Raw genomic sequence first — 44457 nt, forward strand, 5'->3', positions numbered from 1 at the left:
GCCCCGGAACCGATCGGTTCCGGGGCGCCCCTTCTTCTTGCAGAGATCGTCAGCGCATCTTTCCGCCGCGCGGCATCCGCATGCCCTTCGGCATCGGGCCCTTCGGCAGGGGCATGTTGCTCATCAGGTCGCCCATGGCGCGCAGCCGGTCGTTGGCCGCCGTCACCTGCGGGCCGGAGAGCACCCGCGGCAGCTTCAGCATGGTCGTACGGACCTTCTTCAGCGGCACCTGGCCCTCGCCGTTGCCGACGACGATGTCGGTCACCGGAACGTCCACGACGATCCGGGCCATCCGCTTCTTCTCGGCCGCGAGCAGCGACCGCAGGCCGTTCGGGTTGCCCTCGCCGACCAGCACGATGCCGGCCTTGCCGACCGCGCGGTGCACGACGTCCTGGTTCTTGTTCATCGCGACCGCCGGGGTCGTCGTCCAGCCGCGCCCGACGTTCTGCAGGACGGCGGCCGCCGCGCCGGGCTGCCCCTCCATCTGACCGAAGGCCGCGCGCTCGGCACGTCGTCCGAAGATGATCGCCATCGCCAGCAGCGCCAGGATGAAGCCCAGGATGCCCAGGTAGACCGGGTGCCCGATCAGGAAGCCGATCGCGAGGAGAACGCCGAGTACGACGATGCCCACGCCCGCGACGACAAGCCCGACCTTCGGGTCGGCCTTTCGGGTCATCTTGTACGTGAGGGCGATCTGCTTCAGTCGCCCCTGGTTCGCAGCGTCACCGCTGCCCGTGTTTGCAGTCCTCGCCATGTCCTGAAGTTTACGTGGCCCGAGAGGCGCGGCCAGCCACCGCCTCCATCACATGCTGGGCCTCGACCCGGTCCTTGGCCCGGCGGCGGTCCTCCAGGACGGAGGTCCAGGCGTTGCGGCGGGCGGTCCGCTGGCCGCTGCCGAGCAGCACGGCCTCCACGGCCCGCAGGGCATCGGTGACGGACGGGATCGCGGTGGCGCGGACGTGGGTCGCGGCCTGCATGACGGGGTCCTCCCTCAAGCATGGATGAGATGAGGTGGGGGGCTGAGCGTGAGATGTCGCTCGCGTTGTGGCGGTGTGTGAACTCAGGCTCACAGACTGGTGTTACCAGCGCATGACTCGGTGGTCAAACACTGATGAAACGTTGATGCGGCCATCCGTACGAACCCGTGAACGCCGACGCGGCCCGTACGCACCCCCTGACCTGCGGGGGCGTACGGGCCGCGACGAATTCGGCCACTACTGGCCGGTAACTACTTGTGCTTGGATTCACACGGTCGGCGTGGTCACCGTCTCGCCGCGCTTCTCCATCGCCTGCTGGTACAGCCGGCCGGCCCGGTACGAGGAGCGGACCAGCGGGCCCGACATCACACCGGAGAAGCCGATCTCGTCGGCCTCCTCCTTGAGCTCCACGAACTCATGCGGCTTCACCCAGCGCTCCACGGGGTGGTGGCGTACCGACGGGCGCAGGTACTGCGTGATCGTGATGAGCTCGCAACCGGCGGCGTGCAGCTGCTGCAGCGCCTCGCTGATCTCCTCGCGGGTCTCGCCCATGCCCAGGATCAGGTTCGACTTCGTGACCAGACCGTAGTCACGGGCCTTCGTGATGACGTCCAGCGAGCGCTCGTAGCGGAAGCCGGGGCGGATCCGCTTGAAGATCCGCGGCACCGTCTCGACGTTGTGCGCGAAGACCTCGGGGCGGGAGGCGAAGACCTCCGCCAGGAGCTCCGGCACCGCGTTGAAGTCGGGGGCGAGCAGCTCGACCTTCGTACGGCCGTCGGCGCGGCCCGCGGTCTGCTCGTGGATCTGGCGCACGGTCTCCGCGTACAGCCAGGCGCCGCCGTCCTCCAGGTCGTCGCGCGCGACGCCGGTGATGGTGGCGTAGTTCAGGTCCATCGTGACGACCGACTCGCCGACACGGCGGGGCTCGTCACGGTCCAGCGCCTCGGGCTTGCCCGTGTCGATCTGGCAGAAGTCGCAGCGCCGCGTGCACTGGTCACCGCCGATGAGGAAGGTGGCCTCGCGGTCCTCCCAGCACTCGAAGATGTTGGGACAGCCCGCCTCCTGGCAGACCGTGTGCAGCCCCTCGCTCTTCACGAGGCTCTGCATCTTCGTGTACTCGGGGCCCATCTTCGCCCGGGTCTTGATCCACTCGGGCTTGCGCTCGATGGGGGTCTGGGCGTTACGGACCTCAAGGCGCAGCATCTTGCGTCCGTCGGGTGCGACTGCGGACACGACCGGCTCCCTGTAGCTTCGATTCTTCGGCGCACACCAGGGTACGCCCGTTGTTCATGCGGTTTTGTTTACGCCTGGGCAACCTATGGCCAGAGCCCGGCATTCCCTAGGCGTTCGCCTCTACGGGAGAGGTCTCGATCTCGCGCGGCTTCAGCTCCGCGTTCTCCAGGACCGCCCGCAGGTGCTTCTCGACCACCGGCAGGACTTCCTCGATGGTGACGTCCCGACCGAGCTCGCTCGCCAGCGAGGCCACGCCGGCGTCCCGGATCCCGCAGGGGATGATCCGGTCGAACCAGGCGTTGTCCGGGTTCACGTTCAGGGCGAAGCCGTGCATCGTGACGCCCTTGGCGACCCGGATGCCGATCGCCGCCAGCTTGCGGTCCTCGCGGCGCTGCCCGGCGTTGGACGGGGCGTACTCCGGGCCGTTGAGGCGGGGGTCGAACTCCGGGTCGGTGAGGCGCGGGTCGAAGTCCAGCGAGAGTCCGCCGAGCGACGGGCGCTGTTCCACCGGATCGCCCAGCACCCAGACACCGCTGCGGCCCTCGATCCGGGTGGTCTCCACGCCGAACTCGGCGGCGGTGCGGATCAGCGCGTCCTCCAGACGACGGACGTGCGCGACGACGTCGACCGGGCGGGGCAGCTTCATGATCGGGTAGCCGACGAGCTGGCCCGGGCCGTGCCAGGTGATCTTTCCGCCGCGGTCCACGTCGACGACCGGTGTCCCGTCCAGGGGGCGCTCGCTCTCCTCCGTGCGCCGGCCCGCCGTGTACACGGGCGGGTGCTCCAGGAGCAGACAGGTGTCGGTGATCTCGTCGGCGAACCGGGCGGCGTGCACCTCGCGCTGCTTGTCCCAGGCCACCTGGTACTCGACGGCGTCGTCGCCGAAGCCCAGACGGACGAATCGCAGCTCACTCACGGCAGTGCCTCCTCCTGGGTACCGGTGCCGGGTTCCGGGGATCGTCCCGGGGCCGGCTCGGCACCATGCGTCATTCGCGCCCATGCCACTGTACGGCCGCCCGGCGGAAAGCCGTCCGGCAGGTGCGGAGGGCCGCGACGAGGGCGTTTGCGTCAGCGACGTCTCGGATCCTCACACGATCGGATGAATGTGGGGCGAAGGAGGCGGTATAGGCAGTGGGGGCCGCTAAATTCACGCCGTTCCATGAGGGTCCATACGGGCTCGCTCCGGGGCCCGGAAGGCAGGAGACCGCACAGCTGATGACGGAACGACCCCCGCAGCGCATCCCGAACCGCCAGCTCGCCGCGCTCATCGCCGAAGCCGGGTTCTCCAACGCGGGTCTGGCCAGGAGGGTGGACCAGCTCGGCCTGGAGCACGGACTCGACCTGCGGTACGACAAGACCTCCGTGACCCGTTGGCTGCGCGGTCAGCAGCCGCGGGGCACCACCCCCGCACTGATCGCCGAGGTCTTCACCCGGCGCCTGGGTCGTCGTCTCTCCGCGCAGGACCTCGGTCTGGACGCCTGCGCCCCCGTCTACGCGGGGCTGGAGTTCGCGGCGACGCCCGAGGAGGCGGTCGACATCGTCAGCGGGCTGTGGCGGAAGGACTCCGGCAGCCATGCCGAACTCCGCAAGATCGCCTTCACCCCGGCCGGGCTCGTGGTCCCCAGCCGCGACTGGCTGATCGGCCGGGCGGACGACCGGGTCGCGCGGGGGGACATCGCGGCACCCAACGGCCGTCCCGGCCCGGAGGGTCGGCTCGGCCAGGACGGCCGCCTCGGCCCGGACGGGCGGCTCGCGACGGAGGCCCGCCACGGCGCCGAGGCGCGTCCGGGCGGGGACGGCGGACGGCTCGCCACCGAAGCGCGCCGCCCGGTCCAGGACCCCCGGGTCCCGCAGCAGGGCAGGGTCTCCGTCCCTCGCCAGCGGGGCACCGACCGGGGCCCCGGGCAGCGGGTCTCCAGCGGTGACATCGCCGCACTGCGCTCCGTCGGCGAGCTCTTCCGCACCCTCGACCACGCCTACGGCGGCGGTCACGCCCGCCAGGCCCTCGTCCGCTACCTGGAGCACGAGGCCGAGCCGATGCTGCGCGGCACGTACGGCGAGTCCGTCGGACGGCGGCTCTTCGCCGCGGCCGCCGACCTGACGAGGCTGGCCGGCTGGACCTCGTACGACATCGCCGCCCACGGCCTGGCCCAGCGCTACTTCGTCCAGGCGCTGCGGCTTGCTCAGGCGGCGGGGGACCGCGCGTACGGCTCGTACGTCCTGATCACCATGAGCCGGCAGGCGGTGTACCTCGGCCACGGGCGCGAGGCCGTGCAGCTGGCGCGCGTCGCCCAGCAGGGCGTGGGCTCCTCCGCGCCGCCCGTCGTCCAGGCGCTGCTGCACGCGGTGGAGGCCCGGGGGCACGGGGTGCTCGGCGAGGCGCGGGCGTGCAGCGCGTCGCTCGCCCGTGCCGAGCGGGCCCTGGAGGCGGCCCGGCCGGGCGACGACGTGCCGTACTGGGCGCGGCCCTTCGACGAGGCGCAGCTCGCCGACGAGTTCGGGCACTGCCACCGGGACCTCCAGCAGTACCGCCCCGCGGCCCAGCACGCCGAACGCTCCCTGCAGCTGCGCGCCCCCGGCTTCGCCCGCAGCCGCCTCTTCTGCCGCGTGGTCCTCGCCTCGGCCCGGCTCGGCCTCGGCGAGCTTGACCAGGCGTGCGCGCTGGGCGCGGAGGCGGCGCAGCAGGCGTCCGAGATGCGCTCGGCGCGGGCGGTGGAGTACGTACGCGACTTCGAACGCCGCCTGGAGCCGTACCGCGACGCGGCGGCGGTCCGCACGTACCGCGACCGCGTGGCAGCAATCGGCTGACCCGGCGGGCCCACACGGGGGCCGGGGTTCAGGCCGCCTCCGTCGTCGACTCCTCCACCGCACGGACCCCCAGGTCTCCCAGGACCGCCTGGGCCGCGCGGCGGCCCGAGGACAGGGCGCCCTGGGGCGTGGACGTGTCGCGGTGGTCGCCGCAGACGTACAGGCCCGCGAGCAGCCGGACCGGCCGGCGCGGGTCGTGCGGCGGCGGCATCGCCGGAACCGCGTCAGGGGTGTGATGGAGCGCCAGCAGCTCCCACTCGTCCGTAGACGTGCCGTACAGCGTCGCGAGGTGCTTGCGGACCCGCCGCTCGGTGTCGTCCGGCGGAGTGCCCAGGACCGTCGAGGTGACGAGCACCCGGCCCGCCGGGGCCCGCGTGGGATCGACCGCGCTCATCACCGCCGTGTGCGCGACCGGGCCCCCCGGGTCGGACTCCAGGAGCAGCAGCGGATCGGGCGTCGGCGCGGCCGGAGCGGTGTGGTGCAGCACGGTGACCGGGTGGAAGGCGGGGGTCCGCAGCCCGGGCAGCAGCTCGGCGGCGGTGCGGGCGCCCGTCGCCAGCACCACCGAGCGGCACCGGAACACCCCGTGCTCCGCCGTCGCGACCCGGTCGACCGCGATGTCCGTGACCCGGACGCCCGTACGGACCGTGCCGGACGGCAGCGTCGCGGCCAGCAGGTCGGGCAGCGCCGCCGAGCCGCCCTGCGGCACGCACAACCGTCCCCGGGCGAACGCGCGCAGCGCCAGATCCGCCCAGCGGCTGGAGGTGGTGAGGTCGGGGTCGCCGAGCAGCGCGGCGATCAGCGGCCGCAGCACCCCCTGGACGGTACGGGCCGGCAGCCGGGCCGTCAGGGCCTCGCGCGCGGCCCGCTCCGGACGGGTCAGCAGCCGCTGCGCCGGTGTGGCCGCGAGCCGCGCCAGCGAGGCGCCGAGACGCGCCTGGTCGAGCGAGGCGGCCGGATGGCGCGGGGCGCTCGCAAGGGCGCGCGCCACCGTGAAAGCTCCCCCTACGCGCCGGGGCGGCTGGGGGGACCCCCAACCCACGCCCCGAGGACCCTGCGCGGACCCCCTCGCCGTACCCCGGGCCCCCCGCGCGACCCCCACGCGCCAGGGCGCGTGCGGGAACGGTTCGCCGACCCTGACGTACCGTCCGTCGCTGTGCACCAGAGCCCCCGGTGCGAACGGCCGCAGCGCCACCCCGCCCAGACCGGGCGTGCGGCACAGTTCGGCGTACGAGGCGGTCAGCAGCGGTCCGACCCGGTCGAGCCGGAAGCCGTCGACGTCGTCCGTGGTCATCCGGCCGCCGACCCGCGGCCCGGCCTCCAGGACCGTGACGCCGATTCCGGCGCTGGTCAGCCGGTGGGCGGCCGCGAGCCCCGCGATCCCGGCTCCCACGACGACGACGTCCGTGACGGCGTCCGAATGGCGTGCGGTACTGAGCACGTGCCCCTCCCCAGGTCGGCGCGGCTGGTGGGGTGCCTATGCCCCCAACAGACCCCAGGAATGCCCGCGTTCGCATTCAGGGCCTGCCAGCCTAGGCAGCGCTCCCACGGGTGCCAGCCGCGCGCGGCGGGGTGCACGAAGCACGGGCCGCACCCGCCGTGCTCCCCGCCCGTGGTCAGGCGGCGGCGCGGATCGCCTCGTCGATCGTGGGGAAGGCGAACCGGAACCCGGACTCCGACAACCGGCCCGGCAGCACCCGCTGACTGCCCAGCACATCCTGGGCGAAGTCCCCGAGTACGAGCCTGAGCGCCGGCGCGGGGACCGCGCAGACCGTGGGACGGCGCAGCACACGGCCCATCGCCGCCGTCACCTCGCGGTTGGTGACCGGCTCGGGGGCCGTCAGATTCACCGGGCCCGAGAGGGAGTCGGTCTCGATCAGATGCCGCAGGGCGGCCACCTCGTCGTGCAGCGAGATGAAGCTCCAGTACTGGCGGCCATCGCCCATCCGGCCACCCACACCGGCACGGAAGACCGGGAAGAGCCGGCCCCACGCCCCGCCCTCGCGGGCCACCACCAGACCCGTGCGGGCGTACGCGACCCGGATACCGGCCTCCTCGGCGGGGGCCGCCGCGGCCTCCCACTCCACGCACACCGACGGCAGGAAACCCTCGCCCGCGGGTGCGCTCTCGTCCACGGCGCGCGAGCCGGTGTCGCCGTAGTAGCCCAACGCCGTGCCGCACACCAGGACCTTCGGCGGATCGGCGAGCGAGGCGAGGGCCTGGGAGATCGCCGTCGTACCGCGTACGCGGCTGTCGCGGATCTCCTTCTTGTACGCCTCGTTCCAGCGGCGCTCACCGACGCCGGCGCCCGCCAGATGCACGACCGCGTCGACGCCGACGAGCCCCGCCGCGTCCACGTACAGCCGCGCCGGGTCCCACTCGACCTCGTCCGCGGTCCGGGCGGGCCGCCGTACCAGCCGGAGCACCTGATGACCGTCGGCGCGCAGCGAGCGCACCAGAGCGGAGCCGATGAGTCCGGAGGCGCCGGTGACCGCGATTCGGGAGCGTTGCATGGGGACATCCTGCCCTCCCCGGTCCGCACATGGCACAGTTGCCGACATGATCGCGCCGGAGACGCACATACGACGGGCCCTTCCCGCCGACGAGAACGCTCTCGGGGAGCTGGACCGCGCCACCTGGTCGCCGCTGCACGCCGTGATGCCCGCACCGGAACCCCCGTACGAACCGTTCTTCGACGAACGGCACCGGCCCGAGGACTATCTGGTCGCGGAGCAGGGGCAGACCGTCGTCGGCTATCTGCGGCTCGTGCCGCCCACCCCGCTCGCCTGCAACGCGCACGTCCGCCAGATCCAGGGCCTCGCCGTCGCCGAGAGCGCCCGCGGCCGGGGCGTGGCCCGCGCGCTGCTGCGCGCCGCCATGGAGGAGACCCGGCGGCAGGGCGGCACCCGGCTCACCCTGCGCGTCCTCGGCCACAACAAGCCCGCCCGCGCCCTCTACGCCTCCGAGGGCTTCGTGGTCGAGGGCGTCCTGCCCGGCGAGTTCTTCCTGGACGGCGCGTACGTCGACGACGTCCTGATGGGCCGCGCGGTCACGCCGTAGGCGCTGTCCGGCGGATCATGGCCGAGCCCTGGGGGCGTGCGGCGGATCATGGCCGAGGCCTGGGGTGCCCGCGGATCATGGCCGGACTTCCCCCTAGGGGCGCCCGGCCTCCCGGGGTGTCAACGGGGCCATCCCGCCCATGAGTTCGCGCAGGCACCGCACCGCCAGCTCGGCCGGTGCCCCCTTGCCCCGTACCGGCGCGTCCGTCTCCGCCCATGCCTCCAGGGCCACCCGGATCGCGTCGGTGGCCGCCGCCGCCGCGAGCCGTACCTCCAGCGGGTCGGCGTCCGGGCCGGCCAGCTGGGCCACCACGGCCAGCAGCTTCTCCTCCGACTCCTGGTTGACCCGGTACCAGACCGCCCGCAGCGCCGGGTCCGTGGCGGCCGCGCGCAGCAGCCCCCGCGTCCATCGCAGCCCCTCCGCGGCCTCGTCGTCGGCCGCCGCGAGCGCCTCCCTGATCGACCGCTCCAGCGCGGTCGGCACGGTCGAACCCGGCTCCGCCGCCGCGAGCGACTCACGCCAGCGGTCCGCGCCGCCCGCCAGGAGCGGGGCGACGGCGTCCTGCTTGGAGCGGAAGTAGCGGTAGAAGGTCCGCAGCGCGACCCCGGCGCGCAGGGCGATGTCCTCGGCCGTGGTGCCGTCCGGGCCGCGCTCGGTGAAGAGCTCGGCGGCGGCCCGGGCGATGTCGAGCTGGGTGGCGGCCTTGCGGCGCTCCGTCAGGGAGGGGGGCTTGGTGCTCACCGTACGAAGGGTACGCCCCGCCTCTGCCGACCATGCATTTCATGCAGATGTGGCAAAACGTGCCACATGGACGTACGGTGTCCGTACATCGTGAGGCTCGCCACCGAGAGCCCTCGTCGTCGAGAGGTCGGACAGGACATGAACCGCTACGAAGGACGCCGCGCACTGGTCACCGGTGGCGGCTCGGGCATCGGCCAGGCCACCGTGCTGCGCATACTCGCCGAGGGCGGCAGCGTCGTCGCCGCGGACATCAGCGAGGAGGGCCTGAAGGACACCGTCGCCAAGGCGGACGCGGCCGACGGCCGACTGACCACCGTCGTCCTGGACGTCGCCGACGAGGCCTCGGTGCGCGCGGCCGTCGCCACCGCCGTCGGGACGCTGGGCGGCCTGGACGTCCTGGTCAACGCGGCGGGCATCCTGCGCTCCTCGCACACCCACGAGACCAGCCTCGACTCCTTCGAGCAGGTCCTCCGGACCAACCTGACCGGCACCTTCCTGGTGATCCGCGAGGCGATCCCCGCGCTCCTGGAGGGCAACGGCTCCGCCGTGGTCAACTTCTCCTCCACCTCGGCGATGTTCGCCCACCCGTACATGGCCGCCTACGCGGCCAGCAAGGGCGGCATCCAGTCCATGACCCACGCCCTCGCCGCCGAGTACGCCAAGCAGGGCATCCGCTTCACCGCCGTCCAGCCCGGCTCCATCTCCTCCGGCATGACCGACGGCACCGGCGCCAGCCGCCGGTCCGTCGGCCCCGGCCTGCCCGAGGACACCGACTGGTCCCTCTTCGCCAAGCTCGCCCCCGCCCTCGGCCAGGGCTTCGCCGGACCGGAGACCGTCGCCGGCGTCGTGGCCATGCTGGCGAGCGAGGACGGGAAGTTCATTACCGGCACCGAGGTCCGCGTCGACGGCGGGACCCACTTCTGATGTCCTCCCTCGCCGCACGTGTCTTCGGCGGCCGGACCGCCGTCATCACCGGCGCCTCCTCCGGCATCGGCGCCGGGCTCGCCCGCCACGCCGCCGCACTCGGCATGAAACTGGTGCTCGCCGACATCGCCGCCGAACGCCTCGCCGCCTTCGCCGACGAGCTGCGCGCGACCGACACCCGGCCCGAGGTCGAGACCGTCGTCACCGACGTCGCCGACCCGGCCTCCGTCGACGCCCTCGCCGACCACGCGTACACCCGCTTCGGCGCCGTCGACCTGCTGGTCAACAACGCCGGGATCATGGCCATGGGTTACTCCTGGGAGATCCCCGCCGACCGCTGGGACGCGATGCTCCGGGTCAACATCGGCGGCTACGTCAACGGCATCCGCTCCTTCGTCCCACGGATGCTGGAGCGCGGCGAGCGGGCCTGGGTGGTGAACGTGTCCTCCATCGGCGGCCTGCTGCCCAGCCCGCTGATGGCGCCGTACAGCGCGACCAAGTTCGGCGCGCTGGCGCTGACCGAGTCGCTGCACTACGAGATGCGGATGAAGGGTGCCCCGATCCAGGTGTCCGTGGTGACCCCCGGCGCCGTCAAGAGCGAGATCTTCCGGGCGGCCCGCCCCGGCGCGGACGAAGCGCCCGAGGTCACGGGGTTCGCCGAGCGGCTGCAGACGCTCAGCGACGAGCACGGGCTGACGCCGGAGGAGCACGCCGAGCGGGTCTTCGCGCAGGTCGCGGAGGGGAAGTACTGGGTGGTCCCGCAGCCCGACACCCTCCACGAGGCGCTCCCCGCGCGGACGGACATGATCCTCGGCCAGGTGGACCCCGAGCTGCGGCTCGGCTGACGGACCGGTACGGACCTCGGGGTGGGGACGGTCCCCCGGGTCCGTACCTTCCATGGAGCCCGCGGCCTAGGCGCCGAAGCGCTCCCACAACCGTGGATAGCGCGCCGCGAGCGCGGCGTCGTCCTCCAGGTCGAACGCCACGCCCTCCGGCTCCGCCGGCTGCGGCGGAATCCCCAGATCCGGCGCCTCCGCGCCCGTGAGCTGCTCGTACGCCTCGTCGGCGGCGAAGCCCAACTCCTCGCCGTCCCCGTCGATCTCCTCGTCGAAGTCGACCAGCAGCTCGGCCAGCGCGTCGGGTTCGTGCACCGCGCCCTCGAAGACCTCCCGGCCCTGCCCGATCAGCCAGCACCGGAAGTAGTCGAAGCCGTCGTCGCCCGCCCCGTCGAGCAGCACCGCGGCCGCGCCCCACAGATCCCAGCGGTACGCGCGGTTGTAGCGGGCCTCGAAGTGGCGGGCGAAGTCGAGCACGGAGTCGGGGTCGAGCTGCAGCAGCCGCTCGACGAGCAGGTCGGCGTGTTCCTCGGGGTCGCCCTCGGCGGCCTCGCGGGTGGAGTCGATGATCTCCCAGAACTCCGTCTCGTCCATCACGGACCAAGCATCGACCTTGGGGGAGGGCGACGCACCCGGAAACGACCAAAATGAAACCGGACAGGAGATGTCGTACTTTCCTGTCACGCTCGTTCCATGGAGACGGAAACGAAGCCGCTCAGCGGCAGGATCGCACTGGTCGCGGGCGCGACGCGGGGCGCCGGACGGGCCATCGCGGTGGAGCTCGGCGCGGCGGGTGCCACCGTGTACGTGACCGGGCGCACCACCCGGGAGAAGGTCAGCGAGGTCGGCCGTACGACCGAGACCATCGAGCAGACGGCCGAGCTGGTGACGGCGGCGGGCGGCGAGGGCGTCGCCGTTCCCACCGACCATCTGGAGATCGACCAGGTCCGTGCGCTCGTCGAAAGGATCGACAAGGAGCAGGGCCGGCTCGACGTCCTGGTGAACGACGTCTGGGGCGGCGAGCACCTGATCGAGTTCGACAAGAAGGTCTGGGAGACCGATCTGACGGGCGGGCTGCGGATGCTGGAGCTCGGCGTGAAGACGCACGCGATCACCTCCCGCCTGGCGCTGCCCCTGCTGATCAGGAACCCCGGCGGCCTGGTCGTCGAGATGACCGACGGCACGGCCGAGTACAACACCCGCTTCCGGAACAACTTCTTCTACGACCTCGCCAAGACCGCGCCCCTCCGGATGGCGTTCGCGCTCGCCCACGACCTCGAGAGCGTGGGCGGCACCGCCGTCGCGCTCACACCGGGCTGGCTGCGGTCCGAGCAGATGCTCGCCGCGTTCGGCGTCACGGAGGAGAACTGGCGCGACGCGGTCGAGAGGATCCCCGGCTTCGCCATCGCCGAGTCGCCGGTGTACGTCGGCAGGGCGGTGGCGGCGCTCGCCGCCGACCCCGAACGGGCCCGCTGGAACGGCCGGTCGCTCGACAGCGGCCGGCTCGCGAAGGAGTACGGCTTCACGGACGCCGACGGCTCCCAGCCGGACGCGTGGGGCTTCATGATCGCGGGCGAGACGGGGGATCCGGACGTGGCGGACTACCGCTAGGGCGCGGGGGCGCGCGTGCGCGCGTCACGGGGGTGGGGGCGGCCGCCGGTTTCGGGCCGCCCGCGGGCGGTCAGGGACCGTGGACCCAGGCCGCCCGCCCCCGTTCAGTCGTAGAGCGCTCCGAGACCCCGTGCCGCCTCCGTGAAGCGGGCTCGCAGGGGAGCTGGAGCGAGGATCTCCGCCTCCGGGCCGAGAGCGAGCAGCTGGCTGAAGGCGACCTCCTCGTTCTCCACGCGGAGCGTCACCGTCACCCGGCCCTCGGCGTCCTCCGCGCCCGCCGCCAGCGCCTCCTCGGCCGCCGCGCGGTCCGTCGCGTACGGCAGTCGGCGCGCCCCCGCCTCCGAGAGCCGGAGCACGACCTCGGCGCGCAGGATCGACCGGGCGAACTCCGCGGCCCGCTCCGCCCAGAAGGCCGGCAGGTCGAACGCCTCGTCCCGTTCGAAACGCTCCTCGCCGACGGCCACGGCCGCGAAGCGGTCCACCCGGTAGGTACGGAACGCCGTGCCCGAACACGCGCACAGGTACCAGACCCCGGCCTTGAGAACCAGGCCGTACGGTGCCAGCTCGCGCTCCACCTCGGTGTCCCCGCGCCGGTAGCGGGCAGAGATCGACCGGTCGTCCCAGACCGCTTCCGCGATCGGGGCGAGCAACTCGGGCGTCTCCGGCTCCTGGTACCAGCCGGGGGCGTCCAGATGGAAGCGCTGGGCCGCCGACTCCGGGGCGTCGCGCAGCGAGGGCAGCAGCGCCGCGGACACCTTCAGACGGGCCGCCGACGCCGCGTCGTCGAGCCCCATGTCCCGCAGCGCGCCCGGCAGCCCGGACAGGAACAGCGCCTCGGCCTCGCCGCGCGCCAGGCCCGTCAGACGGGTGCGGTACCCGCCGATCAGCCGGTAGCCACCTGCCCGACCCCGGTCCGCATACACCGGAACCCCCGCCTCGGAGAGGGCGAGGGCATCACGGGTGATGGTCCGTTCGGACACCTCCAGCTCCTCGGCCAGTTCGGCCGCCGTCATCGACGGACGGGACTGGAGCAGCAGGACCATCTTGATCAGCCGGGCGGCACGCATGACCCCATCATGCGTGCCCGCACCGACGCTTCAAGGCTCGGTTCGCCTCCGGGCGCCCTCAGCGTGTGTCGACGGTCGATCGTGCTCGGTTCCTCGTTCCTCGGAACCTGCGCGCGTTCTCCCTTTCGACACCCGCGGGCGCCCTTCGGCTCACTCGCCGTCGGACCTCGTCAGAGGCCGTAGCGCTCGCGCGCCTCCTTCACGGCCGAGGCCGGAACCTCGCCGCGGCGGGCGAGCTGGGCGAGGGCCGCGACCACGATCGACTGCGCGTCGACACCGAAGTGGCGGCGGGCCGCCTCGCGGGTGTCGGAGAGGCCGAAGCCGTCCGCACCGAGCGAGGACCAGTCCTGCTCGACCCACTGGGCGATCTGGTCGGGGACCTGACGCATGTAGTCCGACACCGCGAGGACCGGGGACTCCACGCCCTCCAGCGCCTGGCGGACGTACGGGACCCGCTCCTCGCCGCGCAGCAGCGCCGCGTCGGCCTCCAGCGCGTCGCGCCGCAGCTCCGTCCACGAGGTCGCGGACCACACGTCGGCGCCCACGCCCCACTCGGCGGCGAGCAGCTTCTGCGCCTCCAGCGCCCAGTGGATGGCCGTACCGGAGGAGAGCAGCTGGATCCGCGAGGCGTCCGTCGGCAGGTCCAGGCCGGCCGACTCCGCCGTGTTGAAGCGGTACAGGCCCTTGATGATGCCCTCGTCGGCACCGGCCGGCTTGGCCGGCTGCGGCATCGGCTCGTTGTAGACCGTGAGGTAGTAGAAGACGTTCTGGTCCTCGCCCTCGGCGGCCTCGCCGTACATCCGGCGCAGACCCTCCTTGACGATCGCCGCGACCTCGTAGGCGAACGCCGGGTCGTACGACAGCGCCGCCGGGTTGGTGGCCGCGATCATCGGGGAGTGGCCGTCCGCGTGCTGGAGGCCCTCACCGGTCAGCGTCGTACGGCCCGCGGTGGCGCCGACGAGGAAGCCACGGCCGAGCTGGTCGCCGAGCTGCCACATCTGGTCGGCGGTGCGCTGCCAGCCGAACATCGAGTAGAAGATGTAGAAGGGGATCATCGCCTCGCCGTGCGTCGCGTACGACGACGAAGCGGCGATGAAGTCCGCCATCGAGCCGGCCTCGGTGATCCCCTCGTTGAGGATCTGGCCGTTGACGGCCTCCTTGTAGTACATCAGCTGGTCGCGGTCGACCGGCTCGTACGTCTGGCCCTTCGGCGAGTAGATGCCGAGCGACGGGAACAGCGACTCCATACCGAAGGTACGGGCCTCGTCCGGGACGATCGGGACCCAGCGCTTGCCGGTCTCCTTGTCGCGGATCAGGTCCTTCACGAGGCGGACGAACGCCATCGTGGTCGCCATCGACTGCGTGCCGGAGCCCTTGTCGAAGGCGGCGAACGCCTTCTCGGCCGGGGCCGGCAGCGGGGCGAGCGGCTGGACGCGACGGGCCGGGGCCGGGCCACCGAGGGCCGCCCGGCGCTCCTGGAGGTAGCGGACTTCCGGGGAGTCGGCGCCGGGGTGGCCGTAGGGCACCACGCCGTCGACGAACTGCGCGTCCGAGATCGGCAGGCCGAGCAGGTCGCGCATGTTCTTGAACTCGTCCACCGAGAGCTTCTTCATCTGGTGGTTCGCGTTCTTGGAGGCGAAGCCCTCGCCGAGGGTGAAGCCCTTGACGGTCTGCGCGAGGACGACCGTCGGCGCGCCCTTGAACTCCAGCGCGGCCTTGTACGCGGCGTAGACCTTGCGCGGCTCGTGGCCACCGCGCGAGAGGTGGAAGCACTCCAGGATCTTGTCGTCGCTCAGCAGCTGCGCCATCGCGACGAGCGCCGGGTCGGAGCCGAAGAAGTCCTGGCGGATGTAGGCGGCGTCGCGGGTCTGGTACGTCTGGACCTGCGCGTCCGGGACCTCGCGGAGGCGGCGGACGAGGGCGCCGGTCGTGTCGAGCGCGAACAGCTCGTCCCAGGCGCCGCCCCACAGCGACTTCACGACGTTCCAGCCGGCGCCGCGGAACTGGGCCTCCAGCTCCTGCACGATCTTGAAGTTGGCGCGGACCGGGCCGTCGAGGCGCTGCAGGTTGCAGTTGATGACGAAGGTCAGGTTGTCCAGACCCTCGCGGGCGGCGAGTGCGAGTGCCGCGGTCGACTCGGGCTCGTCCATCTCGCCGTCACCGAGGAACGCCCACACGTGCGAGGACGAGACGTCCTTGATACCGCGGTTGGTGAGGTAGCGGTTGAAGCGCGCCTGGTAGATGGCGGAGAGCGGGCCCAGACCCATGGAGACGGTCGGGAACTCCCACAGCCAGGGGAGGCGGCGCGGGTGCGGGTAGGAGGGGAGGCCGTTGCCGCCCGACTCCTGCCGGAAGTTGTCGAGGTGTGCCTCGTTGAGGCGGCCGTCGAGGAAGGCGCGGGCGTAGATGCCGGGGGAGGCGTGGCCCTGGATGTAGAGCTGGTCGCCGGAGCCGGCGGCGTCGCCGGACTCCTTGCCCTTGAAGAAGTGGTTGAAGCCGGTCTCGTAGAGCCAGGCGGCGGAGGCGAAGGTGGCGATGTGGCCGCCGACGCCGTGCTTGGCTCCGCGGGTGACCATGGCGGCCGCGTTCCAGCGGTTCCAGGCGGTGATCTTCCGCTCCATCTCCTCGTCGCCGTCGATGACGGGCTCCGCGGAGGTGGGGATGGAGTTGACGTAGTCCGTCTCCAGCAGCTTGGGCAGGGCGAGGCCCGCGCCCTCGGCGTGCTGCAGCGTGCGGCGCATCAGGTAGGCGGCCCGGTGCGGGCCGGCGGCCTTGGTGACGGCATCCAGGGAGGCCGCCCACTCGGCGGTCTCCTCGGTGTCACGGTCCGGGAGCTGGTCGAGCTCGCTCGGAATCTTGCCTACGGGATCGGTCATGATCGCCGCCTTCCGGACAGGTGGGGGTGGAGAAGGGGTGCCTTGTCTGGCAGGACAGGGCGAAGGGCCGGGTAGCGGCCCGCCGAAGACTGTAAGCCGCCGATCGATGATCGATCAAAGGGTTGAAGGAGAAAACCTCTTCAGATCGAGAAAGTCGGCACAGGGTGCCGCGAAAAGGGGCACCGGGTGCCTTGTTTTCGCAGGTGAGAGGGCGAATGAGAGGGGGGTCGCACGAATGAGCGGACCCACCGGGGGTGGGTCCGCTCAGGAGGTGCTCAGGAATCGATCGGGACGTACGCAGGAGGTACGAGGCTGATTCAGGCCCTCGGCGCGCAGCCGAGGACATGGGCCTTGACCAGGGCGCCGATGTTCGGATCGCCGCGGCGGAAGGCCTCCACGAGCTCCTGGTGCTCCTCCGCGTACGACTTCTGGACCGTGCCGAGCCAGCGGATCGACAGCGCCGTGAACACCTCGATGCCCAGGCCCTCCCAGGTGTGCAGCAGCACGCTGTTCCCCGCGGCCTTCACCAGCTCCCGGTGGAAGGCCACCGTGTGCCGCACCTGCGCCGTCCCGTCGGCCGTCCGGTCCGCCTCGTACAGGGCCGTCACATGCGGCTCCAGGGTCGAACAGTCGGCCGCGAGACGCGTCGCCGCCAGCTCCGCCGCGATCTGCTCCAGACCCGCCCGGACCGGGTAACTCTCCTCCAGGTCGGCCGCGGTGAGGTTCCGGACCCGTACGCCCTTGTTCGGCGACGACTCGATCAGCCGCAGCGACTCCAGCTCGCGCAGCGCCTCACGCACCGGCGTCTGGCTGACCTCCAGCTCCGTGGCGATACGGCGCTCGACGATCCGCTCGCCCGGCTTCCAGCGACCGCTGACGATGCCCTCCACGATGTGCTCGCGGATCTGTTCGCGCAGCGAGTGGACGACGGGCACGCTCATGAAGCCGCTCCTTAGGGACGCGTTGACACTCAAGACAATACGGCGGCGCCCCCACCCGGAAACACTTCCAGGTGGGGGCGCCGCAGGTGAGGCTTGTTACAGCTCAGTAGCTTGCGCTCACAGGCCGAGCTCGACCTCGAACTCGCCGGCCTCCAGGATCGCCTTGACGGCCGTCAGGTAACGGGCCGCGTCGGCGCCGTCCACCAGGCGGTGGTCGTAGGAGAGCGCGACGTACGTCATGTCGCGGATCGCGATCGTCTCACCCAGGTCAGGGTGGTTCACGACGACCGGACGACGGACCGTGGCACCGATGCCCAGGATGGCGACCTGGTTCGGGGGCACGATGATCGTGTCGAACAGCGCACCGCGCGAGCCGGTGTTGGAGATCGTGAAGGTCGCACCGGCGAGGTCGTCCGGCGTGATCTTGCTGGCGCGGACGGCGCCCGCGAGCTCCGCGGTCTTCTTGGCGATACCGGCGATGTTCAGGTCGCCCGCACCCTTGATGACCGGGGTCATCAGACCCTTCTCGGAGTCCACGGCGATGCCGATGTTCTCCGAGTCGAAGTACGTGATGGTGCCCTCGTCCTCGTTGATCCGGGCGTTGATGACCGGGTGGGCCTTCAGCGCCTGGGCCGCCGCCTTCACGAAGAACGGCATCGGGGACAGCTTGACGCCCTCACGGGCGGCGAAGGAGTTCTTCGCCTGGTTGCGCAGCTTCATCAGCTTGGTGATGTCGACCTCGACGACCGAGGTCAGCTGGGCCTGGCCGTGCAGCGCCTTCATCATGTTGTCGCCGATGACCTTGCGCATCCGCGTCATCTTGACGGTCTGACCGCGCAGCGGGGAGACCTCGAGGGCCGGGGCCTTCGACGCGGCCGGAGCGGCGGCGACGGGGGCCGGGGCGGCCTTCTTGGCCTCGGCGGCCGCGAGGACGTCCTGCTTGCGGATACGGCCGCCGACGCCGGTGCCCTTGACGGACGCCAGCTCGATGCCGTTCTCCGCGGCGAGCTTACGGACCAGCGGGGTCACGTAGGCGCCGTCCTCCGCCGGCTGTGCGGCGGCGGGGGCGGCCGGGGCCGGGGTGACCGGAGCCGGAGCGGCCACGGGGGCCGGAGCGGCGACCGGGGCGGCGGGCGCGACCGGAGCCGGAGCGGCGACCGGGGCGGCCGGAGCCACGGGGGCGGGGGCCGGAGCGGCCGGAGCCGGGGCGGCCGGGGCCGGAGCGGCGGCGGGGGCCGGAGCGGCAGCCGGGGCCGGGGCGGCCGGAGCGGCACCCGCGGCACCGATGACGGCGAGCTTGGCGCCGACCTCGGCGGTCTCGTCCTCGGCGACGACGATCTCCAGCAGGACACCCGAAGCCGGGGCCGGGATCTCGGTGTCGACCTTGTCCGTGGAGACCTCGAGCAGCGGCTCGTCGGCCTCGACGGTCTCGCCGACCGACTTCAGCCAGCGGGTGACGGTGCCCTCGGTGACCGACTCGCCGAGCGCCGGCAGGACCACGTCCGTACCGGTGGCGGCACCGGCCGGAGCCGCGGCGGGGGCCTCGGCCACGGGGGCCGGAGCGGCGGGGGCCTCGGCGACCGGCGCCGGAGCGGCCGGAGCGGCGGGGGCCTCGGCCGCGGCCGGAGCCGGGGCGGCGGCCGGCGCACCGGTGCCGTCGTCGATGATCGCCAGCTCGGCGCCGACCTCGACGGTCTCGTCCTCGGCGACCTTGATGGAGGCCAGGATGCCCGAGGCGGGGGCGGGGATCTCGGTGTCGACCTTGTCGGTCGAGACCTCGAGCAGCGGCTCGTCGGCCTCGACACGCTCACCCTCGGCCTTGAGCCAGCGGGTGACGGTGCCCTCGGTGACGCTCTCGCCGAGCGCCGGCAGGGTTACGGAAACCGACATGGTTTCAGTTGCTCCTAACGAATTGCGGAAAGTGGTCGTCGCGCCCGTGGATGACGTGAGCGTCAGTCGTGGGAGTGCAGAGGCTTGCCGGCCAGCGCCAGGTGCGCCTCGCCGAGCGCCTCGTTCTGCGTCGGGTGGGCGTGGATGAGCTGCGCGACCTCGGCCGGCAGCGCCTCCCAGTTGTAGATCAGCTGCGCTTCGCCGACCTGCTCGCCCATGCGGTCACCGACCATGTGGACGCCGACCACGGCACCGTCCTTGACCTGGACGAGCTTGATCTCGCCCGCGGTCTTCAGGATCTTGCTCTTGCCGTTGCCCGCGAGGTTGTACTTCAGGGCGACGACCTTGTCCGCGCCGTAGATCTCCTTGGCCTTGGCCTCGGTGATACCGACGGAGGCGACCTCGGGGTGGCAGTACGTCACCCGCGGCACGCCGTCGTAGTCGATCGGAACGGTCTTCAGACCCGCCAGTCGCTCCGCCACCAGGATGCCCTCGGCGAAGCCCACGTGCGCGAGCTGCAGGGTCGGGACGAGGTCGCCGACCGCGGAGATCGTGGGCACGTTGGTACGCATGTACTCGTCGACGAGGACGTAGCCGCGGTCCATCGCGACGCCCTGCTCCTCGTAGCCGAGACCGGACGAGACCGGGCCGCGGCCGATGGCGACGAGCAGGACCTCCGCCTCGAAGGTCTTGCCGTCGGCCAGGGTGACCTTGACGCCGCTGTCGGTGTACTCGGCGGACTGGAAGAAGGTGCCGAGGTTGAACTTGATGCCGCGCTTGCGGAAGGCGCGCTCAAGAAGCTTGGAGCTGTTCTCGTCCTCGACCGGGACCAGGTGCTTCAGGCCCTCGATGACGGTGACGTCCGTACCGAAGGACTTCCACGCGGAGGCGAACTCGACGCCGATGACACCGCCGCCGAGGATGATCGCGGACTCCGGGACGCGGTCCAGGGTCAGCGCGTGGTCCGAGGAGATGATGCGGTTGCCGTCGATCTCCAGGCCCGGCAGCGACTTCGGTACGGAGCCGGTGGCGAGGAGGACGTGACGACCCTCGACGCGGCGGCCGTCCACGTCGACGGAGGTCGGGGAGGAGAGGCGGCCGTGGCCCTCGATGTATGTCACCTTGCGGGAGGCGACCAGACCCTGCAGACCCTTGTAGAGGCCCGAGATCACATCGTCCTTGTACTTGTGGACGGCCTTGATGTCGATGCCCTCGAAGGAGGCCTTGACACCGAACTGCTCCGCCTCGCGGGTCTGGTCGGCGACCTCGCCGGCGTGGAGCAGGGCCTTCGTCGGGATGCAGCCGTTGTGCAGGCAGGTGCCGCCGAGCTTGTTCTTCTCGATCAGTGCGACGTCCAGGCCCAGCTGCGCTCCGCGCAGCGCCGCGGCGTAACCGCCGCTACCGCCGCCGAGGATCACTAGGTCGAAAACGGTGCTGGCGTCGTTCGCCACGTCACGTCCTCCATGCATGTGCGCCGCTCGCCGGCACCCTGTCCCGCTTCCGGGGGGATTGACCGGCCTGTCGGCTGGTGTTCGGCCGCTTTTATTTCGGCCCTGTGGTGGGGGCCCTGTCCTGCCGAGAACCCATCTTCGCACTTGTTGCCGGAAGGCGGGACGCGGGGCCGGTGTCTGAGACGGGGGGATCGTCCGTACGGCCGGGTAACAGAGGCGTACGAACCTACGGATTTCGTCGAGGGCGCAACGGATACGGCCCCGGGGAGCGGGTCCCCGGGGCCGTGTACGTCACACGACGGCTCAGAGCTCGCCGTCGGCCGTCCGCTCGGCCAGCTTCACCAGGGTGCGGACCGCGGAGCCCGTGCCGCCCTTGGGGGTGTAGCCGTACGGAGCGCCCTCGTGGAAGGCCGGGCCCGCGATGTCGAGGTGGGCCCAGGTGATGCCCTCGCCCACGAACTCCCGCAGGAACAGACCGGCGACCAGGCCGCCGCCCATCCGCTCGCCCATGTTCGCGATGTCCGCGGTCGGGGAGTCCATGCCCTTGCGCAGGTCCGCGGGGAGCGGCATCGGCCAGGACTGCTCGCCGACCTCCTCGGCGATCTCGTGGATCGCGGTGCGGTAGTCGTCGTCGTTGGCCATGATGCCGAAGGTCCGGTTGCCCAGGGCCAGCACCATCGCGCCGGTCAGCGTCGCCACGTCGACGATCGCGTCCGGGTTCTCCTCCGAGGCCCTGGTCAGCGCGTCGGCGAGGACGAGCCGGCCCTCGGCGTCGGTGTTGAGGACCTCGACGGTCTTGCCGCTGTACATGCGCAGCACGTCGCCGGGGCGGGTGGCCGAGCCCGACGGCATGTTCTCGGCCAGCGCCAGCCAGCCGGTGACGTTGACGGCCAGGCCGATGCGGGAGGCGGCGACGACCGCGGCGAACACGGCGGCGGCGCCGCTCATGTCGCACTTCATCGTCTCGTTGTGACCGGCCGGCTTCAGGGAGATGCCGCCCGAGTCGTAGGTGATGCCCTTGCCGACCAGCGCGAGGGTCTTCTCCGCCTCCGGGTGGGTGTAGGCGATCTTGACCAGGCGCGGGCCGCGGACCGCGCCCTTGCCGACGCCGAGGATGCCGCCGTAGCCGCCCTTGTCGAGCGCCTTCTCGTCGAGCACCTGCACCTTGAGGCCGTGCTCCTTGCCCGCGGCGGTGACGATGGCGGCGAACGTCTCGGGGTAGAGGTCGTTCGGCGGCATGTTGATCAGGTCGCGGGCGCGGTTGATCTCCTCGGTGAGCGCCAGCGCACGCTCGGCGGCGGCCTTGAAGGCCTTGTCACGCGGCTTGGCGCCGAGCAGGGCGACCTCGGCCAGCGGCTTCTTCGCGTCCTTGCCGTTCTTGCTTTCCTGGTACGCGGTGTAGGCGTACGCACCGAGCAGGGCGCCCTCGGCGATCGCCTCGGCGTCCTCGGCGGCGGTGATCGGCAGCGCGAACGCGGCCTTCTTGGCGCCGGTCAGGGTGCGGGCGGCGGTGCCGGCGGCGCGGCGCAGGGCCTCGGCGCCGTACGCCTGGCCGTCCTCGGGGGCGGAGCCCAGGCCGACGGCGAGCACGACGGGGGCCTTCAGGCCGGCGGGGGCGGGCAGCTTGATGGCCTCACCCTCGGCACCCGCGGCGCCCAGGGTCTCCAGGACAGCGGCGAGCTTGCCGTCGAACGCCTGGTCCACGGCCTCGGCGCCCGGGGCGACGAGCAGACCCTTTCCGGACTTCGCTACGCCGACGACAAGGGCGTCGGCGCGCAGCGTCGCCGCGCCGGCAGTGCTGAGAGTGAGAGCAGTCACGGTGGTGAAATCTCGCTTCCATTGAGTTCTGTGGCGGTCGAGGGATGGGCCGACCGTGCCCGCCGCATCGTATTTCGGCCCGGGGAACGCCGAGAACGAGCCTACGCTCGCTCTTCGTCTTCGCTCACGGCGACGGTGATTCACTCATCCGTGGTGTCTCTTTCACGTTTACCCCTCAGTGTCGGAGAGCTCGGTCACACTCGCCTCATTCGCGCAAGGGCAGCAGCCGCTCCTTTGCATCATCCGCATCATCTCCACAGGTCCTCCCTAAACGGCCGGGCCTGTCGATGGGGGGACACCACCAGATGGACTCTGTCGGATCCCGTATGCCCAGGACAGCCAGGACGGCATCCCTAGTGGCCGCCGCGCTCCTGGCCACCGTCATCCCGTCCGCGGGGGCCAGCGCGGCCGAAGTGGTTCCGCGGATCGACCTCACCGTCCTGGTCGTCGACGACGGCGGCAGCGCCGTGGAGGCGATCACCTCCGAACTTCGCTCCACAGGCGTCCCGTACCGACGGGTCGATCTGGCCGATTCCGGCCGCCCGGTCATCAACGCCGGATTCCTCAGCGACACGGTCTCCGGGCGCCCCCGGGCCAAGTACCAGGGCGTCGTCCTGCCCCACGAGTCCGCCTTCGGCCCCGACTCGGCCGAGCAGGCGGCCCTCACCGCGTACGAGAGGACCTTCGGCATCCCGCAGGTCGACGCGTACACCTGGGCCCACCCCGGCGTCGGTCTCGACTACACCAGCGAAGGGGGCCTGTCCGGTCCCCTCGACGGGGCCGCGGCCTCCGTCACCGCGGCCGGCCGGGCCGGACCCTTCCGCCACCTGGACGGGCCGCTGACCTTCGAGGACAACGACCCGACGATCTCCGAGAGCTACGGCTACGCCGGCCGTCCGCGCGAGGGCTTCACCAGCTTCCTCGACATCCCCGTCGACGGCGGCGGCCGGGCCAGCCTGATCGGCGAGTACGCCCACGACGGGCGCCGCGAACTGGTCGTCACCTTCGCCTACAACCAGTACCAGCGGCAGTTCCGGGCGCTCGCCCGCGGCATCGTCGAATGGCTCACCCAGGGCGTCCACCTCGGCCAGAGCCGCAGCTACTTCTCCGTCCACGTCGACGACGTCCTCGCCCCCGACGCCCGCTGGGACACGGTCCGCAACTGCACCCCCGGCGACTTCGACTGCCCCGGCGGCGACGGCGAGGCCGGCGAGAACCCGATCCGGATGACCGCCGCCGACGCCACGTACGCCGCCGCCTGGCAGAAGTCCTCCGGCTTCACCCTCGACATGGTCTACAACGGTGGCCAGGGCGAGCAGTGGAAGACCGAGCACGGAGGCACCGACCCGCTCGCGGCCCGGCTGATCGCCGACCGTGCCCAGTACCGCTGGGTGAACCACACCTACACCCACCCCTTCCTCGGCTGCGTCCAGGACAACACCACCGTCCCCTGGAAGTGCGCCAAGAACGCCACCGGCGCCACCCTGTGGACGAGCCGCAGCGTGATCTCCGGACAGATCCGCGACAACCACAACTGGGCCGTCGCCAAGGGGATCTCCGTCGACCGCACCGAGCTCGTCACCGGCGAGCACTCGGGGCTCAAGACCTCGCCGCAGCAGCCCGTCGACAACCCGAACCTGGCCGGCGCGCTCTCCGACAACGGCGTGAAGTGGATCGCCAGCGACAACTCCCGCGAGCCCCAGCAACGAGCCGTCGGCGCCGCCAAGACCGTCCCGCGGCACCCCATGAACGTGTACTACAACGTGGGAACGGCCGCCGAGATGGCCGACGAGTACAACTGGATCTACACCTCGCGCGCCGACGGCGGCAGCGGGATCTGCGAGTCCAACCCGGCCTCCACCTGCCTGCCCGCACCGCTCGACACCACCACCGGGTACGCCTCCCACATCGTCCCGCAGGAGGCGCGCACGGCCCTCTCGCACATCGTGGCGAACGACCCGCGCCCGCACTACGTCCACCAGTCCAACCTCGCCGAGGAGCGGATCCTCTACCCCGTACTCGACCGGGTCCTCGCCGACTACCGGGCCCTCTTCGCCGACAACACCCCGCTGGTGAACCCCCGTCAGCGCGACGTCGGCACCGAGCTGAACCGCCGCGCCGCCTGGGACCAGGCGCTCGCGGCCGGCCAGGTCACCGCGTACCGCATCGGCACCACCGTCACCGTCAAGGCGCCCGCCGGCGTGACCGCGCCGATCACCGTCCCCGAGGGCACGCGCAAGCAAATCCTCCTCGGCACCGCGGTGTTCGGGACGGCCTACGCCGGAACGCGCTCGGCCTGGACGGCGCCGGAGTCCCTGCAGAGCGCGACCACGCTCCGGCTCCCGACCGTCTGAGACCCGCCGACCGCCTCGCGCACCGACCGCTGACCGTACGTTCTGGGGGAAACGCACATGCCGAGCAGTGGCCGTCACGTCACCATGCTCACCGAAGGCACCTATCCGCATGTCCACGGGGGAGTCAGCACCTGGTGCGACCAGCTCGTCCGGGGGATGCCCGAGGTCGACTTCGAGGTCCTCGCCCTCACCGGCAGCGGCCGCGAACCGGTCACCTGGGAGCTGCCGTCCAACGTCCGTCAGCACACCGCCTTCCCGCTCTGGGGCCTCGCCCCGGAGCGGGGGCGGGCCCCGCGCGGCCGGGCACGCCGTCGCCTGGTCGACACCTATGAGCGCTTCCTGCTCTCGATACTCGACCCGGGCGCCGGCTGCGACTTCGGCGAGGGCCTCTACGCCCTGGCCGAACTCGCCCGGCGCGGAGGGCTCACCGCGGCCCTGCGCTCCGAAAGCATGCTCCGCTCCCTGATGTGGATCTGGACCATGCCGCATCTGCCGACGGCCGCGGCCAGGCCCACCGTCCACGACGCGCTCACCGCCACCGATCTGCTGGAGCACGCGCTGCGGCCGCTCGCCGCCCGGATATCGGCCGGCAGCGTCGCGCACGCCGTCTCCAGCGGCCTTGCGACGCTGCCGGCGCTCGCGGCCCAGCACTTCGAAGGAGTGCCCTTCCTGCTCACCGAACACGGCATCTACCTGAGAGAGCGTTACCTCGGCTACCGCACCGAGGCCCAACGCTGGCCCGTCAAGGCCCTGATGCTCGGTTTCTACCGCGAGCTCAACACCCTCGGCTACCGCAAGGCCGACCTGATCACCCCCTGCAACCAGTACAACCGGCGCTGGGAGGAGCGCGGCGGCGCACCCGCCGCCCGCATCCGGACCGTCTACAACGGTGTCGACCCGCACGCCTTTCCCTACGCGGGCCCCGAGCCGGAGGTCCCCACCCTGAGCTGGTGCGGCCGGATCGACCCCATCAAGGACCTGGAGACGCTGATCCGGGCGTACGCGATCTCCCGCGCCGAACTCCCGGAGCTGAGGCTCAGGTTGTTCGGCCCGGTACCGGCAGGGAACGAGGACTACCGGACCCGCCTGGAGAAACTGGCGGCCGAACTGGGCGTCACCGACGGCATCACCTTCGAGGGCCGGGTCTCCGACGTCGCCGGTGCCTACGCGGCGGGGAGCGTGGTGGCGCTGTCCTCGATCAGCGAAGGCTTCCCCTTCTCCCTGATCGAAGCCATGTCCTGCGGCCGGGCCACGGTGTCCACGGATGTGGGCGGAGTGCGGGAGGCCGTCGGCGACACGGGACTCGTCGTCCCGCCCCGCGAACCCGCCGTGCTGGCCGCGGCCATGACGGAGCTGCTGCGCGACGGGGAGCGGCGCGCCGAACTGGGCCGCCGGGCCCGGCAGCGGGTCGTCGACCGCTTCACCCTGCACCGCTCGGTGGACGGGTTCCGTCGGATCTACCGCGAACTCGCCGGGCAGCCCGTCGCTCCACCGGTCGATCTCGACGACGGAAGGGACTGGACCGTGCGCCTCACCGACCCCTGGCGCCAGGAACTCGTCGGCGGAGGCTCCCTGTCGTGAGCGGCTCGCTGTGGCTCAAGAACGGCACGATGCGGGACACCCTGCCGGTGATCCCACGCCCTCACTCGGACGCCGGGCAGAGGCTCCTCGTGCAGGATCCGCCCGATCGGGATCCCCTCGATCAGGGCGCCCTCGCCGTCGACCCGCTCGACGAACTCGCCGAGCGGCTCGACGCGTTGGCCGCCGGCGCCGTGCACCCCGACGAGATCGCCGCGATCCTCGAATCCGACGGCATGACCGACGACCACATCCGCCTCACCTACGGGCGCGCCGACTCCTTCGCGCTCGCCGAGGACCTCTACGCGCGCGTGGAACGGCGCCACCCCCAGCCGGAGGCCCCGCCCACCGGGCCCTGGCACAGCGGTCTCGTCGGCTGCCTGCTGCGCGGACTCGTCTTCGCCCTGCCCGGCCTCGCGTACGTCCTCGCGGCGCCGCTCCTTGCCGGGCCGGGTAAGGGCCCGCTGCTCGCGTCGGCCGTGGCCGGATGGGTGTGGAACCAGGCCCTGGCCCATCGCGCGTACTCCTGGCTCGGCCTCGGCGAACGCGGGGCGGCCGCCCGCGCCCTGCTCCTCGGCGGCCCGGCGGGTGCGCTCGTCGGCTCGGCCGTCGCCCTCGCCGCCGCCGGGCCCGGAGCGTGGCCCGTCGTCGTCTTCGCCGCCGGACAGTCCCTCTACCTCGGCGCCGCGACCGTCCTGCTCGTCCTCGGCCGCGAACGCGCCCTGCTCTGCGCCCTGCTGCCGCTCGCCGGAGCGGTTCCCGCGTTCTGGTACGACCTCCCCGACGCCCTTCGCGCCGGGCTGCTCGTCCTCGCCCTGGCGACCACGGTCACCTTCGCGGCGATCGTGCTGCGCCCGGGCCCGAGGCTCCGGTCAGGCCCGCCGCTGGTCGCCTCCCTCCCGTACGGCCTCTTCGGCCTCGGCACCGGCCTGCTGGTGCTGTACGCGGGAGTCGGCGACGCCCTGGTGACGGGCGCCGCGCCCGTGGTCGCGCTGACGCTGTCGATGGGGCCCGCCGAGTGGCTGCTGCACCGCTTCCGCCGCGAGACCCTCACCGGACTGCGCACCCTCACGAGTGCCCGTGCGTTCCGACGGGCGGCCGCGGGGACGCTGGCGCACTGCCTCGGCGCGTATCTCGCCGTCCTGCTCGCCCTGGCCTCCGTCGGCACGCTGCTGTGGCCGGGGGCTCCGGCGCTCGACGGGGCCCGGCTCCTCGGGCTGCTGCTGGTCGGGGTCGTGCTCTGGCTCGCCCTGCTCCTCCAGGCCTTCGGCGCGGTTCGCAGCGCGGCCGCGGTGTGCACGCTCGCCGCGGTGGCGCAGACCCTCACCCCGACGGCCGGCCCCGTCGCGGCCGGGGCGGCGGCCACCGTCCTGGCCGTCCTGGCCGGCGCCCTGCTCATACGCCCGACAGCCCACCGCGCCTAGGACGATCGTGAAAAAACCTTCCCTCCTCGTGCCCTTCTACGAGCATCCCGCAGAGCGACCGGATGCCTGGGACGCCGTGATCGAGGCCGCGCCGTCGCTGTACGGCGTCGTCCTCAACCCCGCGAACGGCGCGGGGCGGACACCCGATCCCGCCTTCGCCGCCGTCGCCGAGCGGCTCCGCGCCGCCGGGACGCGGGTCCTCGGCTACGTCGACACCGCGTACGGCCGCCGACCGCACGGCGAGGTCGTCGCCGAGCTGCTGCGCCACCGCGACTGGTACGGCGCCGACGGGGCGTTCCTCGACCAGGTGCCGACCGCGTCCGAGGCCCTCGAGCACTTCCGGCGCATCGGCGTCGCCGCCCGAGCCGCCGGGGCCCGGACGCTGGTCCTCAACCACGGCGCCCACCCCGACCCCGGCTTCGCCGCGCTCGCCGATCTGCTGGTCACCTTCGAGGGCCCCTGGGACTCCTACCGGGCCCTCGACCTCCCGGTCGCCGACCACTACTGCCACCTGGTCTACGCGGCCCCTCGCGAGGCACTGCCGACCACCCGCGTCCACTGCGCGGTCCCGGGCGCGGGCGCCCACCCGTGGGGCACGCTCCCGCATGCCCTGGAGCCGGCCGGATGACCCGGCGGCCGACGGTCAGTCGCGGGTGACGGAGTAGCAGGTGGCCCGGCCCTCGCCGTTGTCCGTCCACTCCCGCGCGGTCGACCACGTGTACCAGGACCGGTCGCCGGCCGCGTCCGCGCACGCCCGCTCGGCCCGGTCCATCGCCGACCGGGTCCCGGGCCAGCCACCCGCGAGCCTGTGCTGCCCCAGGACCTTGCCGTCGTAGGAGCCGGTGCAGGGCACCCGCGTCACCAACCGGTGCTGACGCAGACCGGTGTTGAAGTCCATGCAGTCCCCGGACTTGGTGTCGTACGTGGCGACCACCGCCGTTCCCGCGTCCAGCGTGCGCTCGGCGGGCGTCGCCGCGGCGGTCGGCTTCGAGGCGCCGAATCCGCCGAGGGTGAGTTCGGCGTGGAGCGCGGTGACCTCCGTGAGGGCACTGTCCTTCTCCTTGGTGAGCAGGGCGGACAGATCGGCCCGGGCACGGGTGATCCGGCCGTCCGCGTCGACGTCGACGGTCACCGGGATCGGTGGGGTCCTCACGGTGTCGTTCAGCGGAATGGGGACGAACTCCTTCCGCAGGTCGTACGGGAAGAGGTTCATGGCCGCCGCCAGAGGGAACGTGGCGGTGTACGAACGCCCCGCCGTGCCCGACTGGGCCGTCGCCTCCGCGGTCCCGAGCGCCTCCAGGAGCGTGCCGCCGACCGCGGCCTCGGAGCCGCGCAGATGGCTGATCGAGTCGATGCCCCAGAGCGGCTTGATGTCGCCCGAGTACCGCAGCCAGTAGCCGGCCGAGGCGGGGCGGTAGTGGATGGTCTGGGTGTCCACCGTGTACCGGCTGGAGGTGTCGCCCGTGGTCCGCCCCGGAAGGGAGCCGAGGATCGTCGCGCGCGCGTCCTCCGGGAACTGCCGGGGAACGCGCCAGCTGCTCGCCGCCTCGCCCCGGCTGCCGGTGAAGTCCACGCGTCCCGTGAGGGTCTGGACCGCCTCGCCCTGCCGGGAGGTGAAGGTGACGATCTGGCGGAGCTCGGCGCTGCCGGCCTTCTGGGTGTGGCGCAGCGCGAGGAAGACCTGCCGGTCGAGCGGCTCGGAGAACACGGGGTGGGCGGCCGGCTTCGCGGCCCCGCCGTCGTCGGTGCCGCCGCCGCAGGCGGTGAGGGAAAGGGAGGCTGCGGCGAGCGCGGCAGCGGTACGGGCAAGGCGTCTGATCACGCCTTCATGACCGGGCGGACCTGCGGAAGGTTGCCCTCCGGCAGGTCACGGAACGATCACCCGAGCGTCAGCGCGACGAGCGCCACCGTCCCGGCCGTCTCCTCCACCGCTCCGAACACGTCGCCGGTCACCCCGCCGAACCTCCGCACGCACCGGCGCAGCAGCAAAGCCGCCGCGCCGAGACCCGCCGCTGCCGCCAGGACGTGACGGATCGCGTCGTACGGGGAGAACAGCGCGCCCGCGGCGGCGCACAGGACGAGGACGCCCCCGGTGACCAGCGCGGCCGAGCGCACCGGGACCGTGGCGGCGACCATCGCGCCCAGGCCCTCCGGGCGGGCCGCCGGGACACCGTGGCGGGAGGCGTGGGTGAGGGCGAGGCGGGCGACGGTCGCGGCGAGTGCGGCGGCGACCGTGCCGTACGCCCAGCCCTCCTCGTACAGCCGGTACAGCGCGGCGACCTGGGCGAGCAGGACGAAGAGCAGCACGATGACACCGAACGGGCCGATGTCCGACTGCTTCATGATCCGCAGCGCGTCCTCCGCGGGCTTGGCGCTGCCCAGCCCGTCCGCCGTGTCCGCGAGGCCGTCCAGGTGCAGGCCCCGGGTCATCAGCGCCGGTACGGCGGCGGTGACGACGGCCGCGAGCAGCGGGCCGGAGCCGAACAGGAGGAACAGGCCGCCGAGCGCCGCGGAGAAGAGACCCACGACGAGGCCCGTGAGCGGGGCCCACAACATGCCGGCGCGCGCCGCGTCCCTGTCCCAGCGGGTGATGCGGGCGGGAAGCACGGTGAGAGTGCCGAAGGCGAAACGCAGGCCATCCATCCGGGCAGGGTAGAGCAGACCGCTACCTTGTAAATTGCGCATCAGGTACATACCGGAAGCGGGTGGCATGGGTCACTGGTTCTACAGCAACTTCGTCGAGCCCGGGAAGCTCCCGTTGCTCATCGCCCTGTTCTCCTTCGTGGTGACCTTCTTGGTCACGCGGACGATCGTGCGGATGATCAGGGCGGGGAAGGGCCCGTTCGGCAATGTGCAGTCCGCCGGCGGACTGCACATCCACCATGTCGTGCCCGGTGTCGTCCTCACCGTCGTCGGCGGCTTCGGCGCGGTAGCCAGCGGCCGGGAGGGGATCACCGCCTGTGTCTTCGCGGCGGTCTTCGGGGTCGGCGCCGGCCTCGTCCTCGACGAGTTCGCGCTGATCCTCCACCTCGACGACGTCTACTGGAGCGAGCAGGGCCGCAAGAGCGTCGAGGTCGTCGTCCTGACCGCCGCGCTGGTGGTCCTGGTCCTCGGCGGCTTCTCGCCGCTCGGCGTCAACGAACTCACCCCCGACGAGCGCCAGAACCGGGCCACCGTCGTCCTCACCATCGTGGTGAACTTCCTCTTCGTCCTGATCGCCCTGGTGAAGGGGAAGTTCCGGCTCGCGGTGCTGGGCACCCTGGTGCCGTTCGTCGCGATCGTCGGAGCGGTCCGGCTCGCCCGGCCCGGCTCCTGGTGGTCCCGCCACTTCTACCGCCGGCGCCACCGGGCCCGCGCCAAGTCCCGGCTGCGCACCTACCGGCACGACCGGCGCTGGGACCGGGTCCGCCGACGGACTCAGGATCTGATCGGCGGCTTCCAGGAGCGGGTCCCCGGCCGAGGCTCCGGCTCGGGGTCCGGCGGCGGCTGACGGCGCTCCCGCCACGCCGTGAACGCCACGAGCACCAGCACCGCGGCGATCGCCGCCAGATGCTCCTTGCCCGCCAGGTTGCTCTTGATCAGCACCTCCACCACCATCGCGACGATCACCAGCGCCCCGGTCCAGTGGGCCCGGTGGCGCCAGCAGACGTAGACGGCGAGGCCGACCACGGCCGCCGAGGGGCCGGTGTCGACGACCCGGGCGTCCGAGGCGGGCAGCCCGAGAGGGCTGTCCGGGCCGAGCGCGATGCCCACCCTCGCGTACAACGTCCCGGCCAGTGTCGCCAGATATGCGATGGCGAGGGTCCGCCACCTCCCCAGACAGATCTCGGCGATGCCGAACACCAGCAGGACCTGTGCCAGCGCGCCCCACACCGGCAGGTCGAGCGCCGGGACGAAGAGCGAGAGCGGCGTACGCAGCAGGGCGAGCCAGAGCGGGTCCTCGGCCCGCACCGAGCCGATGTTCTGGACCGGCTGGTAGCCCCAGTCCTGGTTCTGCACGAGCTGGAAGAGCGCCGTGAGGCACACGGCGGCCAGCGTCATCGGTACGGCACTCCCCCAAGCTCTCGGCTTCGCTCGAGCAGGGAGGTACCCCCATCTCTTCGTGACGAGCGCGGTCCGTACGGCGGTGTACAGCGGGCCCCACTCGCGGTGCGCGAACTCCCGGACGGCGGACCTCAACGCCTGCCCTCCAGATGCTTGCGGTGCAGCCACTTCGGCAGACCGGGGGCCTCCAGGAAGCCCTCGGCGCGGCCCGCGGCGAGGCCGATGCGCAGCAGATCGGCGCTCTTCTCGAAGAGCATGAAGCGGGGCTCCCAGATCGGTCGGTACTTGGCGTTGGCGCGGTACAGCGACTCGATCTGCCACCAGCGGGAGAAGAAGCTGAGCAGCGAACGCCACATGCGCAGCACGGGTCCCGCCCCGAGCTTCGAGCCACGTTCGAAGACGGAACGGAACATGGCGAAGTTGAGCGACACCTGGGTGATCCCGATCTCCTTGGCGCGCTGGAGGAGTTCGATGACCATGAACTCCATCAGGCCGTTCTCCGAGTCCCGGTCACGGCGCATCAGGTCCAGCGAGAGGCCCTTGGGGCCCCAGGGCACGAAAGACAGCACCGCCCGCAGCTCGCCCTGTCCGTCGGTGCACTCCAGCATCACGCACCGGCCGTCCCGGGGGTCGCCGAGACGGCCGAGCGCCATCGAGAAGCCCCGTTCGGTGGCCCCGTCGCGCCAGTCGTCCGCCTTGCGGAGCAGCACGTCCATCTCGTCGGCGGGGATGTCCTCGTGGCGCCGGATCCGTACCTCGTACCCGGCCCGCTTGACCCGGTTGAAGGCCTGTCGCACCGTGCGCATGGCGCGTCCGTCGAGGGTGAACTCGTCGGTCTCCACGATCGCCTCGTCGCCCAGCTCCAGGGCGTCCAGGCCGTGCCGGGCGTAGATGGTGCCGGCCTCCTCGCTCGCGCCCATCACCGCCGGGACCCAGCCGTGCTCGCGGGCCTCGGCCAGCCAGGGTTCGATCGCCCCCGGCCAGGCCTCCGGGTCGCCGATCGGGTCGCCGGAGGCGAGCGAGACCCCGCCGACCACCCGGTAGGCGATGGCGGCCTTCTCGCTGGGGGACCACACCACGCTCTTCTCGCGGCGCAGCGCGAAGTAGCCGAGCGAGTCGCGGTCGCCGTACTTGTCGAGCAGCAGCCGCAGCTTCTCCTCGTCGCCCTCCGTCAGCGGATCGACGGCCCGGCGCGAACGGAACGCGGCATAGAGCACGGCGATGATCAGAAGCGTGGACAGCACGTTGATGGTGACGTCGACCCAGCCGGGGGTGGCGATCCCGTCGAAGCGCGAGTCGTCGGCGGCCAGGGTGATCAGCCGCATCACGCCGTACCGCCAGCGCTCCAGGAAGGTGGAGCCGCCGGTGGCGGTGTTGGTGACGGTGACCAGGACGGCGGCGAGCAGGGAGGTGACGAGCAGTCCGCCGACCGCCACGACGGCGGCGGCCAGCGGGTTGGAGCGGTCGCCCTTCGCGTAGAACTCCTTGCGGCCGAGCAGCAGCGCGAGCACGAACCCGGCGGTCAGGACGAGCGAGATCCAGTTCTGGGCGTGCTGCCGGATCTCGGGGAAGGCCATCGCGAGGGCGAAGAGGGCGAGGAAGAGTCCGCTGAGGACGATGTTGAGGATCCATGCGGCGCGCTTGCGGCGGCGCATGGTGATCGCCAGGAAGAGGGTGAAGACACCCGATGCGAAGCCCGCGGTCAGCAAGTACGGAGTGAAGTAGTCGTCCGTGTTGTGTCTGCGGAGGTCCTGGCCGAGCGAGACCCACACGGCGCTCAGGAAGTTGATGAACGTGACGGCGCGCAGGTACCAGACGGCGAACGCGGCGCTGCGCCGCGAACGGACGGTGCCCCGGGGCGTTCCTTCGGTGGACAAACGGACCTCTCCCATGAAAAGCGATCATATGGGGCACCGCTTGCCATGGCGGGGCGCCGGAGGCGGTCGTCCGCGCGTGGCGGAACGACTACCTCCGGGCCCGTGATCCGACTAGCTCTCCTCGTCCGGGGAGTCCGCCCCGGCATCGTCCGGAATGGTCGGTTCCGGCTGCTCGGGCAGCTCCGCGGCGAGCGCCGCCGCGGCCTGGACGAGGGGAAGAGCGAGCATGCCCCCGGTTCCCTCACCCACGGAGACGCCATGGTCGAGCAGCGGGTTGAGTGCCATCCGGTCCAGCGCCTTCGCCTGCGCCGGCTCACCGCTGACCTGACCCGCCAGCCACCAGTCCGGCGCCCGGAACGCCGCCCGCTGCGCCACCAGCGCACAGGCCGCACCCACCACACCGTCCAGGATCACCGGCATCCGGCGCACCGCGCTCTGCAGCAGGAAGCCCGTCATCGCCGCCAGGTCCGCCCCGCCGACCGCCGCGAGCAGCTCCAACTGGTCCCCTAGGACCGGCCGGGCGCGCCGCAGCGAGTCCCGGACCGCCGCGCACTTGCGCATCCACGCCAGATCGTCGATCCCGGCGCCGCCCCGGCCGGTCACCACCGAGGCGTCCGTCCCGCACAGGGCCGCGATCAGGGTCGAGGCCGGCGTCGTACCGCCCACGCTCAGATCGCCGAGCACGACCAGATCCGTACCCGAGTCGGCCTCCTCGTCGGCGATCGCCATGCCGAGCCGTACCGCCGCCTCGGTCTCCTCCGTGGTCAGCGCGTTCTCGACGTCGATCCGGCCGCTGCCGCGCCGCACCCGGTGGCGTACCACCTCGGCCGGCAGCAGCTCCGGCTCGCAGTCCAGACCGGCATCGACCACCCGCACCGGGACGTTCGCCGCGCGGGCGAGGACCGCCACCGGGCTCGCGCCGTCGAGGACCGAGCGGACCAGCTCGTAGGCGGTCCCGGCCGGACGCCCGGACACCCCGAGCGATGCCACCCCGTGATCGCCCGCGAAGAGCACCACGCGCGGCTGCTCGATCGCCCGCACCTCGACCGAACCCTGCGCCGCCGAGAGCCACTCGCCGAGTTCGTCGAGCCGGCCGAGCGCACCGGGCGGAACGATCAACCGCTCCCGGCGTTCCTCGGCGTCACGCCGTATCCCGCCGTCGGGGCGCTCGATCAGATCGGAGAAGTCGTCCAGGTTCAAGGCTCTTCCTTGTGACGTCGGCGGTGGCCATCGGTGATCGCACCCTACCCGCGCAGCACCAGAGCCTGTCCCGCGACGACGAGGAGTACCTGCTCGCACTCGTCGCCGAAGGCCGCGTTCAGCCGGCCCAGCTCGTCCCGGAAGCGCCGCCCCGCCGCCGTGGCGGGCACGACCCCCGAGCCCACCTCGTTGGTGACGGCGACGACCGTACGGGAGGTGGCGCGGACCGCCGCCACCAGTTCCTCGACCCGCTTCCGCAACGCCTCCTGCCCGCCGTCCGCCCACCGCTCGTCGTCCCAGGCCCCCACCCCGTCCATCGCGTCCGTCAGCCAGAGGGACAGGCAGTCGATCAGCAGCGCCGGACCCTCGGCCTCGGCAAGGAGCGGTACAAGGTCGCAGGTCTCCGCCGTACGCCAGGAACCGGGCCGCCGGTCCCGGTGCAGGGCCACCCGCTCCGCCCACTCCGGGTCGGCCTCGCGGGTCCCGGAGGTCGCCACGTACAGCACCTCGGGGAACGTCTCCAGGCGCCGCTCGGCCTCCACCGACTTGCCCGACCGGGCCCCGCCGGTCACCAGGGTGCGGCGGGGGACCTCGGGCACGGCGTGGTACTCGCCGACGTACAGGGTGGTGCCGTCCGGCACCGTCCGCGCCCCGGCCGCGGCGAGGCGACGGTCCAGCTCCGCGCCGTTCGGCACGTCGTGGTCGAGATGGACGGCGATCACTTCGGTGCTCTCGGAGACCGCCCCGGTCGCCCGCAGCCTGGCCAGCGCGTCCGGGCGGCCCGTGACGTCCATGACGACCATGTCGTAAGGACTGTGGTGATTGTCGGTCAGTCCGGCGGGGGAGCCGCCCGGCGGCAGATAGAGCAGTCGCTCGCTCTCCGGGGACGTCACCTCGTACCCCGTACCGGGTGAGTCCATCGGCACCGCCCGCACCCGGTGCCCGCTGATCAGCGTCAACTCCCGTCCGTCCGGCACCCGCCCCGCGGACGGCAGCCCGGCCGGCACCTCCACGGCCGGTCCGTCGTGCGGATGCGTCAGGAGCACCTGCCGTACGCCGACCAGCGAATGCCCCGCTCGGGCGGCGGCCAGCGCGGCCCCCGGCGTCAGGTCGAGCAGCAGCGCCTCGTCCACGAGCAGCGCGGTGGCGGCCCGCGCCCGGTCGCCGCGGGAGGACGCGCACACGGCGCAGGGGCAGTCGGGGCGGGGGAGCCCGAGGGGGGCGCCGGTGCCGAGCAGAGTCAGTTCCACGCATTGATCCTCCCGCGTCACCGCGAGGGGTGCGCGCCCGGCTACGCTGCGGGCAGGAAACCGATCATCCGGTGAGCCTCAGGAGGCGGACATGGCATGGACGTGGCGGTTCGAGAAGTCCGACGGCACGGAGACCGCTCCCGCGGTGGAACCGGAGGAGTGGACGACCCAGGGCGACGCCGAGTCCTGGATCGGTGAGGTCTGGAAGGACCTCCTCGAGGGCGGAGCGGACCAGGCCACGCTCTTCGAGGACGAGACCAAGATCTACACGATGTCCCTGAACGCGGAGGCGTAGGACTCCCTGCGGCCGGTCCCTCCGCGGGCCCGGCCGCTCGCCGTCCCGCCCCCCGTGGGGCGGGCGGGGTCAGCCCCGGACACCGCACAGGTGCAGCAGCGCCGCTATCCGGCGGTACGGTTCCACTCGCCCGGCACGGTCCTCGGCGGCGAGCAGCCGCTCCAGCTCCTCGGCGGCCGGCAGGCCCACATCGCCCGCCATGCCGTCGGTGAAGACCCGCACGCCGTACCAGGCGTGCAGCGGTGCGGCGATCCCCGCCAGCGTCGACGTCAGCGCGTCGAGCCGGTCGGCCCGCACCTTGAATCCGTTGTCGTCGGTGTACGTGTCCGACTCGAAGCCGGTCAGCGCGCCCGACCAGTCCCCGGCCAGACCGGGCCGCATGGCCAGCGCGTCCGCGTTACGAACGACGAGGGAGAGCAGGCCTCCGGGGGCCAGCATCCGGGCGAGGCCCGCGAGCAGGGCGTCCGGCTCGTCCGCGTACATCAGGACACCGTGGCAGAGCACCACGTCGAAGCTGCCCGGCAGGAAGTGCACACCGGTCTCGCGGCCGTCGCCCTCGATCAGCCGGACCCGCTCACGGATCCCGGCCGGTTCGGTGGCCAGCGAGTCCCGGGCGGCCTTGAGCAGCTCGGGATCGGCCTCCAGGCCGGTCACCGTGTGACCCGCCCGTGCCAGTCGCAGCGCCTGGGTTCCCTGCCCCATGCCCGCGTCCAGGATCCGCAGCCGCTGCCCCACCGGGTAGCGGCCGGCTATCTGCTCGTCGAGCTGGCGCGCGATGAGCTCCTGGCGGACGGTCTCGCGCAACCCCCCGTAACCGCTCGGCCACGGGGAGACGGCGGGCAGCAGCGGACCGCTGCCCGCGCCTGAACCGGAGCCGTTCGTGCTCAGGGCCGCTCTCCGCGCTTGACCTGCGGCTTCGGCAGTCGCAGTCGGCGCATCTGGAGCGTACGCATCAGGCCGTAGGCCACGGCACCCCGCTTCGGCTCGTTCGGGAAGCGCTCGTTCAGCTGCTTCTTCAGACGGAGCCAGATGCCGATCGAGTCGATGACGATCATCACGATCACACCGAGCCAGAGCAGCAGCGAGATGTTCTGCAGCGACGGGACACGGATCATCGACAGGACGAGGATCACCACGGCCATCGGGAGGAAGAACTCCGCGATGGAGAAGCGCGAGTCGACGAAGTCGCGCACGAAGCGGCGGACCGGACCCTTGTCACGGGCCGGCAGATAACGCTCGTCGCCGCTGGCCAGCGCCTCGCGCTGACGAGCCAGGTCGGTGCGGCGGGCCTCGCGCTGGCGCTTGGCGGCCTCCTTGCGGTCGGTCGGCACCGTCGCGGCGCGACGGCGCTGGGTCTGCGCCTCACTCCGCTTCGGGGTCGGGCGGCCCTTGGGGGCCTCGGGGTCGCGGGGCTGCTTGGAGAGGTCCGCCGTCACCTTGTCGGTGGGGGCCTTCTCTTCCTTGGAACGGCTACGGAACACATTCCCCAGAGTACGTGGTGGGGGGTGTGGACCCCAGTCCGGCCGGGAACGATCCGGTATCGGCCTGCGTCTGTGGGGGTACGCACGGACGACACGCACGCTTTCCCTGAGGTCCATCTACACCCTGGGCCTGAGAGAACGCACGCGTAGTCGTCCTTGGGGAGGAGCACATCCGGCCCCGAACAGTGCGGTAATGGAGGCAGGGACCGTACTGTGGATCCTGTTGGAGTGCTTGAGCCGAGTCCGTCAGAAGGGGGCGCGCGAAGCCCATGAGCGGTGTCATGAAGCGTATGGGGATGATCTTCCGCGCGAAGGCAAACAAGGCCCTCGACCGGGCCGAGGATCCGCGCGAGACCCTCGATTACTCCTACCAGAAGCAGCTGGAGCTTCTGCAGAAGGTCCGGCGGGGCGTCGCCGACGTGGCGACGTCGCGCAAGCGCCTCGAACTGCAGCTGAACCAGCTCCAGGGCCAGTCCGCCAAGCTGGAGGACCAGGGCCGCAAGGCGCTGGCGCTCGGCCGTGAGGACCTGGCCCGAGAGGCGCTGTCCCGGCGGGCGGCGCTGCAGCAGCAGGTGAGCGACCTCGAGGTGCAGCATCAGACGCTGCAGGGCGAGGAGGAGAAGCTCACGCTGGCCGCGCAGCGACTCCAGGCCAAGGTCGACGCCTTCCGTACGAAGAAGGAGACGATCAAGGCGACCTACACCGCCGCGCAGGCGCAGACCAGGATCGCCGAGTCGTTCTCCGGCATCTCGGAGGAGATGAGCGACGTCGGCGTGGCGATCCAGCGCGCCGAGGACAAGACGGCCCAGCTGCAGGCCCGCGCCGGCGCGATCGACGAGCTGCTCGCCTCGGGCGCGCTCGACGACCAGTCGGGCCTGGCCAAGGACGACATCCAGGCGGAGCTTGACCGGCTGTCCGGCGGCACGGACGTCGAGCTGGAGCTCCAGCGGATGAAGGCCGAGCTGGCGGGAGGTCCTTCGGACTCGAAGCAGGCGATCGAGGGCGGTACGGGAACGCCGCAGGACCAGGGCCGGCAGTCCTCCAACCCCAGGTTCGACAAGCAGTAAGGACGGCGCGTCATGATCGTAAGGATCATGGGGGAGGGCCAGTGGGAACTGGCCGACAGTCACTTCGTCGAGTTGAACAAGCTGGACGACGAACTGCTCGCCGAGATGGAGTCGGGCGACGCCGACGGCTTCCGCCGTACGTTCTCGGCCCTGCTCGACGCGGTCCGGCGCCTCGGCGAACCGCTCCCCGACGCGGCACTGGAACCCTCGGAACTGATTCTTCCGGAACCTGACGCGACGCTCGAAGAGGTCCGGGAGATGCTCTCCGACGACGGACTGATCCCGGGCTGACGACTCCGAGATCAACGGCAGCGCCCCGCCTCCCGCACCAGGGAAGCGGGGCGCTGCCGTGTCCACCACCCCGTACCGTTGCTCCGTGACCTCCCTCGACAGCGGCTTCCCGCAGGCCCGGCACTGGCTGCGGGCGCACCCCCTCGCCTGCGACGCCGGCCTCGCCCTCGCCGTGCTCGCCTGCATGGTCACGGGATCCTTCGCCGACCCCCACGGCAGCCCCAACGGGCCCACCTTCGGCGACCGCACCCCCGACGCCACCAGCGTCCTCCTCATGGTGCTCGGCGCCGCCGCGCTCGTCCTGCGGCGGCGCGACCCCCTCGCCGTCCTCGCCTTCACCGGAGGGGTCACCCTCGTCGAGCTGATCACCGACGACCGGCCGGCCCCGGTCGCGATGAGCGCCGTCGTCGCGCTCTACACCGTCGCCGCCCGCACCGACCGCCCCACCACCTGGCGCGTGGGACTGCTCACCATGGGCGTCCTGTCGGGCGCCTCGATGCTCTTCGGTCCCACCCCCTGGTACGCGCAGGAGAACCTCGGCGTCTTCGCCTGGGCCGGCATGGCCGCGGCCGCCGGCGACGCCGTCCGCAGCCGCCGTGCCTTCGTCGACGCCATCCGCGAGCGCGCCGAGCGGGCGGAACGGACCCGTGACGAGGAGGCCCGGCGCCGGGTCGCCGAGGAGCGCCTCCGTATCGCCCGCGACCTCCACGACGTCGTCGCCCACCACATCGCCCTGGTCAACGTCCAGGCCGGGGTCGCCTCCCACGTCATGGACAAGCGCCCCGACCAGGCCAAGGAGGCCCTCGCGCACGTCCGCGAGGCCAGCCGCTCCGCCCTCAACGAGCTGCGTGCCACCGTCGGTCTGCTCCGCCAGTCCGGCGACCCCGAGGCGCCCACCGAACCCGCCCCCGGCCTCGCCGTCCTCGACGAGCTGCTCGCCACCTTCCGCAACGCGGGCCTCCCCGTCGAGCTGGCCCGGGCGGACGACGACGCCGAGCTCCCGGCCGCCGTCGACCTCGCCGCGTACCGGATCATCCAGGAGGCGCTGACCAATGTGCAGAAGCACGCCGGCCCGGACGCCAAGGCCGAGGTGAGCGTGGTCCGGGTCGGCCGTACCGTCGAGATCACCGTCCTCGACAACGGAGTGCCGCAGCCGGCGACGCCCGCCGACACCGGCGGGCACGGACTGATCGGCATGAGGGAGCGCGTCACCGCGCTCCACGGCACGCTGACCGCGGCACCCCGCTACGGCGGCGGCTTCCGTGTCCAGGCGATACTGCCCGCAACGGCCCGTACGGGGGAGGACACATGACCATCCGGGTGCTGCTCGCCGACGACCAGGCCCTGCTCCGCAGCGCCTTCAAGGTGCTCGTGGACTCCGAGCCGGACATGGAGGTCGTCGCCGAGGCCGCCGACGGGGCCCAGGCGGTCGCGCTCGCCCGGACCACCGGGGCCGACGTCGTCCTGATGGACATCCGGATGCCCGGCACGGACGGGCTCGCCGCCACCCGGATGATCACCGCGGACCCGGAGCTGTCCGCCGTGCGGATCGTCATGCTGACCACCTTCGAGGTCGACGAGTACGTGGTGCAGTCGCTCCGCGCCGGCGCCTCCGGCTTCCTCGGCAAGGGGGCCGAACCGGAGGAGCTGCTGAACGCCATCCGGATCGCCGCCGCGGGAGAGGCCCTGCTCTCGCCCGTCGCGACCAAGGGTCTGATCGCCAAGTTCCTCGCGCAGGGCGGCAGTTCGGACTCCGAGAGCGGTGAGGACGGGCCGGCGTACTCCGAGCGTCTGGCCGCCCTCACCACCCGCGAGCGGGAGGTCCTCGTCCTCGTCGCCGGCGGCCACTCCAACGACGAGATCGCCGAGCGCCTCGAGGTCAGCCCCCTCACGGTCAAGACGCATGTCAACCGGACCATGGCCAAGCTCGGCGCGCGCGACCGCGCCCAGCTGGTGGTCACGGCCTACGAGTCCGGCCTGGTACGTCCAAGGGTGGAGTGAGGGAGTACCCCGGCGTACTCCAGACGCGGTATGCGCGGGATAAGGAATTGGACCCGGGGGCCGAGGATCCGGGGCTTCCCATGGCTGAAGGTGTAAGCGGGCACCCCTGGAACGTCCTGGCGCCCGCCTGCCGAGTACGCCACAGAAGAGAGACCCCATGTCCTGGCTGTCCAGATTCAGCCTCGCGCAACGGGCCCTGATCGGGCTGATGTCCATCGTCGCCATCGTCTTCGGGGCGATAGCGATACCGCAGCTGAAGCAACAACTGCTGCCCTCGATCGAGCTCCCGATGGTCTCGGTCCTCGCTCCCTATCAGGGCGCGTCGCCCGACGTGGTCGAGAAGCAGGTCGTCGAACCGCTCGAGAACACCATCAAGGCCGTCGACGGCATCAAGGGCGTGACCTCCACCGCCTCCGAGGGCAGCGCCGTGATCATGGCCACCTTCGACTACGGCGACGAGGGCACCAAGCAGCTCGTCGCCGACGTCCAGCAGGCCGTGAACCGGGCGCGTGCGGTGCTCCCGGACGACGTCGACCCTCAGGTCGTCGCAGGTTCGACGGACGACATCCCGACCGTCGTCCTCGCGGTCACCTCCGACAAGGACCAGCAGGCACTCGCCGACCAGCTGGAGCGGACCGTCGTCCCGGCCCTGGAGGACATCGACGGCGTCGGCCAGGTCTCCATCGACGGCGTCCAGGACCTCCAGGTCTCCGTCACCCCGGACGAGAAGAAGCTCGCCGCGGCGGGTCTGAACTCCATGAAGCTCGCGCAGGCTCTCCAGGCGGGCGGCGCGACGGTGCCGGCCGGCTCGTTCTCCGAGGCCGGCAAGAGCCGCACGGTCCAGGTCGGCGGCGGCTTCACCTCTCTCCAGCAGATCCAGGACCTGCGCATCAAGCCCGAGCAGGGCAAGGCCGTCCGTGTGGGCGACGTGGCCACGGTGAAGCAGGAGGAGTCCTCCCGGGTCTCCATCACCCGTACCAACGGCAAGCCCAGCCTGGCCGTGCTGGCCACCATGGACAACGACGGCAGCGCCGTCGCCATCTCCGAGGCCGTCAAGGACAAGCTGCCCGAGCTCCGCAAGGACCTCGGCGCCGGCGCCGAGCTGACGGTCGTCTCCGACCAGGGCCCGGCCGTCTCCAAGTCGATCTCCGGTCTCACGACCGAGGGCGCGCTCGGCCTCGTCATGGCCGTCCTCGTGATCCTGGTCTTCCTGGCCTCGATCCGCTCGACGCTGGTCACCGCGGTCTCCATCCCGCTCTCGGTCGTCCTGGCCCTGATCGTGCTGTGGACCCGTGACCTCTCGCTCAACATGCTGACCCTGGGCGCCCTCACGATCGCGATCGGCCGCGTCGTCGACGACTCGATCGTGGTCCTGGAGAACATCAAGCGGCACCTCGGCTACGGCGAGGAGCGCCAGTCGGCGATCCTCACGGCGGTCCGCGAGGTCGCCGGCGCCGTGACCTCCTCGACCCTCACCACGGTCGCGGTCTTCCTGCCGATCGGTCTGGTCGGCGGCATGGTCGGCGAGCTGTTCGGCTCGTTCAGCCTGACGGTCACCGCCGCGCTGCTCGCCTCGCTCCTGGTCTCCCTCACCGTCGTCCCGGTTCTCTCGTACTGGTTCCTGCGCGCCCCCAAGGGCACGTCGGCGGACCCGGACGAGGCCCGGCGCCTCGCGGAGGAGAAGGAGAACAAGAGCCGCCTCCAGCGCCTGTACGTCCCGGTCCTGCGCTTCGCGACCCGTCGCCGCCTGACCAGCGTGGCGATCGCGATCGTCGTCCTGGTCGGCACCTTCGGCATGGCCCCGCTCCTGAAGACCAACTTCTTCGACCAGGGCGAGCAGGAGGTCATGAGCATCAAGCAGGAGCTGGCTCCGGGCACCAGCCTCGTGGCGGCCGACGAGGCCGCACGGAAGGTGGAGAAGGTCCTCGCCTCCACAGACGGTGTGAAGGACTACCAGGTCACGGTCGGCTCCTCGGGCTTCATGGCGGCGTTCGGCGGCGGTACGGGCGCCAACCAGGCCTCGTACCAGCTGACCCTGGAGGACTCGGCGACGTACGAGAAGACGCGCGACGCCATCGACGAGGCCCTCGCCAAGCTCGACGGCATCGGCGACACGACGATCGCGGCCGGCGACGGCTTCGGCAGCCAGGACCTGAGCGTGGTGGTCAAGGCCTCCGACGCGGACACCCTGAAGAAGGCGTCCGAGGCGGTCAAGGCCGAGGTCGCGCAGCTCGACGACGTCACCGACGTCCAGAGCGACCTGTCGCAGTCCGTGCCGCGGATCTCCGTCAAGGCCAACGCGAAGGCGGCGGACCTCGGCTTCGACGACACGACGCTCGGCATGGCCGTCGCCCAGGCGGTCCGTGGCACCCCCGCCGGCAAGGCGATCCTCGACGACACCGAGCGGAACGTCGTCCTGACCTCGGCGAACCCGGCCACGACGATGGACGGCCTCAAGAAGCTGCCGCTGGGCCCGGTCAGGCTCGGCGACATCGCCGAGGTGAAGCTGGTCCCCGGCCCGGTCTCCATGACCCGGATCGACGGCGCCCGCGCGGCGACGATCACGGCCAAGCCGACCGGTGACAACACCGGCGCGGTGAGCACGGCGCTCCAGTCGAAGATCAACGCGCTCGACCTGCCCGAAGGTGCGACGGCGTCCATCGGCGGTGTCTCCGAGGACCAGTCCGAGGCGTTCGCCAACCTGGGCCTGGCGATGCTCGCGGCCATCGCGATCGTCTTCATGCTCCTGGTCGCGACCTTCAAGTCCCTGATCCAGCCGCTGATCCTGCTGGTGTCGATCCCGTTCGCGGCGACCGGCGCGATCGGTCTCCTGATCGTGACGGGGACGGCGATGGGCGTCCCGGCGATGATCGGCATGTTGATGCTGATCGGCATCGTGGTCACCAACGCGATCGTCCTGATCGACCTGATCAACCAGTACCGGGCCCAGGGCCTGGGCGTCGTCGAGGCGGTCGTCGAGGGTGGCCGCCACCGTCTGCGCCCGATCCTGATGACGGCGCTGGCGACGATCTTCGCGCTGCTCCCGATGGCGCTCGGCATCACCGGCGAGGGCGGCTTCATCGCCCAGCCGCTGGCGGTGGTGGTGATCGGCGGTCTGATCACCTCGACGCTGCTGACGCTGCTGCTGGTCCCGACGCTCTACGCGATGGTGGAGCTCCGCAAGGAGCGCCGCGCGAAGAAGAAGGCGGCGACGAAGGCGAAGAAGCGGGACGGCTCCCTGGACAACCCCGAGCAGCCGGACGTGACCCCCGCGGACGCGACGCTGCTGGACAAGCTGGACGCGCTGGACATCTGACACGCCCAGGGCGCCCCACGGAGGCCCGGCTCGGCACCGACGGTGC

At 71.9% G+C, this 44457-nt stretch carries 38 protein-coding genes; 16 read left to right on the plus strand and 22 right to left on the minus strand.

Annotation, left to right across the window (positions count from 1 at the left end):
• Nucleotides 1-49: 49 nt before the first annotated feature.
• The 4 genes from ACFC0D_RS26895 to lipB form a co-directional block, all read right to left on the minus strand.
• A complete protein-coding gene (locus ACFC0D_RS26895; protein ID WP_376440925.1) occupies nt 50-754 on the minus strand; it encodes a DUF4191 domain-containing protein in 705 nt (234 codons plus the stop codon).
• A 10-nt stretch (nt 755-764) separates the two neighbouring features.
• Nucleotides 765-977: a hypothetical protein gene (locus ACFC0D_RS26900; RefSeq protein WP_329121351.1), complete on the minus strand. Its 213-nt coding sequence runs from the start codon at nt 975-977 to the stop codon at nt 765-767.
• Between the two features lie 267 nt (nt 978-1244).
• A complete protein-coding gene (gene lipA / locus ACFC0D_RS26905; RefSeq protein ID WP_376440928.1) occupies nt 1245-2210 on the minus strand; it encodes a lipoyl synthase in 966 nt (321 codons plus the stop codon).
• A gap of 106 nt (nt 2211-2316) precedes the next feature.
• The gene (gene lipB / locus ACFC0D_RS26910) at nt 2317-3126 is read right to left on the minus strand and encodes a lipoyl(octanoyl) transferase LipB (RefSeq protein WP_376440930.1); all 810 of its coding nucleotides are present in this window, start codon (nt 3124-3126) and stop codon (nt 2317-2319) included.
• Nucleotides 3127-3425: 299 nt separating this feature from the next.
• Here lipB and ACFC0D_RS26915 point away from each other — a divergent pair, with 299 nt between their 5' ends.
• Nucleotides 3426-5018, plus strand: a complete 1593-nt coding sequence (locus ACFC0D_RS26915; protein WP_376440932.1) for a regulator — start codon at nt 3426-3428, stop codon at nt 5016-5018.
• Between the two features lie 28 nt (nt 5019-5046).
• Here ACFC0D_RS26915 and ACFC0D_RS26920 read toward each other — a convergent pair whose 3' ends face one another.
• Nucleotides 5047-6459 carry an NAD(P)/FAD-dependent oxidoreductase gene (locus tag ACFC0D_RS26920; RefSeq protein WP_376440934.1) on the minus strand — a complete coding sequence of 471 codons (1413 nt, stop codon included), beginning with the start codon at nt 6457-6459 and terminating at the stop codon, nt 5047-5049.
• Nucleotides 6460-6634: 175 nt separating this feature from the next.
• Entirely contained in the window at nt 6635-7531 is an 897-nt protein-coding gene (locus ACFC0D_RS26925) for a TIGR01777 family oxidoreductase (RefSeq protein ID WP_376440937.1), read from the minus strand.
• 46 nt (nt 7532-7577) lie between these two features.
• Between ACFC0D_RS26925 and ACFC0D_RS26930 the strand changes: the two genes are divergently transcribed.
• Nucleotides 7578-8078 (plus strand): GNAT family N-acetyltransferase, encoded by a 501-nt coding sequence (locus tag ACFC0D_RS26930; RefSeq protein WP_376440939.1) that lies wholly within the window; start codon nt 7578-7580, stop codon nt 8076-8078.
• Between the two features lie 93 nt (nt 8079-8171).
• Here the strand turns inward: ACFC0D_RS26930 and ACFC0D_RS26935 are convergent, their stop codons facing one another.
• Nucleotides 8172-8819: a TetR/AcrR family transcriptional regulator gene (locus ACFC0D_RS26935; RefSeq protein WP_376440941.1), complete on the minus strand. Its 648-nt coding sequence runs from the start codon at nt 8817-8819 to the stop codon at nt 8172-8174.
• Between the two features lie 138 nt (nt 8820-8957).
• Here ACFC0D_RS26935 and ACFC0D_RS26940 point away from each other — a divergent pair, with 138 nt between their 5' ends.
• Nucleotides 8958-9743: an SDR family NAD(P)-dependent oxidoreductase gene (locus ACFC0D_RS26940; RefSeq protein WP_376440944.1), complete on the plus strand. Its 786-nt coding sequence runs from the start codon at nt 8958-8960 to the stop codon at nt 9741-9743.
• Nucleotides 9743-10588, plus strand: coding sequence for an SDR family NAD(P)-dependent oxidoreductase (locus ACFC0D_RS26945; RefSeq protein WP_376440947.1), 846 nt, complete (start codon nt 9743-9745; stop codon nt 10586-10588). Before ACFC0D_RS26940 ends, ACFC0D_RS26945 begins: the two co-directional genes overlap by 1 nt.
• 66 nt (nt 10589-10654) lie before the next feature.
• On the opposite strand, the gene ACFC0D_RS26950 is transcribed toward ACFC0D_RS26945, so the two are convergent.
• Nucleotides 10655-11173, minus strand: coding sequence for a DUF4240 domain-containing protein (locus ACFC0D_RS26950; protein WP_376441025.1), 519 nt, complete (start codon nt 11171-11173; stop codon nt 10655-10657).
• A gap of 99 nt (nt 11174-11272) precedes the next feature.
• On the opposite strand from ACFC0D_RS26950, the gene ACFC0D_RS26955 reads away from it, so the two are divergent.
• Nucleotides 11273-12190, plus strand: a complete 918-nt coding sequence (locus tag ACFC0D_RS26955) for an SDR family oxidoreductase (protein WP_376440950.1) — start codon at nt 11273-11275, stop codon at nt 12188-12190.
• A gap of 104 nt (nt 12191-12294) precedes the next feature.
• On the opposite strand, the gene ACFC0D_RS26960 is transcribed toward ACFC0D_RS26955, so the two are convergent.
• The 6 genes from ACFC0D_RS26960 to ACFC0D_RS26985 all read right to left on the minus strand — a co-directional run bounded on the left by ACFC0D_RS26960 (nt 12295) and on the right by ACFC0D_RS26985 (nt 22233).
• A complete protein-coding gene (locus ACFC0D_RS26960) occupies nt 12295-13257 on the minus strand; it encodes a helix-turn-helix transcriptional regulator (protein ID WP_376440953.1) in 963 nt (320 codons plus the stop codon).
• A 170-nt stretch (nt 13258-13427) separates the two neighbouring features.
• On the minus strand, nt 13428-16133 hold the full coding sequence (gene aceE, locus ACFC0D_RS26965) for a pyruvate dehydrogenase (acetyl-transferring), homodimeric type (RefSeq protein WP_376440956.1): 2706 nt from the start codon (nt 16131-16133) through the stop codon (nt 13428-13430).
• A gap of 317 nt (nt 16134-16450) precedes the next feature.
• Nucleotides 16451-17074, minus strand: coding sequence for a GntR family transcriptional regulator (locus tag ACFC0D_RS26970; protein WP_329121377.1), 624 nt, complete (start codon nt 17072-17074; stop codon nt 16451-16453).
• A gap of 117 nt (nt 17075-17191) precedes the next feature.
• A complete protein-coding gene (gene sucB / locus ACFC0D_RS26975; protein WP_376440959.1) occupies nt 17192-18964 on the minus strand; it encodes a 2-oxoglutarate dehydrogenase, E2 component, dihydrolipoamide succinyltransferase in 1773 nt (590 codons plus the stop codon).
• Between the two features lie 62 nt (nt 18965-19026).
• Nucleotides 19027-20415 (minus strand): dihydrolipoyl dehydrogenase, encoded by a 1389-nt coding sequence (gene lpdA / locus ACFC0D_RS26980; RefSeq protein ID WP_376440962.1) that lies wholly within the window; start codon nt 20413-20415, stop codon nt 19027-19029.
• A 303-nt stretch (nt 20416-20718) separates the two neighbouring features.
• Nucleotides 20719-22233, minus strand: a complete 1515-nt coding sequence (locus ACFC0D_RS26985; RefSeq protein WP_376440964.1) for a leucyl aminopeptidase — start codon at nt 22231-22233, stop codon at nt 20719-20721.
• Nucleotides 22234-22559: 326 nt separating this feature from the next.
• Between ACFC0D_RS26985 and ACFC0D_RS26990 the strand changes: the two genes are divergently transcribed.
• Genes ACFC0D_RS26990 through ACFC0D_RS27005 form a run of 4 tightly spaced genes read left to right on the plus strand, consistent with a single transcriptional unit; the run spans nt 22560 to nt 28217 of the window.
• The gene (locus tag ACFC0D_RS26990; protein ID WP_376440967.1) at nt 22560-24587 is read left to right on the plus strand and encodes a hypothetical protein; all 2028 of its coding nucleotides are present in this window, start codon (nt 22560-22562) and stop codon (nt 24585-24587) included.
• Nucleotides 24588-24644: 57 nt separating this feature from the next.
• Nucleotides 24645-26168, plus strand: a complete 1524-nt coding sequence (pelF, locus tag ACFC0D_RS26995) for a GT4 family glycosyltransferase PelF (RefSeq protein WP_376440970.1) — start codon at nt 24645-24647, stop codon at nt 26166-26168.
• The gene (locus tag ACFC0D_RS27000; RefSeq protein WP_376440973.1) at nt 26165-27589 is read left to right on the plus strand and encodes a hypothetical protein; all 1425 of its coding nucleotides are present in this window, start codon (nt 26165-26167) and stop codon (nt 27587-27589) included. Before pelF ends, ACFC0D_RS27000 begins: the two co-directional genes overlap by 4 nt.
• A gap of 7 nt (nt 27590-27596) precedes the next feature.
• Entirely contained in the window at nt 27597-28217 is a 621-nt protein-coding gene (locus ACFC0D_RS27005; RefSeq protein WP_376440976.1) for a spherulation-specific family 4 protein, read from the plus strand.
• A 15-nt stretch (nt 28218-28232) separates the two neighbouring features.
• Here ACFC0D_RS27005 and ACFC0D_RS27010 read toward each other — a convergent pair whose 3' ends face one another.
• The gene (locus ACFC0D_RS27010) at nt 28233-29411 is read right to left on the minus strand and encodes a hypothetical protein (protein ID WP_376440979.1); all 1179 of its coding nucleotides are present in this window, start codon (nt 29409-29411) and stop codon (nt 28233-28235) included.
• A gap of 56 nt (nt 29412-29467) precedes the next feature.
• Nucleotides 29468-30232, minus strand: coding sequence for an adenosylcobinamide-GDP ribazoletransferase (cobS, locus tag ACFC0D_RS27015; RefSeq protein WP_376440982.1), 765 nt, complete (start codon nt 30230-30232; stop codon nt 29468-29470).
• A 67-nt stretch (nt 30233-30299) separates the two neighbouring features.
• Between cobS and ACFC0D_RS27020 the strand changes: the two genes are divergently transcribed.
• Nucleotides 30300-31079, plus strand: coding sequence for a hypothetical protein (locus tag ACFC0D_RS27020; RefSeq protein WP_376440985.1), 780 nt, complete (start codon nt 30300-30302; stop codon nt 31077-31079).
• Here the strand turns inward: ACFC0D_RS27020 and ACFC0D_RS27025 are convergent.
• The 4 genes from ACFC0D_RS27025 to ACFC0D_RS27040 all read right to left on the minus strand — a co-directional run bounded on the left by ACFC0D_RS27025 (nt 31007) and on the right by ACFC0D_RS27040 (nt 35960).
• Nucleotides 31007-31768, minus strand: coding sequence for a hypothetical protein (locus tag ACFC0D_RS27025; protein WP_376440988.1), 762 nt, complete (start codon nt 31766-31768; stop codon nt 31007-31009). The genes ACFC0D_RS27020 and ACFC0D_RS27025 overlap by 73 nt on opposite strands.
• On the minus strand, nt 31765-33525 hold the full coding sequence (locus ACFC0D_RS27030; RefSeq protein ID WP_376440991.1) for a phosphatidylglycerol lysyltransferase domain-containing protein: 1761 nt from the start codon (nt 33523-33525) through the stop codon (nt 31765-31767). The genes ACFC0D_RS27025 and ACFC0D_RS27030 overlap by 4 nt, the downstream gene beginning before the upstream one ends.
• A 96-nt stretch (nt 33526-33621) precedes the next feature.
• The gene (gene cobT, locus ACFC0D_RS27035) at nt 33622-34710 is read right to left on the minus strand and encodes a nicotinate-nucleotide--dimethylbenzimidazole phosphoribosyltransferase (protein WP_376440995.1); all 1089 of its coding nucleotides are present in this window, start codon (nt 34708-34710) and stop codon (nt 33622-33624) included.
• Between the two features lie 44 nt (nt 34711-34754).
• Nucleotides 34755-35960 (minus strand): bifunctional adenosylcobinamide kinase/adenosylcobinamide-phosphate guanylyltransferase, encoded by a 1206-nt coding sequence (locus ACFC0D_RS27040; protein ID WP_376440998.1) that lies wholly within the window; start codon nt 35958-35960, stop codon nt 34755-34757.
• Nucleotides 35961-36051: 91 nt separating this feature from the next.
• On the opposite strand from ACFC0D_RS27040, the gene ACFC0D_RS27045 reads away from it, so the two are divergent.
• The gene (locus tag ACFC0D_RS27045; protein ID WP_376441001.1) at nt 36052-36255 is read left to right on the plus strand and encodes a hypothetical protein; all 204 of its coding nucleotides are present in this window, start codon (nt 36052-36054) and stop codon (nt 36253-36255) included.
• A 69-nt stretch (nt 36256-36324) separates the two neighbouring features.
• Here ACFC0D_RS27045 and ACFC0D_RS27050 read toward each other — a convergent pair whose 3' ends face one another.
• Together ACFC0D_RS27050 and ACFC0D_RS27055 are read right to left on the minus strand one after the other, a co-directional pair.
• Nucleotides 36325-37059, minus strand: a complete 735-nt coding sequence (locus ACFC0D_RS27050; protein ID WP_376441004.1) for a class I SAM-dependent methyltransferase — start codon at nt 37057-37059, stop codon at nt 36325-36327.
• Between the two features lie 80 nt (nt 37060-37139).
• Nucleotides 37140-37736, minus strand: coding sequence for a DUF3043 domain-containing protein (locus tag ACFC0D_RS27055; RefSeq protein ID WP_376441007.1), 597 nt, complete (start codon nt 37734-37736; stop codon nt 37140-37142).
• Between the two features lie 269 nt (nt 37737-38005).
• On the opposite strand from ACFC0D_RS27055, the gene ACFC0D_RS27060 reads away from it, so the two are divergent.
• The 5 genes from ACFC0D_RS27060 (at nt 38006) to ACFC0D_RS27080 (ending at nt 44411) form a co-directional block, all read left to right on the plus strand.
• Complete coding sequence (locus ACFC0D_RS27060) at nt 38006-38803, plus strand: PspA/IM30 family protein (RefSeq protein ID WP_376441010.1); 798 nt, start codon at nt 38006-38008, stop codon at nt 38801-38803.
• A gap of 12 nt (nt 38804-38815) precedes the next feature.
• Nucleotides 38816-39094 carry a hypothetical protein gene (locus tag ACFC0D_RS27065; RefSeq protein ID WP_376441013.1) on the plus strand — a complete coding sequence of 93 codons (279 nt, stop codon included), beginning with the start codon at nt 38816-38818 and terminating at the stop codon, nt 39092-39094.
• A gap of 85 nt (nt 39095-39179) precedes the next feature.
• Nucleotides 39180-40406 (plus strand): sensor histidine kinase, encoded by a 1227-nt coding sequence (locus tag ACFC0D_RS27070; protein WP_376441016.1) that lies wholly within the window; start codon nt 39180-39182, stop codon nt 40404-40406.
• Nucleotides 40403-41095, plus strand: coding sequence for a response regulator (locus tag ACFC0D_RS27075; RefSeq protein ID WP_376441019.1), 693 nt, complete (start codon nt 40403-40405; stop codon nt 41093-41095). The genes ACFC0D_RS27070 and ACFC0D_RS27075 overlap by 4 nt, the downstream gene beginning before the upstream one ends.
• 157 nt (nt 41096-41252) lie before the next feature.
• On the plus strand, nt 41253-44411 hold the full coding sequence (locus tag ACFC0D_RS27080; RefSeq protein ID WP_376441022.1) for an efflux RND transporter permease subunit: 3159 nt from the start codon (nt 41253-41255) through the stop codon (nt 44409-44411).
• The last annotated feature ends 46 nt before the right edge of the window (nt 44412-44457 follow it).

Source organism: Streptomyces sp. NPDC056222 (genome assembly GCF_042264065.1).
Classification (GTDB): Bacteria; Actinomycetota; Actinomycetes; order Streptomycetales; family Streptomycetaceae; genus Streptomyces.

What these genes read in the sequence shown, in the direction of transcription:
- ACFC0D_RS27075 (WP_376441019.1), top strand. Translation starts at nt 40,403, where the DNA reads ATGACCATCCGGGTGCTGCTCGCCGACGACCAGGCCCTGCTCCGCAGC.
- ACFC0D_RS26945 (WP_376440947.1), top strand. Translation starts at nt 9,743, where the DNA reads ATGTCCTCCCTCGCCGCACGTGTCTTCGGCGGCCGGACCGCCGTCATC.
- ACFC0D_RS26930 (WP_376440939.1), top strand. Translation starts at nt 7,578, where the DNA reads ATGATCGCGCCGGAGACGCACATACGACGGGCCCTTCCCGCCGACGAG.
- cobS (WP_376440982.1), bottom strand. Translation starts at nt 30,232, where the DNA reads ATGGATGGCCTGCGTTTCGCCTTCGGCACTCTCACCGTGCTTCCCGCC.
- ACFC0D_RS27080 (WP_376441022.1), top strand. Translation starts at nt 41,253, where the DNA reads ATGTCCTGGCTGTCCAGATTCAGCCTCGCGCAACGGGCCCTGATCGGG.
- ACFC0D_RS26940 (WP_376440944.1), top strand. Translation starts at nt 8,958, where the DNA reads ATGAACCGCTACGAAGGACGCCGCGCACTGGTCACCGGTGGCGGCTCG.
- ACFC0D_RS26915 (WP_376440932.1), top strand. Translation starts at nt 3,426, where the DNA reads ATGACGGAACGACCCCCGCAGCGCATCCCGAACCGCCAGCTCGCCGCG.
- ACFC0D_RS27020 (WP_376440985.1), top strand. Translation starts at nt 30,300, where the DNA reads ATGGGTCACTGGTTCTACAGCAACTTCGTCGAGCCCGGGAAGCTCCCG.
- pelF (WP_376440970.1), top strand. Translation starts at nt 24,645, where the DNA reads ATGCCGAGCAGTGGCCGTCACGTCACCATGCTCACCGAAGGCACCTAT.
- ACFC0D_RS26925 (WP_376440937.1), bottom strand. Translation starts at nt 7,531, where the DNA reads ATGCAACGCTCCCGAATCGCGGTCACCGGCGCCTCCGGACTCATCGGC.
- ACFC0D_RS27030 (WP_376440991.1), bottom strand. Translation starts at nt 33,525, where the DNA reads ATGGGAGAGGTCCGTTTGTCCACCGAAGGAACGCCCCGGGGCACCGTC.
- ACFC0D_RS26990 (WP_376440967.1), top strand. Translation starts at nt 22,560, where the DNA reads ATGCCCAGGACAGCCAGGACGGCATCCCTAGTGGCCGCCGCGCTCCTG.
- ACFC0D_RS26955 (WP_376440950.1), top strand. Translation starts at nt 11,273, where the DNA reads ATGGAGACGGAAACGAAGCCGCTCAGCGGCAGGATCGCACTGGTCGCG.
- ACFC0D_RS26960 (WP_376440953.1), bottom strand. Translation starts at nt 13,257, where the DNA reads ATGCGTGCCGCCCGGCTGATCAAGATGGTCCTGCTGCTCCAGTCCCGT.
- ACFC0D_RS27060 (WP_376441010.1), top strand. Translation starts at nt 38,006, where the DNA reads ATGAGCGGTGTCATGAAGCGTATGGGGATGATCTTCCGCGCGAAGGCA.
- ACFC0D_RS26895 (WP_376440925.1), bottom strand. Translation starts at nt 754, where the DNA reads ATGGCGAGGACTGCAAACACGGGCAGCGGTGACGCTGCGAACCAGGGG.
- ACFC0D_RS26900 (WP_329121351.1), bottom strand. Translation starts at nt 977, where the DNA reads ATGCAGGCCGCGACCCACGTCCGCGCCACCGCGATCCCGTCCGTCACC.
- ACFC0D_RS26950 (WP_376441025.1), bottom strand. Translation starts at nt 11,173, where the DNA reads ATGGACGAGACGGAGTTCTGGGAGATCATCGACTCCACCCGCGAGGCC.
- sucB (WP_376440959.1), bottom strand. Translation starts at nt 18,964, where the DNA reads ATGTCGGTTTCCGTAACCCTGCCGGCGCTCGGCGAGAGCGTCACCGAG.
- ACFC0D_RS27065 (WP_376441013.1), top strand. Translation starts at nt 38,816, where the DNA reads ATGATCGTAAGGATCATGGGGGAGGGCCAGTGGGAACTGGCCGACAGT.
- aceE (WP_376440956.1), bottom strand. Translation starts at nt 16,133, where the DNA reads ATGACCGATCCCGTAGGCAAGATTCCGAGCGAGCTCGACCAGCTCCCG.
- ACFC0D_RS27045 (WP_376441001.1), top strand. Translation starts at nt 36,052, where the DNA reads ATGGCATGGACGTGGCGGTTCGAGAAGTCCGACGGCACGGAGACCGCT.
- ACFC0D_RS26970 (WP_329121377.1), bottom strand. Translation starts at nt 17,074, where the DNA reads ATGAGCGTGCCCGTCGTCCACTCGCTGCGCGAACAGATCCGCGAGCAC.